Source organism: Alysiella sp. (assembly GCF_030525755.1).
Taxonomy (GTDB): Bacteria; Pseudomonadota; Gammaproteobacteria; order Burkholderiales; family Neisseriaceae; genus Simonsiella.
This window is the reverse complement of record NZ_JAUNEC010000001.1, coordinates 1-57671: the sequence shown is the minus strand read 5'-3', so window position 1 is coordinate 57671 and position 57671 is coordinate 1. Positions and strand designations below refer to the sequence as shown.

General features: G+C 45.2%; 55 protein-coding genes, 1 tRNA gene, 1 pseudogene and 1 riboswitch (1 of these 58 running past the window's edge). Of the genes and pseudogenes, 30 read left to right on the top strand and 27 right to left on the bottom strand.

Translation table 11 applies throughout. From position 1 onward, the window contains the following. Positions 1-598, top strand: partial view of an aldo/keto reductase gene (locus Q4B82_RS00285; protein ID WP_303064421.1) — the 3' portion only. It extends 398 nt beyond the left edge of the window; the window shows 598 of its 996 coding nt (coding positions 399-996); its start codon lies beyond the left edge, outside the window; it ends in the stop codon at positions 596-598. Positions 599-812: 214 nt separating this feature from the next. On the opposite strand, the gene Q4B82_RS00280 is transcribed toward Q4B82_RS00285, so the two are convergent. The 4 genes from Q4B82_RS00280 to Q4B82_RS00265 all read right to left on the bottom strand — a co-directional run bounded on the left by Q4B82_RS00280 (position 813) and on the right by Q4B82_RS00265 (position 3939). Next, positions 813-1172, bottom strand: coding sequence for a hypothetical protein (locus Q4B82_RS00280; RefSeq protein WP_303064420.1), 360 nt, complete (start codon positions 1170-1172; stop codon positions 813-815). 162 nt (positions 1173-1334) lie between these two features. Continuing rightward, positions 1335-2156 carry an undecaprenyl-diphosphate phosphatase gene (locus Q4B82_RS00275; RefSeq protein WP_303064419.1) on the bottom strand — a complete coding sequence of 274 codons (822 nt, stop codon included), beginning with the start codon at positions 2154-2156 and terminating at the stop codon, positions 1335-1337. Between the two features lie 225 nt (positions 2157-2381). Beyond that, the gene (locus Q4B82_RS00270) at positions 2382-3110 is read right to left on the bottom strand and encodes a thiol:disulfide interchange protein DsbA/DsbL (protein WP_303064418.1); all 729 of its coding nucleotides are present in this window, start codon (positions 3108-3110) and stop codon (positions 2382-2384) included. Between the two features lie 16 nt (positions 3111-3126). Continuing rightward, positions 3127-3939, bottom strand: a complete 813-nt coding sequence (locus tag Q4B82_RS00265) for an SPOR domain-containing protein (RefSeq protein WP_303064417.1) — start codon at positions 3937-3939, stop codon at positions 3127-3129. 236 nt (positions 3940-4175) lie between these two features. Here Q4B82_RS00265 and Q4B82_RS00260 point away from each other — a divergent pair, with 236 nt between their 5' ends. After that, positions 4176-5702 (top strand): S41 family peptidase, encoded by a 1527-nt coding sequence (locus Q4B82_RS00260; protein WP_303064416.1) that lies wholly within the window; start codon positions 4176-4178, stop codon positions 5700-5702. A gap of 139 nt (positions 5703-5841) precedes the next feature. Here Q4B82_RS00260 and Q4B82_RS00255 read toward each other — a convergent pair whose 3' ends face one another. Beyond that, positions 5842-7254: a DHA2 family efflux MFS transporter permease subunit gene (locus tag Q4B82_RS00255; RefSeq protein ID WP_303064415.1), complete on the bottom strand. Its 1413-nt coding sequence runs from the start codon at positions 7252-7254 to the stop codon at positions 5842-5844. 174 nt (positions 7255-7428) lie between these two features. Next, a riboswitch (TPP riboswitch) is annotated at positions 7429-7540 on the top strand. Between the two features lie 128 nt (positions 7541-7668). Between Q4B82_RS00255 and thiC the strand changes: the two genes are divergently transcribed. Beyond that, entirely contained in the window at positions 7669-9534 is a 1866-nt protein-coding gene (thiC, locus tag Q4B82_RS00250; RefSeq protein WP_303064414.1) for a phosphomethylpyrimidine synthase ThiC, read from the top strand. A 303-nt stretch (positions 9535-9837) separates the two neighbouring features. On the opposite strand, the gene Q4B82_RS00245 is transcribed toward thiC, so the two are convergent. Together Q4B82_RS00245 and Q4B82_RS00240 are read right to left on the bottom strand one after the other, a co-directional pair. Then, positions 9838-10704, bottom strand: coding sequence for a GNAT family N-acetyltransferase (locus tag Q4B82_RS00245; RefSeq protein WP_303064413.1), 867 nt, complete (start codon positions 10702-10704; stop codon positions 9838-9840). A 114-nt stretch (positions 10705-10818) separates the two neighbouring features. Next, positions 10819-10895 (bottom strand) — tRNA-Met (locus tag Q4B82_RS00240). A gap of 185 nt (positions 10896-11080) precedes the next feature. Here Q4B82_RS00240 and Q4B82_RS00235 point away from each other — a divergent pair. Next, positions 11081-11410 carry a hypothetical protein gene (locus Q4B82_RS00235; protein ID WP_303064412.1) on the top strand — a complete coding sequence of 110 codons (330 nt, stop codon included), beginning with the start codon at positions 11081-11083 and terminating at the stop codon, positions 11408-11410. Continuing rightward, positions 11407-11823 carry a DUF2147 domain-containing protein gene (locus Q4B82_RS00230; RefSeq protein ID WP_303064411.1) on the top strand — a complete coding sequence of 139 codons (417 nt, stop codon included), beginning with the start codon at positions 11407-11409 and terminating at the stop codon, positions 11821-11823. Before Q4B82_RS00235 ends, Q4B82_RS00230 begins: the two co-directional genes overlap by 4 nt. 80 nt (positions 11824-11903) lie before the next feature. Here Q4B82_RS00230 and Q4B82_RS00225 read toward each other — a convergent pair whose 3' ends face one another. From Q4B82_RS00225 to Q4B82_RS00200, 6 genes are all read right to left on the bottom strand, one after another. Next, on the bottom strand, positions 11904-12053 hold the full coding sequence (locus Q4B82_RS00225; protein ID WP_303064410.1) for a hypothetical protein: 150 nt from the start codon (positions 12051-12053) through the stop codon (positions 11904-11906). Then, the gene (gene leuS, locus Q4B82_RS00220; RefSeq protein WP_303064409.1) at positions 12054-14690 is read right to left on the bottom strand and encodes a leucine--tRNA ligase; all 2637 of its coding nucleotides are present in this window, start codon (positions 14688-14690) and stop codon (positions 12054-12056) included. 167 nt (positions 14691-14857) lie between these two features. Then, positions 14858-15973, bottom strand: coding sequence for an aspartate-semialdehyde dehydrogenase (gene asd / locus Q4B82_RS00215; RefSeq protein ID WP_303064408.1), 1116 nt, complete (start codon positions 15971-15973; stop codon positions 14858-14860). Positions 15974-16050: 77 nt separating this feature from the next. After that, the gene (locus Q4B82_RS00210; protein ID WP_303064407.1) at positions 16051-16506 is read right to left on the bottom strand and encodes a chemotaxis protein CheX; all 456 of its coding nucleotides are present in this window, start codon (positions 16504-16506) and stop codon (positions 16051-16053) included. A gap of 3 nt (positions 16507-16509) precedes the next feature. After that, positions 16510-16875: a response regulator gene (locus Q4B82_RS00205; protein ID WP_303064406.1), complete on the bottom strand. Its 366-nt coding sequence runs from the start codon at positions 16873-16875 to the stop codon at positions 16510-16512. 37 nt (positions 16876-16912) lie between these two features. Beyond that, positions 16913-19018 (bottom strand): ATP-binding protein, encoded by a 2106-nt coding sequence (locus tag Q4B82_RS00200; RefSeq protein WP_303064405.1) that lies wholly within the window; start codon positions 19016-19018, stop codon positions 16913-16915. 365 nt (positions 19019-19383) lie between these two features. Here Q4B82_RS00200 and Q4B82_RS00195 point away from each other — a divergent pair, with 365 nt between their 5' ends. The 3 genes from Q4B82_RS00195 (at position 19384) to Q4B82_RS00185 (ending at position 21476) form a co-directional block, all read left to right on the top strand. Then, entirely contained in the window at positions 19384-19875 is a 492-nt protein-coding gene (locus Q4B82_RS00195) for a TlpA disulfide reductase family protein (RefSeq protein ID WP_303064404.1), read from the top strand. A gap of 15 nt (positions 19876-19890) precedes the next feature. Next, positions 19891-20769, top strand: coding sequence for a prephenate dehydrogenase/arogenate dehydrogenase family protein (locus Q4B82_RS00190; protein WP_303064403.1), 879 nt, complete (start codon positions 19891-19893; stop codon positions 20767-20769). Between the two features lie 77 nt (positions 20770-20846). After that, positions 20847-21476 (top strand): RDD family protein, encoded by a 630-nt coding sequence (locus Q4B82_RS00185; RefSeq protein ID WP_303064402.1) that lies wholly within the window; start codon positions 20847-20849, stop codon positions 21474-21476. 302 nt (positions 21477-21778) lie between these two features. On the opposite strand, the gene lolD is transcribed toward Q4B82_RS00185, so the two are convergent. The 3 genes from lolD to Q4B82_RS00170 all read right to left on the bottom strand — a co-directional run bounded on the left by lolD (position 21779) and on the right by Q4B82_RS00170 (position 24976). Continuing rightward, positions 21779-22480: a lipoprotein-releasing ABC transporter ATP-binding protein LolD gene (gene lolD, locus Q4B82_RS00180; protein WP_303064401.1), complete on the bottom strand. Its 702-nt coding sequence runs from the start codon at positions 22478-22480 to the stop codon at positions 21779-21781. Continuing rightward, positions 22473-23720 (bottom strand): lipoprotein-releasing ABC transporter permease subunit, encoded by a 1248-nt coding sequence (locus Q4B82_RS00175; RefSeq protein WP_303064400.1) that lies wholly within the window; start codon positions 23718-23720, stop codon positions 22473-22475. Before Q4B82_RS00175 ends, lolD begins: the two co-directional genes overlap by 8 nt. A 62-nt stretch (positions 23721-23782) precedes the next feature. Then, positions 23783-24976, bottom strand: a complete 1194-nt coding sequence (locus tag Q4B82_RS00170; RefSeq protein WP_303064399.1) for an amino acid aminotransferase — start codon at positions 24974-24976, stop codon at positions 23783-23785. On the opposite strand from Q4B82_RS00170, the gene Q4B82_RS00165 reads away from it, so the two are divergent. Together Q4B82_RS00165 and Q4B82_RS00160 are read left to right on the top strand one after the other, a co-directional pair. Next, positions 24975-25280, top strand: a complete 306-nt coding sequence (locus tag Q4B82_RS00165; protein WP_303064398.1) for a hypothetical protein — start codon at positions 24975-24977, stop codon at positions 25278-25280. The genes Q4B82_RS00170 and Q4B82_RS00165 overlap by 2 nt on opposite strands. Positions 25281-25303: 23 nt before the next feature. Further along, complete coding sequence (locus Q4B82_RS00160; protein WP_303064397.1) at positions 25304-26008, top strand: SIMPL domain-containing protein; 705 nt, start codon at positions 25304-25306, stop codon at positions 26006-26008. A 78-nt stretch (positions 26009-26086) separates the two neighbouring features. Here the strand turns inward: Q4B82_RS00160 and radC are convergent, their stop codons facing one another. Next, positions 26087-26761, bottom strand: a complete 675-nt coding sequence (gene radC, locus Q4B82_RS00155) for a DNA repair protein RadC (protein WP_303064396.1) — start codon at positions 26759-26761, stop codon at positions 26087-26089. Between the two features lie 128 nt (positions 26762-26889). Here radC and rsmI point away from each other — a divergent pair, with 128 nt between their 5' ends. The 7 genes from rsmI (at position 26890) to Q4B82_RS00120 (ending at position 32956) form a co-directional block, all read left to right on the top strand. Continuing rightward, positions 26890-27771, top strand: coding sequence for a 16S rRNA (cytidine(1402)-2'-O)-methyltransferase (rsmI, locus tag Q4B82_RS00150; protein ID WP_303064395.1), 882 nt, complete (start codon positions 26890-26892; stop codon positions 27769-27771). 7 nt (positions 27772-27778) lie between these two features. Then, the gene (locus Q4B82_RS00145) at positions 27779-28174 is read left to right on the top strand and encodes a PTS sugar transporter subunit IIA (protein ID WP_303064394.1); all 396 of its coding nucleotides are present in this window, start codon (positions 27779-27781) and stop codon (positions 28172-28174) included. Positions 28175-28260: 86 nt separating this feature from the next. Continuing rightward, positions 28261-28977 carry a nucleotidyltransferase domain-containing protein gene (locus Q4B82_RS00140; RefSeq protein WP_303064393.1) on the top strand — a complete coding sequence of 239 codons (717 nt, stop codon included), beginning with the start codon at positions 28261-28263 and terminating at the stop codon, positions 28975-28977. 10 nt (positions 28978-28987) lie between these two features. Beyond that, the gene (locus tag Q4B82_RS00135) at positions 28988-30079 is read left to right on the top strand and encodes a nucleotidyltransferase domain-containing protein (RefSeq protein ID WP_303064392.1); all 1092 of its coding nucleotides are present in this window, start codon (positions 28988-28990) and stop codon (positions 30077-30079) included. 38 nt (positions 30080-30117) lie between these two features. After that, complete coding sequence (locus Q4B82_RS00130) at positions 30118-30387, top strand: HPr family phosphocarrier protein (RefSeq protein ID WP_303064391.1); 270 nt, start codon at positions 30118-30120, stop codon at positions 30385-30387. Between the two features lies 1 nt (position 30388). Next, complete coding sequence (gene ptsP / locus Q4B82_RS00125) at positions 30389-32152, top strand: phosphoenolpyruvate--protein phosphotransferase (protein WP_303064390.1); 1764 nt, start codon at positions 30389-30391, stop codon at positions 32150-32152. A 27-nt stretch (positions 32153-32179) separates the two neighbouring features. Beyond that, entirely contained in the window at positions 32180-32956 is a 777-nt protein-coding gene (locus Q4B82_RS00120; RefSeq protein ID WP_303064389.1) for a class I SAM-dependent methyltransferase, read from the top strand. A 172-nt stretch (positions 32957-33128) separates the two neighbouring features. Here the strand turns inward: Q4B82_RS00120 and Q4B82_RS00115 are convergent, their stop codons facing one another. Continuing rightward, entirely contained in the window at positions 33129-34859 is a 1731-nt protein-coding gene (locus Q4B82_RS00115) for a potassium/proton antiporter (RefSeq protein ID WP_303064388.1), read from the bottom strand. 285 nt (positions 34860-35144) lie between these two features. On the opposite strand from Q4B82_RS00115, the gene Q4B82_RS00110 reads away from it, so the two are divergent. The 4 genes from Q4B82_RS00110 (at position 35145) to Q4B82_RS00095 (ending at position 39371) form a co-directional block, all read left to right on the top strand. Next, positions 35145-35789 carry a TetR/AcrR family transcriptional regulator gene (locus tag Q4B82_RS00110; protein ID WP_303064387.1) on the top strand — a complete coding sequence of 215 codons (645 nt, stop codon included), beginning with the start codon at positions 35145-35147 and terminating at the stop codon, positions 35787-35789. Between the two features lie 81 nt (positions 35790-35870). Then, positions 35871-36491: a nicotinate (nicotinamide) nucleotide adenylyltransferase gene (gene nadD / locus Q4B82_RS00105; protein ID WP_303064386.1), complete on the top strand. Its 621-nt coding sequence runs from the start codon at positions 35871-35873 to the stop codon at positions 36489-36491. Between the two features lie 482 nt (positions 36492-36973). Beyond that, on the top strand, positions 36974-37636 hold the full coding sequence (locus tag Q4B82_RS00100) for a histidine phosphatase family protein (protein WP_303064385.1): 663 nt from the start codon (positions 36974-36976) through the stop codon (positions 37634-37636). A gap of 169 nt (positions 37637-37805) precedes the next feature. Next, positions 37806-39371, top strand: a complete 1566-nt coding sequence (locus Q4B82_RS00095; RefSeq protein WP_303064384.1) for a TerC family protein — start codon at positions 37806-37808, stop codon at positions 39369-39371. Positions 39372-39587: 216 nt separating this feature from the next. On the opposite strand, the gene dnaN is transcribed toward Q4B82_RS00095, so the two are convergent. After that, the gene (gene dnaN / locus Q4B82_RS00090) at positions 39588-40694 is read right to left on the bottom strand and encodes a DNA polymerase III subunit beta (protein WP_303064383.1); all 1107 of its coding nucleotides are present in this window, start codon (positions 40692-40694) and stop codon (positions 39588-39590) included. Between the two features lie 108 nt (positions 40695-40802). Next, positions 40803-42341 (bottom strand): chromosomal replication initiator protein DnaA, encoded by a 1539-nt coding sequence (dnaA, locus tag Q4B82_RS00085; protein ID WP_303064381.1) that lies wholly within the window; start codon positions 42339-42341, stop codon positions 40803-40805. A 264-nt stretch (positions 42342-42605) separates the two neighbouring features. Between dnaA and rpmH the strand changes: the two genes are divergently transcribed. The 7 genes from rpmH (at position 42606) to Q4B82_RS00050 (ending at position 47695) form a co-directional block, all read left to right on the top strand. Beyond that, positions 42606-42740 (top strand): 50S ribosomal protein L34, encoded by a 135-nt coding sequence (gene rpmH / locus Q4B82_RS00080; RefSeq protein WP_135036567.1) that lies wholly within the window; start codon positions 42606-42608, stop codon positions 42738-42740. Between the two features lies 1 nt (position 42741). After that, entirely contained in the window at positions 42742-43098 is a 357-nt protein-coding gene (gene rnpA / locus Q4B82_RS00075) for a ribonuclease P protein component (protein WP_303064499.1), read from the top strand. A gap of 43 nt (positions 43099-43141) precedes the next feature. Further along, positions 43142-43354, top strand: a complete 213-nt coding sequence (gene yidD / locus Q4B82_RS00070; protein WP_303064380.1) for a membrane protein insertion efficiency factor YidD — start codon at positions 43142-43144, stop codon at positions 43352-43354. Between the two features lie 231 nt (positions 43355-43585). Further along, positions 43586-45271 carry a membrane protein insertase YidC gene (yidC, locus tag Q4B82_RS00065; RefSeq protein ID WP_303064379.1) on the top strand — a complete coding sequence of 562 codons (1686 nt, stop codon included), beginning with the start codon at positions 43586-43588 and terminating at the stop codon, positions 45269-45271. A gap of 94 nt (positions 45272-45365) precedes the next feature. Further along, the gene (locus tag Q4B82_RS00060; RefSeq protein ID WP_303064378.1) at positions 45366-45755 is read left to right on the top strand and encodes a hypothetical protein; all 390 of its coding nucleotides are present in this window, start codon (positions 45366-45368) and stop codon (positions 45753-45755) included. An 84-nt stretch (positions 45756-45839) separates the two neighbouring features. After that, positions 45840-46475: an endonuclease/exonuclease/phosphatase family protein gene (locus Q4B82_RS00055; protein ID WP_303064377.1), complete on the top strand. Its 636-nt coding sequence runs from the start codon at positions 45840-45842 to the stop codon at positions 46473-46475. 356 nt (positions 46476-46831) lie between these two features. Further along, positions 46832-47695, top strand: coding sequence for a transporter substrate-binding domain-containing protein (locus Q4B82_RS00050; RefSeq protein ID WP_303064376.1), 864 nt, complete (start codon positions 46832-46834; stop codon positions 47693-47695). An 84-nt stretch (positions 47696-47779) separates the two neighbouring features. Here the strand turns inward: Q4B82_RS00050 and pgi are convergent, their stop codons facing one another. The 6 genes from pgi to zwf form a co-directional block, all read right to left on the bottom strand. Further along, positions 47780-49453, bottom strand: a complete 1674-nt coding sequence (gene pgi, locus Q4B82_RS00045) for a glucose-6-phosphate isomerase (protein WP_303064375.1) — start codon at positions 49451-49453, stop codon at positions 47780-47782. Between the two features lie 236 nt (positions 49454-49689). Next, a complete protein-coding gene (locus tag Q4B82_RS00040; RefSeq protein ID WP_303064374.1) occupies positions 49690-50541 on the bottom strand; it encodes an SIS domain-containing protein in 852 nt (283 codons plus the stop codon). Between the two features lie 70 nt (positions 50542-50611). Next, a complete protein-coding gene (gene nudE, locus Q4B82_RS00035; RefSeq protein WP_303064373.1) occupies positions 50612-51175 on the bottom strand; it encodes an ADP compounds hydrolase NudE in 564 nt (187 codons plus the stop codon). Positions 51176-51210: 35 nt separating this feature from the next. Continuing rightward, positions 51211-52206 carry a glucokinase gene (locus Q4B82_RS00030; RefSeq protein WP_303064372.1) on the bottom strand — a complete coding sequence of 332 codons (996 nt, stop codon included), beginning with the start codon at positions 52204-52206 and terminating at the stop codon, positions 51211-51213. Beyond that, a complete protein-coding gene (gene pgl, locus Q4B82_RS00025) occupies positions 52187-52885 on the bottom strand; it encodes a 6-phosphogluconolactonase (protein ID WP_303064371.1) in 699 nt (232 codons plus the stop codon). The genes Q4B82_RS00030 and pgl overlap by 20 nt, the downstream gene beginning before the upstream one ends. Before the next feature lie 134 nt (positions 52886-53019). After that, positions 53020-54459 carry a glucose-6-phosphate dehydrogenase gene (gene zwf / locus Q4B82_RS00020; protein ID WP_303064370.1) on the bottom strand — a complete coding sequence of 480 codons (1440 nt, stop codon included), beginning with the start codon at positions 54457-54459 and terminating at the stop codon, positions 53020-53022. 267 nt (positions 54460-54726) lie between these two features. On the opposite strand from zwf, the gene edd reads away from it, so the two are divergent. Next, on the top strand, positions 54727-56559 hold the full coding sequence (gene edd / locus Q4B82_RS00015) for a phosphogluconate dehydratase (protein WP_303064498.1): 1833 nt from the start codon (positions 54727-54729) through the stop codon (positions 56557-56559). 42 nt (positions 56560-56601) lie between these two features. On the opposite strand, the gene Q4B82_RS00010 is transcribed toward edd, so the two are convergent. Then, a complete protein-coding gene (locus Q4B82_RS00010) occupies positions 56602-56802 on the bottom strand; it encodes a hypothetical protein (protein WP_303064369.1) in 201 nt (66 codons plus the stop codon). A gap of 472 nt (positions 56803-57274) precedes the next feature. Here Q4B82_RS00010 and Q4B82_RS00005 point away from each other — a divergent pair. Further along, a pseudogene (locus Q4B82_RS00005) lies at positions 57275-57671 on the top strand (hypothetical protein); the annotation flags it as partial.

The following is a 57671-nucleotide window of genomic DNA, read 5'->3' as shown; positions in this document are numbered from 1 at the left end:
CGTAGGTGCACTGTCGCGTTTGGTGGAACAAGGCAAAATCCGCGCTATTGGTTTGTCAGAAGTCTCCGCCGCAACCTTGCGCCGCGCCCACACAGTTCACCCAATTGCCGCGCTGCAAACCGAGTATTCCTTATGGACACGCAACCCTGAATTAGCTGCATTGGCAGCATGCGCTGAATTGGGAACCGCATTTGTGGCATTTAGCCCCGTAGCACGCGGTTTTTTGGGTGGCAAATTAACCAATCCCAGTACACTGCCCGAAAACGACATTCGCCGCCCCATGCCACGTTTTTCTGCCGAAAATTACCCCAAAAATCAGCAATTGCTGCCCCAGTTACACGAACTGGCAGAACAAGCAGGCTGTACCACTGCCCAACTTGGCTTGGCGTGGGTTTTGGCACAAGGAAAACACATTCACATCATTCCTGGCACAACTTCGCCAGAACATTTGACCGAAAACTTTGCCGCAGGCTGCCTGAAAATAGACGATGCGATTTTGCAGCAAGCAAGCTCATTGATTAACCAAGCCAGCGTACATGGCGCACGTTACCCTGCTGCAACACAAGCGGAAATTGATACGGAAGAGTTTGTTATGTAACCTCAAACCCAAACTTACTACTTAAATATTGTTGTCTCAAATGAATACAGGCAAGAAAACAACAAGAGCCATATATGAGTAGCACATAAACAACGTTGTACCCTTTTATTTGGAGCAACCATAAAAAGAACAGGACGGAAATTCCGTCCTGTATCAATATGTGTTTAACTTGAAACTGTTTCAGGCAGCCTAAACAATAAATCAGTAAGACAATTTATACCACCAATGTTTCTGCATGGAATAAAGAACGGCGGATAATGGAAAGATTGGCTGTTTGACGGTCTGCCACCATATAAATGAACATACCTTCTTTTTGACTACATGGACAAATAAAATGGTACTGCGTTTGCAAATCGACTTGAATGTCGTGCAAAGTATCGCCCAATTCCAAATGATTCATGACTTTAATTTTGTTACGCATCACGCTAACATTACCTGCCGCCGCAATTTCCAAATCAAAATCAGGATTGAGATTTTTGGAAGCCAACATCATGCCACTACCGTAATCCACAATGGCAGCAGCAGAAACACCTTTAACGCGCACAAGTGCCTCAACGATTTCTTCTAGGGTCATAATGATATCTCTTTCCCATTAGCCGCCTATTTTATTCAGACAGCATGATATTATCATGTTTATTTTATTTAATGTGTTATTTTCGCTGAAAACACCCATTTTGAAAATAGTTTACTTAAAAAATTTTAATGAGGTGTTGCCATTTGTGTTTTGTGGGTCAAACTAATCCCATTTAACCCAATCCAAGTAATAACTTAATAAAATCACACCACCAAACGCAATTCTATAATAAGCAAAGGGCAAATAGTTTCGGCTTGCCACAAAACGCAAAAGTGCTTTAACCGCAAGCAATGCAGAGAAAAAAGCGGCTACAAGTCCCACCACAATCAAGCCAAGGTCATCTCGAGTAAAGGCATCATGATGTTTGAGCAATTTGTATGCGGTTGCCGCAATCATCATCGGCACAGCAAGAAAAAAAGAAAATTCGGTAGCAGCTTTGCGTTCTATACCCCACCACATACCCCCCATAATGGTGCTGCCTGAACGCGACGTACCAGGTATGAGCGCGAGAATTTGCGCCACACCTACTGCCAACGCATCGCGCATTCGCATATCGTCCACGCGCTGAACCTTAATAGTTTGATATTGGGCTCGTTTTTCAATCCAAATAATCAGTAAACCGCCTACAACCAATGCCGCAGCCACGCTGATTGGGTTGAACAATAATTTTTCAATGTGTTTACCCAATAACAACCCCACTACGGCAGCTGGTACAAATGCCACAGCCAAATTCAGCACAAAACGGTTTACGATTGGGTCTTTGCCGATGTTTTTGAAAACATGAGCAAAACGTTGTCGGTATTCAGACAACACAGCCAATATCGCCCCAAGCTGAATGGCGATTTCAAACACGTTCTCTTTACCACGAAAATCCAATAATGAACCGAACACAATCAAATGCCCTGTACTGGATATGGGTAAGAATTCGGTTAAGCCTTCAATCACGCCCATGAGCAAGGCTTTAAAAATCAGGATAAAGTCCATATTCCTTTATTCATTGGTCTATTGCATTGATATAAAACAAACATCAATCATTTATGGTGCATTCAATTTAAACCAGTACAGCATTGCCAGTGTTAGATGTACACGGCGGTCGTTGTCGCCTTGTCCTGATTTAACTGCAACACACTAAAATGGCTTTTCAGGCAGCCTGATTGCGATGACAGGCTGCCTGAAACAACACATTATCAAGAAGCTCAAATAATGGGATTAACGGTTTGCAGCATTGGCAAAGCCCACACCACGACTGCGAATCACAGGTGCAGCAGATTGCACTTCGGTTTGTGGTTTTACAGCAGGTGTTTTCAGTCCACGCTCTTCACGCACTTTTTGAATCAATTCATCAATTGTTTTCATGCCTTGTTCGTAGCCATTTTTAAAAGAAACAACGTATTTACCACCCACAATCACGGTTGGCGTGCTTTGGATATTGTATTCTTCAGTAAAACCCGCCATTTTTTTAGCTCGTGTTTGTGCGCCAAATGACTCATAAGCAGCCAACAGTTTTTTACCATCAAATGCCTTCTGCTCTACCACCCATTTTTTAAATACATCGGGCTCTCCTAAATTTTTACGTTCTTTAACGGTTGCCTGAAAAATGGCTGCATTGGCTTGGTCTTTCAAACCCGTTTGATTGACTGCAGCCGCAAGCACCGCAAAACCCACATCACGACTGGGTTCCCATACCACATGTTCAGTACGGAAATAGGTGTCTGCCGCAAATGTTTTCACATGACGCGCAATCACAGGCTCCAAATCGGCACAATGTGGACACCAATAAGCAAAAAATTCCAATACTTCCACTTTATTATCGGCTTGCACTTGTTTGAACGCAGGTTGTTGCAATTCATAGTCCACACCTTGCGTGGCTGCCTGAACAGACACATTCAAACCCAAAAGCAATGAAACCGCCAAAACAGTTTTTTTGATGTTTTTCATCATTGATTCCTTTCATTTATTTGTGTGTATAAGTATCCACACCCTTATTACTTAAATTTTTTTTCACTTGTTCGGCTTGTTTTTCTGATAAAGGTGCAGTTTGCACACGATAAACGGTTTTACCATTAGCCTGTACAGCAACAACCCGAGTTTCCACCCCTTCCAAAGCCACAAGCGCGCGCTGTTTTTCTGCTGCTTGACGATTGCTGAATGCCCCCACTTGAATGCTTTTCACATCGCCTGATTTTTTTGCCTGATTTTGAGAAGACTTCGCACTCTGTTCCACAACAGGCTGCTTGGTGCGGTTTTCACGCTGTGTTGCCAATGCACGCGCCTTATCCATATCTCCCGTATCCAAAATATCTTGTACCAAAGGTTTGACTTCTGTGGTTTCTTCTTTCACTTTGGCAGGACGCGTATCCATTTTGGGTGATGTTTTTTCAGGCTTAACCACCAATGCAATTGGCTCGGAAGCCTTAATGGGCAGCACAGGCGTTTGAGCAGGTACTTCACTTGATTCAGGCTGCGAAGCCACAGTCCCATTTTTTGCTGGCACAGCTGCCACCGCAGACGATGACACAGGCACATTATCCGTTACCATACTGGCTGATGGCATTGGCTCATAAGATTGAACCACCGGTGCCTGCGACACATTATTTGGGGTTAAAATTTCGGGTTCTTTGGCACGTTGCACCATTTCAGGCTGCCTGAACGTACTTTCACCATTTTGATTTAAAGTCAGCAACATGGCAGCAATGGCAACCAATGCCACCACCGTACCTGCCATAAATGCAATTACCGCTTTACCTTGTTGATGTTTTTGATACATAACGTTTTTTCAAAAAAATACCGCCAATCACAGCGTCAAATTCATGATTTTAGCACAAAACCCATTTAACACGATAATTTTCAAATATGCCATAAATCAGGCTGCCTGAAACGTCTTTCATCAATTTTTTCCTTATTTTTACCACTTTACCCTTTTCACAAAGCACAAAATCGCCTAATCTTACGGCTTTTCGTTTCAGGCAGCCTGAACGTCATTCACAGACAGAGAAAACAATCATGTCCCAGCACACTTGGAAAAAAATCGCCCTTTACACCGCAGGTGCTATTAGTGGTGTCGCATTGAGCATCAGCATACAAAGTCTCGCTGCTGATGACAAAAAAAACGAAACCAGTCAATCTGTTCAACAAAGTGAAGCCTTGCCCATTCAATCTTTGCGTACTATGGCAGAAGTGTACAGTCAAATCAAAGCCAATTACGTTAGTGCAGAAAAAGATGAAAAACTGCTGGAAAATGCCATGAAAGGCATGGTTTCAGGTCTTGACCCACATTCCGAATACATGGATAAAAAAGGTTTTGCCGACATGAAAGAAAGCACCAGCGGCGAATTTGGTGGCTTGGGCATGGAAATCGGTCAAGAAGATGGCTTTGTGAAAGTGGTTGCGCCAATTGAAGACACACCAGCCGAACGCGCGGGTGTGAAGAGCGGCGATTTCATTGTGAAAATAGACAATGAATCTACTCGGGGCATGAGTGTCAGCGATGCGGTAAAAAAAATGCGCGGCAAACCAGGCACCAAAATCACACTGACTTTATCGCGCAAAGACGCACCCAAACCGATTGTGGTTCATCTTACGCGCGCCATTATTAAGGTTAAAAGTGTACGACATCATCTTTTGGAAAACGGTTACGGTTATGTGCGCGTCTCCCAATTTCAAGAACGCACCGTACCATCAGTTGCCGATGCCATTGTAGCATTAAGTCAAGAAAATCAAGCACCACTAAAAGGCTTGGTATTGGATTTGCGTGATGACCCAGGGGGTTTACTCAATGGCGCGGTCGGCGTTTCAGCGGTATTTTTAAACCGCGATACCACTGTAGTCAGTACCAAAGGACGAGACAACCGTCAAGGTATGCTGCTCAAAGCCCGCCCCGAAGATTATTTACTGGTAGCAGGCACCGACCCATTGGCAAAATTACCTCCTGAAATCAAGAATATACCAATTACAGTACTCATCAATTCAGGTTCAGCTTCTGCATCGGAAATTGTGGCAGGTGCATTACAAGACCACAAACGCGCCGTGATTGTCGGGACACGCAGCTTCGGCAAAGGTTCGGTACAATCGGTTCTGCCACTTTCCAATGGTGGCGCAATGAAAATTACCACCGCATTGTATTACACACCAAACGACCGTTCCATTCAAGCCACAGGCATTGTGCCTGATGTAGAAGTACAAGACAAAAACCGTACTTTTGAAAGCCGTGAAGCCGATTTAGGCGGACACATCAGCAATCCTTTGGGCGAAGACGATGTCAAAGGTGGTGTGCTGGAACAGGCAGACCAAGCACAACCTGTATCTGAACCTCACCCACAATCCGCATCGGATACTGCCCAAAACAGCAAAAACAACAAAGATACAAGTGATGAAAACTTATCTTCACGCCGCATTCCCAACCCTGCCAAAGACGAACAACTTCGTAAAGCACTGGATTTATTAAAAAACCCTGCTGACTGGCAAAAATCATTGGGTCTGGCAGCAGAAAAGACTGCCGCCGATAAAAACAAAAGCAACAATAAAAAATAAATTACCCGAAATTTTAATGTTTCAACACGTCATCTAGGCCGCCTGAAAATCCAATCTCTGGGTTTTCAGGCAGCCTTTTGGCATTTCATGGTTGTTACACCCTACATTGTTTCCTATTTTCCATCGGGTTCACCACATTTTACTTCTGCGACCATAATAAATTTTCGCCATCTTTTCTATGTAAACGCGCAAAAATCAGGCTTGCCAAGACCGTCATACTGCCCATAGCCACAAAAGTACAACGGAAACCCGTTTGTATGGTGCCATCTAACAGGGGTGTTTGACTGAAATATTGCAGCATGGCAGCACCCAATGCAATGCCAAATCCAATGGCAAGCTGTTGATTAACCGTCATTAAACTGGTACCGCTGGCTGCCTGAACGGGGCGCAAATCCGCCAAAGTGAGCGTGTTCATACTGGTGAATTGAATGGAATTACACACACCCAAAGCAATTAACTGCGACAACAAAATCCACCAAGGTGTTGTGGCGGTTGTGAGCGCGAAAGAGGCGATAATCATGCCAATCAAACAGGTATTGACCATCAATAAACGGCGATAGCCCAAACGCCGCATCAAAGGTTGAATCAAGGGTTTGGCGGCAATGGTTGCCAATGCCACAGGCACCAAAGCCCAGCCTGCTTCAGCTGCGCCGCGCCCAAAGCCCACTTGCAACAAAAGGGGCAACAAAAACGGGACGGCACTCATACCCAATCGACTGGCTAAATTGCCCGATAAACCCAAGCGAAATGTGCGTACTGCCAATAAATCTCGTCCGTATAACGGTTGTGGGTCAATCTGGCTGTGTCGCCAATACAAACCCAAAGCCCAAAATGAAAGCAAGGCGCATAAAGCAGAAAACAGTTGCGCGTTCTCGTGTTGCGCCACTTCTACCGCCAAACTCAGTCCTGCTGCACCGCCACCAAACAGCAAAAAACCTGTTAAATCAAAATGGCGTTTGCCTTCTTGTAGACCCCGAAAATCAGGCATAATTTTCAATGTGAACCATGCAGCCAGTAAACCAAAAGGCAGGTTAATCAAAAAAATCCAATGCCAAGAAGCGTACTCCACCAAATAACCACCCACCACAGGACCGATAACAGGTCCAATCAAAGCAGGCATAATCACAAAATTCATCATGCTGACCAAACGGCTTTTGTCGTAAGCACGCATAATGACCAAACGCGGTAAAGGTGCCAACATCGCACCACCTAGACCCTGCACAATGCGTGCAATAACCAAAGTGGACAAATTAGGGGCAGCAGCACACAAAACCGACCCCGCCACAAACACCAACAGCGCAATGAAAAAAACCTGTCGCGTACCATAACGGTCGCACAAAAAACCACTTAATGGCATCATCAAAGCCAGCGTTAAAGCATAAGAGACGATTGCAGATTGCATTTGCAATGGCGATTTACCCAAATCGTTTGCCATGCTGGGCAAGGCGGTATTCAATACCGTTGAGTCCAACATTTGCATGAAAACCGCCAAAGCCAAAAGCACAGGTAAAAAACGCGAAACAGGGGGCATCGCATGAACATTGCTTGACATGATTTGTCCTTAAAGTCATTCATGATTACAGGCTGCCTGAAAGCCGTTTCAAGCAGCCTGAAAAACCTTGATTGTAATTTTGAGTGGTCTATTCAAGCAATTTCTTTTTGAGAACAGCGATGTAGTAGTTGGTAATTTTGCTTGACAAGCTACTCAAAAACACGCATATTCGCGCCACAGAAACAGGGGTGCTGCCTGAAAATCATTTTCCTGATTGCCAGCGGCTGAGATGATACCCGACCTGAACAAGATAATGCTTGCGTAGGCACGTTTCACAATCTATTTTTTAATCAAGATGATGGACTAAATGGTTTTCAGGCAGCCTAAAAACCATGTTTTTGTCCATCAATCAATTTGATGCAAATGGATTGGCTTCTGTTCTGTTTTTTGTTTACAAAGCAACAGGAGTAAACCATGAAAACCGCCTTCTCGCAACAACATCTCTCTGACATTCAAAACGATTTAAATCTGCAATTTCGTTACCCCAGTTCCGAACGCATCTACCTTTCAGGCAGCCGCGATGACATTCGCGTTCCCATTCGCCAAATCATTCAGTCCGACACCATCACACAAAACGGCGTGGAAACCAACCCACCCATTCCCGTTTACGACACCAGCGGCGTGTACGGCGACCCCAATTTAAACATTGATTTAAAAAAAGGTTTACCCAAAATTCGCGAAAACTGGCTGATTGAACGCGGCGACACCGAAATCCTGCCCACCCTCTCCAGCCAATACGGACAAGAACGCGCCCACGACCCAAAAACCGCCCATTTGCGCTTCAATCAAATCACCCAACCGCGCCGCGCCAAAAGTGGCAAAAACGTCAGCCAAATGCACTATGCCCGACAAGGCATCATCACGCCCGAGATGGAATTTGTCGCCATACGCGAGCGCATGAAATTGGATGAACTCTTCAGGCAGCCTGAATACCAAAAATTATTAAAACAGCATACAGGTCAATCATTTGGTGCAAATTTACCGCGCCACCCCGATGAAATCACCCCCGAATTTGTGCGCCAAGAAATCGCCGCAGGTCGCGCCATCATTCCTGCCAACATCAACCACCCCGAACTTGAACCCATGATTATCGGGCGCAATTTCCGTGTCAAAATCAATGGCAATTTGGGCAATTCCGCCGTAACCTCATCGCTCACAGAAGAAGTGGAAAAAATGGTATGGGCATTGCGCTGGGGCGCAGACACGATTATGGATTTGTCCACAGGCGCACACATTCACGAAACCCGCGAGTGGATTATCCGCAATGCACCCGTGCCAATTGGCACAGTCCCCATTTATCAAGCCCTTGAAAAAACAGGCGGTATTGCCGAAGATTTGACTTGGGACTTGTTCCGCGACACATTGATTGAACAAGCCGAACAAGGTGTGGATTATTTCACCATTCACGCAGGCGTGCTATTGCGCTATGTGCCGCTCACGGCAAATCGTTTGACGGGGATTGTGTCGCGCGGCGGTTCAATTATGGCCAAATGGTGTTTGGCACACCACAAAGAAAATTTCCTGTACACACATTTTGACGAAATTTGTGAAATCATGAAGGCTTATGATGTATCGTTCAGCTTGGGCGATGGTTTGCGCCCTGGTTGCATTGCCGATGCCAATGACGAAGCACAATTCAGCGAATTGCACACTTTGGGCGAACTCACGGCAAAAGCATGGCAACACGATGTACAAGTGATGATTGAAGGGCCAGGACACGTCCCCTTGCAGCGCGTGCGCGAAAACATGACGGAAGAATTACAACATTGTTTTGAAGCACCATTTTACACACTTGGGCCGCTGGTTACCGATATTGCACCAGGTTACGACCACATCACATCAGGCATTGGTGCGGCCAATATTGCTTGGTATGGTACGGCGATGTTGTGCTACGTTACCCCGAAAGAACATTTGGGGCTACCTGAAAAAGAAGACGTACGCACGGGCATCATTACCTACAAATTGGCAGCGCACGCAGCGGATTTGGCCAAAGGCTGGGTGGGCGCACAATTGCGCGACAATGCGTTGAGCAAAGCGCGATTTGAATTCCGTTGGCGCGACCAATTCCGTTTGGGACTTGACCCCGAACGTGCCGAAAGTTTCCATGATGAAACTTTACCAGCCGAAGGGGCGAAAATTGCCCATTTCTGCTCCATGTGTGGTCCAAAATTTTGCTCAATGAAAATCACGCAAGAAGTGCGTGAATATGCCGCACAACAGCAGGGTTTGCAGGAAAAAGCGGTGGAGTTTGTGCAGAAAGGTGGGGCGATTTACAGTTAATTATCATGATTGCACCAACACAAACAGGCTACCCAAAAGCTTCAGGTAGCCTGTTTGGTTATGATATGGTCGCAGAATTGAAAAAGCAGTAGCAGTACACAGCGGACATTGTTGCCTTGTACTGCTTTTTCAATTCTACTACAACTATATATCAATGACTTCTATCCCAAACACACGTTATCAATCGCATTTTGCGTTCTCAAAATGCGTTTCAGGCAGCCTATCTATGCTGCCTGAAACATTTGGGTATTGACTTGGTTAAGTCATGTACGGTCGTTTGAGCTGTCTGATGAACATAGGTTCTTAATCACGATTAAATTCGCTGTCGCTGTGGCGCACAAAATGATAAGCGTTGATTTCAAAACCATGTTGGAAATACACACGATGCGCCACCGTACGTTCGCTGCTTACATTACTGTCCAAATGCAGTTGCATGATGCCTGCTTCATCAGCAATACGTTGCACTTCCGCCAACAAACGACTGGCATAACCGCGTTTGCGACTTTGTGGCACAGTAACAAAATCATCAATGTGAATGTGTCGTCCGCTAACCAAATTCGTTTCTTCACGAAAACCGCATACCGCCACCGCATTGGCTTTGCCTTCTTCAAAAATCCCCAATAAACGATAGCCTTGTGCACGCTGGATTTTATTGACTTGCTCCACAAAACCATTAATATCGGTAAGCATGGGACGCAATACACTCAATGCCGCAAAAGCCGTTGCCGTTTCAGCAGGCAATATTTCACGCAATACACTTTGCGTGCTTTGTTGCTCACGATACTCTGCTACCGCTTCAGCAACCGCAATATCTTCTACCGATTGGCGTTGCGCCTCTTCCAAATTCTGTGGCGGTAAGATGCACTCTGCCTGTTCGCTTTTTTCCATGACATCTTCGGCAGGCATCACGCGCAAATCATTGTCTGCCGCAAAATCCATCAAAAAACGAAACATACTGGGATTGATTTCTTCCAATTTAGCATCAATCGCCACGCAGCGAACTTTATCAATCAAAATCGGGTGTACCCATTCATGATAAGCAAGGCGATTTTCCTTATTAAACGAAGAAAGAATGCCACACAATCGCTCCGCCCAATCTGAAGGACGGAACACTTTACCATTACTGGTTGTTCCATGAATGATGATTTCGCGAACAGATTGGTCAGACATGACCACCCCTGGAATGAAAGTTAAAATTACCGTGATTATACCTGATGAAGCACAGATAATAAAACGTCAAAACAGAATAAAACAAAAACCGCCCAAAATGGACGGTTTAAAATTTGGTTGCGGGAGCAGGATTCGAACCTACGACCTTCGGGTTATGAGCCCGACGAGCTACCATGCTGCTCCATCCCGCGTCTGAAAGAAATTAAATAGTACAAGTTAACTTGAAATTAGTCAAATCAATTTACATAAATAAATATTTACACACACAATCAAACCACCAAACCCTAAAAAACAAACAATATTTTACACTTGCTATCCACATATTAGGAATTTATAATCTGCAACTTGAATAATTTCAGAAAAATCGGAATTAATGATGGCAACAGGCAACCACGTCTTTCATTTTACAGTAACCCACGTCAATCTGGCTGCTGTACTCCATGCTTTACGCAACCAAACAAACTTACCAAGCAACATCATTGAAGCCGATATCCGCAACCTGATGAACAAAGGCATAGAAGGCAAACGCCATGCGGTTGATTTACTGATTAAATACAATCTTGCCTACATGAATTATACCCAAAATGCCGTTGTTTCACATGACGGTAACATACATTTTGCCCAAATCAAATGGTTCATCAAACCCCTTTCAAGCAGCCAACTGTCTTATAAAAAATCCACAACAACACAAAAGTCCATATCATGAACAAAATCATTTTTACCACACTCATTACCACCATCAGCGCATTCAGCATTTCCGCCAACATTGAAGGCAAATGGCAAACCATTGATGACACAAGCAAAAAACCAAAAGCCATTGTTTCTATTGAAAAAGAAGGCAATCATTATGTGGGAACCATTGTCCAACTGTCCGAAGGTGTACCTGCATCATGCGCCCAATGTGCCTATACCCAACCCTTAATTGGACTGCGTGTACTCACGGATTTAAAACAAAAAAATGAACACAGCTACACCGATGGCAAGATTTTTGACCCCAAAGGCGGAGAAACCTACAAAGCCAAAGCCACTTTATCCAAAGACGGTAAAATATTAGAAGTTCGCGGTTTTGTGGGTATCTCACTATTCGGTCGTACGCAAGAATGGAAACGCATACCATAAAACCATGCTGAACTTTCAAGCAGCCCCAACGCACTATTTCGGTGTTTTCAGACCGTCTGAAATTTTATGGTCATTTCACATTAACACGCACAAGACAACAACACCCTAGCGTACACCCAACGCTGTATGATTGGTATTTGAAACAGCCATAAATCCAAAGGCTGCCTGAAAACCGATATTTGTGTTTTCAGGCAGCCTTGTTTATTTTGAATTTCAGTTAAATCAAACAATTAAACCACAATGTTTACCAATTTGCGATTGGGCGGCAAGATGATTTTTTTCGCTGTTTTGCCTTCCATGAATTTTTGTGCGCCTGCGGTGGCGAGTGCGGCTGCGATGATGTCGTCATCGCTGGCATCGGCAGCAATCATCAATTCATCGCGCAATTTGCCGTTTACTTGAACCACCACTTTGATTTCGCTTTGCACGAGTGCGGTTTCATCGGCTTTCAGCCAGCTTTGTTCGTATAACTTGCTGTTTGGATTGAGTTCCGCCCACAAAGTTTCACAAATGTGCGGCACAATGGGCGACAACAAAATCAACACCGCTTCCAACACCTCACGCGCCACCGCTTGACCGTTTTCGCCAGTGCAATCGGTTTTGTCGTATTGATTGAGCAATTCCATCACTGCCGCGATTGCCGTGTTGAATTGCTGACGGCGGTCGTAATCATCGGTAACTTTCGCAATCGTGCTGTGCAATTTGAAACGCAAATCTTTCAGGCTGCCTGAAAGTGAATTATGCTCGCCTGCAAATGCGTTTACCGAATTGCCGCCTTGTTTCACAAACTCATACACCGTGCGCCACAAACGGTTCAAGAAACGATATGCGCCTGCCACGCCCGCGTCTGACCATTCCAAAGTTTGCTCGGGCGGAGACGCAAACATCATGAACAAGCGAGCCGTGTCCGCGCCATAAGCGTCAATGATTTGTTGGGGGTCCACGCCATTGTTTTTGGATTTGGACATTTTTTCCACGCCACCCATTTGCACGGGCAAGCCGTCTGCATTCAAAATCGCGGCGATGGGGCGACCTTTTTCATCGGTTTGCACGGTAACATCGGCTGGGTTAAACCATTGTTTTTTGCCGTCTTCTTTTTCGCGGAAATAAGTGGCTTGCAACACCATGCCTTGCGTCAATAATTGCTTAAACGGCTCGCGCACAGGCACAATGCCCTCATCGTTCATCAATTTGGTAAAGAAACGCGCGTAAAGCAAATGCAAAATCGCGTGTTCAATGCCGCCAATATACTGGTCGGCTTGCCCCCAATAGGCTGCCGCGTTCGGCTCAACCATGCCGCCTTCAAATTGGGGCGACATATAACGGAATTGATACCAGCTTGATTCCATAAAGGTATCCATGGTATCGGTTTCGCGTTTGGCGGGTTTGCCGCAGTTGGGGCAGGTGGTTTCGTAAAACTCGGGCATTTTTGCCAAAGGCGAACCCGCACCATCGGGAACGACATTTTCAGGCAGCACCACAGGCAAATCTTGTTCAGGCACAGGCACATCGCCACAATCATCGCAATGCACAATCGGAATCGGGCAACCCCAATAACGTTGGCGTGAAATGCCCCAATCGCGCAAACGGTATTGCGTTTTAGGCTCGCCCAATCCCAAAGATTGCAATTTTTCTCCCATTTTTTCAAAGGCTTGAACATAGTTCAAACCGTCAAATTCGCCCGAATGGATTAACACGCCATTTTCTTTGTCGCCATACCAATCTTGCCAATTTTGGTCGTCATAAGGCAGATTGTTCACATTAACCACTTGTTTGATTGGGAAACCGTATTTACGCGCAAACGCAAAATCGCGCTCGTCATGCGCTGGCACGACCATCACCGCACCATCGCCATAGCCCCAAATCACATAGTTTGCCACCCACACAGGCAACTCTTCGCCATTGAGCGGATTGATGACGTAACGTCCTGTTGGCAAACCCTTTTTCTCCATGGTTGCCATATCCGCTTCTGCCACCGAACCTGCTTTGCATTCGGCAATAAACGCTTGCAATTCGGGATTGTTTTCGGCGGCGGCGGTGGCAAGAGGGTGTTCTGCCGCCACCACCACCGCGCACGCGCCAAAAAGCGTGTCGGGGCGTGTGGTATAAACTTGAATGTATTGAGAAAAATCATCGGGCAAACCCGCTTGGCTGTTTTCAGGCAGCCTGAAACGCACCGTCATGCCTTTGGATTTGCCAATCCAGTTGCGTTGCATGGTTTTGACTTGCTCGCCCCAATCCAAGTCATTCAAATCGTTCAACAAATCTTCGGCATAATCGGTAATGCGGAAATAGTACATGGGGATTTCACGTTTTTCCACCAACGCGCCACTGCGCCAACCGCGACCGTCCACCACCTGTTCGTTTGCCAACACGGTTTTGTCCACAGGGTCCCAGTTTACTGTGCCTAACTTGCGGTAAACAATGCCTTTTTTAAACAATTTGGTAAACAAAAGCTGTTCCCAACGATAATATTCGGGGCGACAGGTTGCCAATTCGCGTTCCCAATCCAGCGCAAAACCCAATGATTTTAATTGGTTTTTCATGTAATCAATATTGGAATACGTCCATTCGGCAGGGGCAACTTGGCGGTCAATGGCGGCATTTTCGGCAGGCATACCGAAAGCGTCCCAACCCATAGGCTGTAACACATTGTATCCTTGCATTTTTTTGAAACGCGAGCGCACATCGCCAATGGTGTAATTGCGGACGTGCCCCATGTGCAATTTGCCGCTTGGGTAGGGGAACATGGACAGGCAGTAAAATTTGGGTTTGTCTTTGTTTTCAATGGCATTGAAAGCGCGTTCTTGTTCCCATTTGGCTTGGATTTGGGGTTCAATTTGGGAAGGTTGGTATTGTTCTTGCATGATTTTGTTTCACATTTCAAATAAAAAATTAACGTGTGATTATAGCAGTTTTCCCAAACATCGCGTTTTCAGGCAGCCTAAAAACGCGAAAAATTGTTTTTAAATCAAAATTAAAAACCGATAAACAAGAATATTTTGTTTATCGGTTTATTCTTCGGTAAGCAAAATCACAATTTACCCAACAAAATCAACAACACACGGCGCAATGGCTCTGCCGCGCCCCACAGCAACTGGTCGCCCACCGTAAACGCGCTGATGAACTCATCGCCCATCGCCAATTTGCGAATGCGACCCACTGGTGTGGTCAAAGTGCCAGTAACCGCCGCAGGGGTCAATTCGTGAATGCTGGCTTCTTTCGTGTTTGGCACAACTTTTGTCCATGCGTTTGCGCTGGCGATGATTTGCTCGATTTCGCTGATGGGCAAATTTTGTTTCAATTTCAAGGTAATCGCTTGGCTGTGGCAACGCATTGCGCCCACGCGCACGCACAAACCTTCCACAATCACAGGCTGGCTGTTGCCCAAAATTTTGTTGGTTTCCACGCCGCCTTTCCATTCTTCTTTGGATTGACCGTTGCCCAAATCCACATCAATCCATGGAATCAGGCTGCCTGCAAGCGGTACGCCAAAGTTTTCTTTCGGATAATTGTCGGAACGCAAGAAATCCGCCACTTTGCGGTCAATGTCCAAAATCGCGCTGGCGGGGTCGGACAATTCGCTGGCAACTTGGCTGTGGATTGCGCCCATGCCGCCAATCAATTCACGCATGTTTTTCGCGCCTGCGCCTGATGCGGCTTGGTAAGTCATGCTGCTTGCCCATTCCACCAAACCGTTTTGGAACAAACCGCCCAACGCCATCAACATCAACGATACGGTGCAGTTGCCACCAATGTAGTTTTTCACGCCATTTGCCAAGCCTGCGTCAATCACATTGCGGTTTACGGGGTCAAGCACGATAATCGCGTCTTCTTTCATGCGGAGTGTGGAGGCGGCATCAATCCAATAGCCGTTCCAGCCGCCATCGCGCAAGGGTTGGTAAACCTGTTTGGTGTAGTCGCCGCCTTGACAGCTGACGATGATGTCCATTTGTGCCAGTTCGTTAATGTTGTTCGCGTCCAGCAAAGTTTTGGCTGCCTGACCGAAATCGGGTGCCGCACCGCCTGCGTTAGACGTGGTAAAAAAATGCGCTTCGGGAATGTGGGCGAAGTCGTTTTCTTCACGCATACGCTGCATCAGCACCGAACCAACCATGCCGCGCCAGCCAATAAATCCGATTTTTTTCATGTGCATGTTACTCCAATTTGATTTAATGCGGTTTCAGGCAGCCTATTTCGGATAAGCTGCCTGAAAACTCATATTTATTATTGTTTGCGTAAGCAAACCACGATGGCTGCATTACGGTTTTTCCAGTTAATTGGTATCACAAAAGAGCGGTCTTTTCGTGGCAGTAAAATTTCATCAGGCGCACCACGCAAAACGATGGGCACGGAGATTTCAAATTCTTCGCCAAATTCGCTGCGGGCATTACCTGCAATGGTGTTGGCAACCTCACCCACCAAGTCAATCATAAAGGTTTCACCTGTATCACGTTCGCCCATTAAAATTAATAGACGTTCCAATAATTCTTTTGGTGCGGTAAAGTACACAATACCTTTGCTTTTACCTGAAATGGCAATCACACCTGTGAAATCTCTAGCAGAAGGTATGGTATTTTCAACCAAATAAGGTGTACCAACAACCAATTCCTCTGGATCCATGATTTGACCGAAGTATTTTTGTACACCTTCTAAAAAAACCTGTAATTTATCTTCTTTCATTTCTTAATTCTCCAACATTTCTTCTAATGCTTCAAACAATTCTTCATCTGTGAATGGCTTGCAAATGAAGCCTCGGGCACCAAGTTGTAATGCTTTAATTCCTGTTGCTTTATCCGACAGTGCCGAAATGACCAGAATATTGGCATTTTCATCAAAATCGGTAATCTCATAAATGCACTCCAAACCATCCATTCGTGGCATGGTTAAATCCATTGTAACCACATCTGGGCGATGTTGCTTATACAATTCAACTGCTTCTAAACCATTGGTGGCAGTTGCAACCACTTCAAAGTTCATCTGTGAAGAACCTCGCGTAATGCGGTTTCGGATGACATTGGAGTCATCTACAATCATCAGTCTTTTACTCATAAAATCATTCCGTCTTGCTTAAAGATTTAATGTTGAATTACTTGGGAAAAGTGAAAGTAAAACGGGTATAAGCACCTGTATGCGTTGCCACACCAATCTTACCACCCAACGCAGCAACTCGGTCTTTGATGATGTCCAAACCCACACCACGTCCTGCATCTTCAGTTGATTCGTCCAAAGTTGAAAAACCTGAACTGAAAATCAAGCCCAACAATTCTTTGCTGCTTAATTGTGCCGCAGTCTGTTCATCATACAATCCCAAACGCACTGCTTTGGCACGAATGGCTTCATAATCAATACCTTTACCGTCATCTTCCAATACCAAAGTATAGTCATTGCCATTTTCTGTCAGCGACATACGGACATGACCTGCAGATAGTTTACGTACTGCTTGGCGACGTTCTGCTGTTTCTATACCGTGTACGACTGCATTACGCAAAAGTTGTACTGCAATTTCACGAATAACCGCATCGGTACTTTCATTTTGCGTAGATGCCACACCTGAATAAGCAAAATCCACTTGTTTATTATTGCGTTGTGCCAAGTCTGCCACAAATTGATTGTAATAATTTACCGTAGCAGATTCAGTAGGCGATGTTTTGTTTTTGGCAAAGCCTTCACCAATGGTATTGTTGCCCAAACGATGCACCAAATCTTCAATGGTTTGGGTTAATTTCATCAATTCTTCCAAATGCACCGCCAAGCCCAAGAAGTCCTCACCTGATAATGAAACAGATTGCGACAGTTTTTTCAGCTCTTTTTCTACATTTTCTGCCATAACCGTAAAGCCGTGCAATTTTACGGCACTTGCTTCACCTTTTAAACTGTGTACTTCACGGAAAATACTTTCTACTTTGCCACGCAATTCTGTGTGTCGCTCGCCTGGTGCTTTCAAAGTATTGTTGATGTTTTCAGCACGGCGTTTAATGCTGCTCACAAAGCTATTAATCATGCTGCGGTCAGCCTGCAAAATGGTACTGAGCATTTCCAACTGTACGTCATTTTGCTCACGCTCTTGCTCAATTTTGCGCTCCAACTGAACGGCATCGGTTACATCGGACACGTTTACCAATACACGCGCAATTTCTTTACCGTGATACACGCGATTGAATTTGAAATCGAGATAACGAATGTCATTTGCGGCACGACCTGGTATTTGCATAGGTTGGCGTACCAAAGGATTCAAGCTACTGATTAAGCGTTCTTTGGTTTTCGGATTATAAAGCTGACCGATGAATGCGTGTGTGGTATTCAAATCTTCATCAGAAATCAAACCACCTAAAATGTCCATCAAGTTGCGATTACCAATGTTTTTTTGTCCCAACAAGGTTTCCAGTTGTTTGGAATATTGCGAACCAATGTTCAAATCTTGGTCAAGCAGGAACAAACCTGTATTTACCGTATCCATGATTTCGGTGGTTTCACGACGTGCTGCTTCGGTTGCCAAATCAGATGCGAACAATTTACGCAAACCCAAGGATATGAATAACACAAAGAAGAGAATCGCACTTACCACACCTGTTGTTTGCAACCAAGTCAAAATATTGGTGCTTTTTTGCACCTCACTTTGCAGATTCTGTTGCACTGCTTCTACATGCTCATTCAAGTTTGCCGAATTACTCTTCATGCGCAATACCGCCAAATCCAAAGGCACAGATGTAGCAGTGGGTAAATTTGCGGTTTCTAAATAGCTGTCTATGTCTTTGGAAATCGGTTGCCACAATGCTAATATCTGTTCCAAATGACCGAAATTATCACCTGTTAATTTGGCAACATTAGTTTCTTGCCCATCAGAAAGTTGGAATGTACCACCATCATGCAAAACTGTTACGCCTTGTTGGAACAAACCTTGTGCATGACGCAAGGTTTTTAAGGTACTCACAATGTGTGGACTGTTCGGGTCTTCACCGTAGTTGGTTTTCAAGTTCAACAACGCCTCACCAATTTCATGTGTTGCCAAATGCAACTCGGTTACCGTACTCAATTCATCGGCGTTTTTGCGTACTTGTGCCGACAACAACAAAGAGCCAACCATCAAAACAGAAATTGCGGTCAAGAAGACAGCAATCAAAACAATCATGCCACGATAGCGAGCAAACATACCTTTTGTTGTTGCAAGCTGTTGGGGATTTTGAGCAGCCATAATTTCAATTCCAATACATTTTATAAGTTACCAAACATGGAACAAAATAAACAAACCAACTGGAAATGCCAAATGATTTGTGTCAAATTGCCCAATTTCAAAACAAAACAATATTAACCTATTTTTGCTGAATATCATACCGTTTTTAACACATTTATCCAAGCAAAAATACCCGACAATCGCGTTGAGTTGGCTCAAAATGCCAGTATTCAGTATGCCAAATTATCCAACAAATACTCACTCAAAACCCACATAAGTTTGACACAAAACAAAAAATTTTTACTCAATACACGCAAATTGTCGTTTACGCAGCAAAAATGATATGATGCACATCGTTTCATCATCATAATTTAAAGCCGCCTGAAATGAGAAAATTTGATGTCCCTTTCCTTGCTTTATGCCTGTTGTTCAGCCCTTGTGTTTTGGCAAATGATTTTGTCTCACACCATAATGAACAAACACGCCATTTTAATCCTCAAGCCAAGATACACATCATCAATTTTTGGGCAACTTGGTGCGCTCCCTGTCGCGAAGAGATGCCTGCCATGAGTCATTGGCATACTCAAAAAGGCAAAAAACACCGTGTACAAATGGTAGGCATCGCCATAGACAAGCAAGAAAATGTAGCGCAATTTTTAAAACAAACCCCAGTTTCTTATGAAATTTGGCGTTACACAGGTTCAAACAGTCGCGCTATGATGAAAACATATGGCAATCCAGTTGGTGTTTTGCCTTATACGCTGGTGCGTGCACCACAATGCCAGCAAGAACAAGCGATAACAGGCAAAGTAGATGCGGATAAACTGGACAAAGCAATCGCCAATTTAACGAAACAATGCCCCAAACTGGCTGCCTGAAACCCAAACCGCATCATGACACCTTTATTACACAAAATCACATTAATCGGAGTGGGTTTAATCGGTGGCTCTTTTGTGCTTGATGCCAAACGCCACCAATTAACCCAACGCGTTTGTGGCATTGACTTGGACACAAACAATTTAAAACGCGCTTTGGAACGGCGTGTAATAGATGACGCACGTACAGAAATTTGCGCTTCGGCTTTATCTGATGCCGATTTGGTTGTGATTGCCACACCAGTTGCCACCCTGCCTGAAATTTGTCGGCAGATTTCTCCTTTGCTGCCTGAAAACACCATTATCAGCGATGTGGGCAGCACCAAACAATCCACGATTGCGGCTTTCAGGCAGCATTTACCACACCATTTCAGTCGTTGCGTTGCAGCACACCCGATTGCGGGTTCTGACCGAAGCGGTGCAACTGCCGCACAATTTGGTTTATACGACAACAAAAAACTGATACTTTGTCCACACGAAGCACAAGATGAAGACTGCCTGAAAACGGTGGAACGACTTTGGCAACACGTCGGCGCACAGACCCATCGTATGAATGCAGCAGAACACGATGCCATTTTTGCTGCTGTATCACATTTGCCACATTTATTGGCATTTGCCTATGTGCATCAACTTTTGGACGACCCCAAAGGTAAAGAATATCTGCATTTTGCAGGCAGCGGTTTTCGTGATTTCACACGCATTGCTGCCAGCAATGCCCATATGTGGAAGGACATCATTTTGGCAAACCGCCCTGCCCTACTGGATTTAATCGCTGCCCAACAGCAACAACTCAATCAATTGACCCAAATATTGCATAATCAAGATGCTCATGCACTGCTAAATTATCTGGCCCAAGCGCGTGAAGTACGTGAACAATGGGGACAAAACAATGGCTGAATTTTTCAGGCTGCCTGAAATACCGTCTCCACACCAATTAAAATATTTTCAATAAATTGTTTTTAAAGGAAAATAATATGAATGAAAACCATGACATACCGTTTACCTACGGTCAAGAAGACGACATTGAAGTGGAGCTGGCGAGCGCATGGGAACGCATTGCCGCTGCCTTGTTAAACAATATTTTTACTTTTCTGGCTTCATTGCCATTAATAGGTGGTTTAGGCTGGGCAGTATGGCAATCATTTCAAGAAAATAATTTGGAAGAAATCAGTTGGGCAAGTTTGGACACGCCTGCACAAACCGAAATGGTATTGGGTTGGTTCAGCCACCCCCTGTTTTGGCTTGGTTTATTGATACTGCTGATTTACGGCATTGTGCAATGCGTGTTCATGAGCCGTGATGGTCAATCCATTGGCAAAAAATTATTGAATTTAAAAGTAATTAAACAAGACGGCAGCGAAGCAGGTTTTGTAGGCGTGGTTTTACTGCGTGAAATTGTGTTCAATATTGGCTGTGGTGTGTTGGTGGGCATTTTTGCTGCCTTATTGCAAATGGACGATGCAATGGCAAATGCGCTGACTTATGCACCCACTTTAATTTGTGCAATTATGCTGTTTACCGCTGCTGAAAAACGCACGCTACAAGATTGGATTGCGGGAACAGTCGTAGTTAAATTACCGCCAAAACACAAAGTAAAACGCTGATGAACAGACTTTAAAACAATTTGGCATTTGTGGCTCATCTCGCGTATAACTGTCCATAATCTCAAACTTGCCAAGTTAGGTCGGATACTGGTATCCGATATTTTCTGATGAAAACACAAGGTTTGTTGGATACAAGTATCCAGCCCAAACGGTATCCAATTGAAGAACTTGGCAAGTCTACGCCTCTCCCCACAAGCAAGAAAGGGAACAAAACGAGAGTCATGTACACATGGTACATCGGGTATTGACAACGCGGTACGATTTGTATTGAAACACCCAATAAAATGGGTTTAACAAAGATTTCAGGTTGCCTGAAAAGCGGTTTCGGCGGGTGTAACTTTCCCTTCTTGCATCATCAAAACACGGTCAAAACGGCTTGCCAGCTCATCATCATGCGTAACCACCACCAAAGCCGTACCCAATTCCGCTTTCAATTCCAGCATCATTTCCAGCACTTTCAAGGCATTTTTGCGGTCTAGATTACCAGTTGGTTCATCTGCCAGCAAACATTTAGGTTGATTGACCAGCGCACGCGCAATTGCAGCACGTTGGCGTTCACCACCTGATAATTCAGTAGGACGATGTTGCATGCGTTCTTTTAAACCGACTTTTTCCAACATATTGGCAGCACATTCTGCCGCTTGTTTTTTGGACATTCTGCCAATTAATAATGGCATCATCACGTTTTCCAATGCGGTAAATTCAGCAAGCAAATGGTGGAATTGATACACAAAACCCAAATGTTCATTGCGTAATTTGCCCAATTTGGCTTGGTTTAATGTGGCAATATCTTGTCCCATCAATTTGATGCTGCCTGAACTGGGGATATCCAAACCACCGAGTAAATGCAACAAAGTAGATTTACCGCTGCCCGATGCGCCGATGATGCTGACACTTTCGCCAGCAGTAATGCTAAAATCCAAGTTTCGCAACACTTCAACGCACAAACCACCATCTTGGTAGGATTTGCCAACTTGCAGACATTCAATAACGTGATTATTCATAACGCAATGCCTCCGCAGGTTGCGTGCGCGATGCACTCCAACTTGGGTAAAGGGTTGCCAAGAAAGACAAAGTCAGCGAGATGCACACCGTGCCAATGACATCGGCTGCCTGAATATCGCTGGGTAAGTGATTGATGAAATACACTTGTGAAGCAACAAGTTGTCGCCCTGCTACTTCTTCAATCCATGCTACGACCGCCCCAATTTTGGCAGCAGCAATCAAACCCACAATCGTGCCTGCCAATGTACCAAGTGTCCCCGCTACCATACCTTGCACCACAAAAATCTTCATCACACCCGCAGGCGACAAGCCCAAAGTTCGTAAAATGGCGATGTCGGCTTGTTTTTCCTTAACCACCATAACCAAAGACGACACCAAGTTGAACACCGCAACCAAAATGATGCACGCCAACAATAAAGTGAGCAAGCGTTTTTCCATTTCTACAGCATTAAAATAACTGCGGTTATTGTCTGTCCAGTTGTGTGTCCAAATATCTTGTTGTAGGCTTTCAGGCAGCAAGTTTGCCATGATTTCTGGGGCATTTTGTGGGTCGCGCAAACGCAAGCGCAAGGGGGTCTCTGCTTCGCTGATGCGATACAATTTTTGTGCATCGGTCAGATGTGTGAGAGCCATTGCACGATCGGCTTCGTCTACACCTGTTTTCACGATACCCACCACATTAAATTGTTTCAAACGCGGCACCACACCAGCAGGCGTAACATTGCCTTCGGGCGTAATAACGGTTACTTGCCCCCCCACTTCTGCACCCAAATCGTTTGCCAACGCCGCACCCAAAATGATGTCAAACTCATCTTCACGCAAATTCTCAAATTTGCCGACCACCATTTTATTGGCGTAGTCCACCACCTGTTTTTCGTTTTCAGGCAGTACACCGCGCACTTGCACACCGCGCACTTCACCTGAATTGGCAAGCAGTGCTTGCCCAGCCACAAAAGGCGCAGTAGCAAGCACTTCTGGTTTGCCGTCAATGATTTTGCGCAAATCACGCCACGTTTTGCCTTCTTCTGGCATCATGTAGCCCATTTCGGCATGTGGCGCAATGTTCAATAATTGTGCGCGAATGTCTTTTTGAAAGCCATTAACCACCGACATCACCAAAATCAATACTGCCACACCAATGGCAATACCCAAAATAGAAATGATGGAGATGAAGGACACAAAGCCACTGCGCTTTTTGGCGCGTAAATAACGCAAGCCTATCCAAGTTTCTAATGTCATATTTTTCACATCAATGGTTTTCAGGCAGCCTGAAACTTTAAGCTGCCTGAAACGTGTTTTGATTACAATACTTTCACAATGCTTTCACACAAATAACGGATATTGGCTTCGGTAATGCCTGCCACATTGATGCGACCGCTGCGAACCGCATAAATGGCAAATTCATCACGCAATCTGTCCACTTGTTCAGGCGTTAAACCCGAAAACGAAAACATACCGTTTTGCTGGATAATGAAATCAAAGTCTTGTTTTGCACCACATTCTTTAAGCAAATCGACAAATTTTTGGCGCATTGTTTTGATGCGAGAACGCATTTCGTCTAATTCGGCAATCCATTGTGCTTTCAATTCAGCATCTTGCAATACCAACGCAATCGTTGAACCACCGTGTGAAGCAGGGTTGGAATACAAGGTACGAATGATGGTTTTAACTTGGCTGAATGCACGGTTTGCCGTATCTTCATCGGCTGCAACCACCGTAAACGCACCTACACGCTCATTGTACATGCCAAAATTTTTGGAATAAGAGCTGGCAACCAATAGTTCAGGATTGTGTTTCAAAAATGCGCGTAAACCATAGGCATCTTCTTCCAAACCATTGGCAAAGCCTTGATAAGCGAAGTCAAACAAGGGTAACCAACCTTTTTCAGCAGACATTTTTGCCAATGTGTCCCATTGTTCAGGCGTAGGGTCAATGCCTGTTGGATTGTGGCAGCAACCGTGCAACAACACCACATCGCCTTGTTGTGCTTGGCTTAAATCTGCAATCAAGCCGTCCCAATCCAAACCATGTGTGGCTTTATTGTAATAACGGTAATCGCAGATATTGAGACCGACCGCTTGGAAAATGGCATTGTGATTGGGCCATGTTGGGGCAGAAATCCACACATTTTGCGCGTTGGTTTGGCGTTTTACAAATTCAGCCGCAACACGCAACGCACCTGTACCACCTAAACTTTGTGCTGTTTTGGCACGTTTGTTGGCGATGACTTCGTGGTCTGCGCCAAACAACAATGCCTGTGTCGCCGCGTTGTATGCTGCTACGCCATCAATCGTCAAATAATTTTTGGTATTTTCACTTGCCAATAAGCGTGTTTCAGCAGCTTTAACTGCTTGCAAAATCGGCGTTTGACCTTGCGCGTCTTTGTACACGCCAATGCCCAAATTCACTTTTTCTGTGCGTGTTTCGGCTTTGAAGGCTTCGCCTAAACCCAAAATCGGGTCGGCAGGTGCAGCTTGAATTTTATCAAAAAACATGATTGAGACTTTCCTTGTAGTAAAAAATGCAATAAACAAAAAACTTTTGCTTTATACTGCCAAGCTTTTAGACTGGCAAGGGTTTCAAGCAAGAAAATGCAAATTATTGTTTTTTTGTTTGACAGGCATCAAATGGGTTTTCAGGCAGCTTTTCAAAGCTGCGTGGGGAATGATAAGACTGCCTGAAACCACCTTCTATAATCTCAAAATGAAAAAAGCACTACGGCGTTGCCCATACCCTTATGTTTGGCTCTCATTGTTGCCTTGTATTGCTTTTTCACTTATGCGACTGTACTTTGAATGATATAAAACAGAAAGGCAATTCACATGAACATCATCAAACCTTCATTAACCGTCATAGTATTAAGCAGCGCATTGTTTCAGGCAGCCTTTGCCGAGAATTTGCATTATAACTTGGTTAAATTCAGCGAAAGCGCAAGCGTTCTCGTATCCAACGACACCATGAGCGTGGTTCTGCGCATTACCGAAAATGCCAAATCACGCGTTCAAGCAGCCGATTCGGTAACACGGCGCGTAAATGCGATATTGGCGCGTGCCAAAGCCAATAAATCGTTTAAAGTGGAAAGTGGCAATCGTCAAGCCTATCCCGAATATGGCGAAAATCGCCGCATTGTATCATGGTCAGATAGCGCGGAAATCCGAATTGAAAGTCAAGACTTTGCGGCATTGAATCAACTGATTGCCGACAGCCAAAATGATGCCGAAATCAACAATATGGCGTTTTTTGTGTCGCCCGAAAAACACGCCCAAGCGGTTGAACAAGCATCAGAAAAAGCCTTACGCGCGTTCAAATATCGTGCAGAAAAGGTGGGAAAAATCTTGGGCTTGGGGCAGCACAAAATTGTGGAAATCACGCTAAATCAGTCATTTGAAAACATGGAAAACGATGCGATTGCACCAGCTACAATGATGTCTTCAATGAAAATGGTGCGCAGCACACCTGTGATGCAAACCAGCACGGGCAATACACAAATCCGTCAAACCGTACACGGTTCGGTGCAATTCTTTTAACACCAACCCAAGATAAAAATAACCATTTGTTTTAAAAAAATTTAAGGCTGCCTGAAAGATTTTCAGGCAGCCTATTCTTCACAACCAACCTTGCTGCCTGAACGACAATACTTCCTGCGCGCCCACAATTAAATGGTCGCTCAATTCCATGTCCAACAAAGCTAAAGCCGCACGCAATTTGCTGGTAAAACGGTGGTCTTCATGCGAGGGCATCAAGCTGCCTGTTGGGTGATTGTGGGCAAATACCACACGTACCGCATGATGTTGCAAAGCACGTTTAACCATTTCTCTGATGTAAACCGTGTGTTCGTCCACCGTACCACGTGCAATTTCTTCACAAGCAAGTAACTGATTTTGGGCATTTAAAAACACCACCATCGCCACTTCTACTTTTTCGCGTCCAATCAATAAACGCAAGTAATCGCCCAAAGTTTGTGGATTATCAAATACAGGGCGGCGATGCAATTCTTCATACAACACGCGCCTACCGATTTCCAAAACTGCGGCAAACTGTGCATACGCTGCGCTGCCCATACCTTTATGTTGCGACAATTCAGCACGCGAAGCATTCATCACACCACCCAAACCGCCATAATGTTGCAACAAAGACCGTGCCAAATCCACCGCACTCATACCTTGCGTGCCAATCCGCAACAAAACCGCCAACAATTCAGCATCACTCAATGCCGCCGCACCGCGTTCCAATAATTTTTCGCGCGGTCGCTCGCCTTCTGGCCAATCTTTGATGCTCATTAGGTTTATTCTCCTTAAATTGGTTTTATAACCGACAATTATGTTTTCAGGCAGCCCAAAAACAAAGCCCAAATCAAAAATACGCAATTTCGCTTATAATCACGTTTCTGCTTATCTAACTCAACTGAATGATGCAAAAACACTTTCAAAAAGCCCTAGACAGCGTTGTCCCACAAACGCTTTATGTGGTTGCCACACCAATTGGCAATCTCGCCGACATCACTTTACGCGCTTTGGCAGTATTACAAAAAGTGGATTTAGTGTGTGCCGAAGACACACGCGTATCGGCACAGCTGCTTGCCGCCTATGGCATACAAGCTAAACTCATCAGCGTGCGCGAACACAATGAACAACAAATGGCAGACAAAATCATCGCAGCCTTACAGAATGGACAAAGTGTGGCGCAAATTTCCGATGCAGGTACACCAGCCGTGTGCGACCCAGGTGCCAAACTGGTGGCACGTGTGCGAGCGGCAGGTTTTGCCATTGTGCCAATAGTAGGGGCAAGTGCAGTAATGGCAGCATTAAGCGTAGCAGGCATTGCCGAAGCACATTTTTATTTTCACGGCTTCCTGCCACCCAAATCAGGCGAGCGCCTGAAACTGTTCCAAACTTGGCAACACGCCGATTATCCCATTATCGCTTTTGAAACACCCCATCGCATTACCGCCACATTAAACGATATGGCAAACGTGTTACCACATAAAAACATCATGTTGGCACGCGAAATCAGCAAAACTTTTGAAACCTTTCTTTCAGGCAGCATTCACGAAATCCAAACCATTTTGCAACAAGACAACAATCAATCGCGTGGCGAAATGGTTTTGGTTTTGTATCCCGATGTTGCAGAAAAAACCACCATGCTGCCTGAAAGCACACAAAACATTGTTAAAATCCTCGCCACCGATTTGCCCACCAAGCAAGCCGCAGAATTAGCAGCCCAAATCACAGGGGAGAGCAAAAAAGAACTGTATCAGTTGGCACTGCATTTCAAAAACACCAACCATTGAGTAAACCATGATAGGCTTATTGATTATCACACACGAAACTTTGGGTGTGGCTTATACCCAGTTGGCGCAACACATTTTCCCACACATGAATTTTGACCACATTCGTCTACTCAACGTGGAAAACACCGATGACCACGAAAACATCATCGCGCGCGCTCACGCCATGCTGCCTGAAATCAATCGCGGCAAAGGCGTGTTGATTTTAACCGATATTTTTGGTGCAACACCGTGTAACGCCGCCATGAAAATGGTTGTGCCACAACAATCTGCCATGATGAGTGGCTTAAATGCCCCCATGTTGATTAAAGCACTCACTTATTCTACCCAAGCCGATGATTTACATGATTTTGTTGCGCAAGTCAAACAAGCTGGCATCAATGGCATTATGGCATTTATGGAATGATTTTTCAGGCAGCCTAAAAGCAAAAATATGAAACAAACAATACAAGAAAAACTCAAAGAAATCAGCCAACAAAACCAACTGCATTTTTGCATGTTGCCGAAAGTGGCAGTCGCGCTTGGGGCTTTGCATCGCCCGATAGCGATTACGATGTCCGTGCCATTTACATTTCGCCCAGCGATGTTTATTTGAGCATAGGCGAACACAAAGACACGTTTGAATACATTGAAAATCAATGGTTTGATGTGGGAGGCTGGGACATTCACAAAGCCCTATCTTTACTGCGAAAAAGCAATGCTGTGTTATTGGAATGGCTACAATCGCCAACAGTTTATCAACAAGACGATGATTTTGTGAAACAATTAAATGACATTGTGCCGCAATATGTTCAAACAGCCCCTTTGTTGCACCATTATCGCGGCATTGCCCACAATGCTTTGAAAGATTTGGATTTGCAAAACGAAATTCGGCTAAAAAAATGGTTTTATGTGTTGCGTCCTTTATTGGCAGCGCGTTGGGCTGTGTTGCATGGTGGTGTGCCGCCTATGGTGTTGCGCGATTTAATGAGCGATTGGCAAACCACACATCATCAAGAAATATTTGATTTAATTGAATTAAAATCAAATCAAGACGAACAATATCGCCATATTTTAAGTGCCAACTTGCGCCATTTAACACAGCAATTGATTGATGAAGTGGCACAACTTTCGCCCCCTGTCATATCATCGCCAGCCATTGAGCCTTTAAACCAATTGTTTCGCGCCACTTTAAAACGCTGCGAACAAACCGTTTTTCAGGCAGCCTGAAAGGCACATCATGCCACCATTGAGCCTACACGATTTGCATCATCAAAATCTGATTTTATTGGAAAGCGTTGCAGGCAGCCGCGCCTACGGTCTTGCCACGCCCCAATCCGATTGGGACATCAAAGGCGTGTTTTATCTGCCGCCCGAACGCTTTTTTGGTTTGGACTACACACCACAAATCGCCAATGAAAGCAACGACATCGTTTATTATGAATTGGGGCGATTTGTGGAATTGCTGCTCGCCAGCAATCCACACGCTTTGGAATTGCTCGCATCGCCCCAAGATTGCCTGCGCCAACGCGCACCGATTATGGATAAATTGCTGATTGAATGGTTTGTTTCGCAAGCGTGTCGCCAAAGTTTCGCGGGTTATGCACTGGGGCAAATCAAAAAAGCGCGTGGCTTAAACAAAAAAATTGCCAACCCCATGTCGGCAGAGAAAAAAAACGTTGCGGATTTTTGCTACATCATTCAAGGTGGTGGCTCAATCCCCCTGCAAAAATGGCTCAATCAACACAACAGGCAGCCTGAAAAAATCGGTTTGAGTGAAGTGCCACACGCACGCAATCTGTTTGCCGTATTTTATGATGCAGACGGCTCGCGTCATTATCAAGGCATTACACAAAAAAACACGGCAAACAATCTGACATTAAGCCGCATTGCACCCAACGATGAACCTGTGGCACATTTGTCTTTCAATCAAGATGGATACAGCAGCCATTGCCGCGAATATGCGTCTTATTGGCAATGGGTTGCCGAACGCAATGAAACACGCTATCAAAACAATCAATCGCATGGCGGCGGCTACGATACCAAAAACATGATGCACACTTTCCGCCTGCTACAAATGGCACGCGATATTGCCACACATGGTGAAATTCGCGTGCGCCGCAGCAATCGCGATGAATTATTGGCAATCAAAAATGGTTGTTTTGATTATGAAACACTGTTGCAGCAAGCCGAAAGTTTAATGCAAGAAATTGACGATTTATTTGTCCAAAATCCGTGTGGGCTGCCTGAAAATGTGCATCGCGCGGCTGCTGAAAATGCCTTGATTGAAATGCGTTGCGATTTGTATCGCACCCATTTTCAAGCAGCCTGAAAAACCACCCACATTCAAAATCAATAAGGAAAACAATCATGCAAAGCCAAACCGTTCAAATCATCAACAAATTGGGTTTACACGCACGCGCGTCCAGCAAATTCACGCAAACCGCCGCACAATTCCAAAGCGAAGTGTGGGTATCGCGCAATGGCAAACGGGTAAACGGCAAAAGCATCATGGGCTTGATGATGCTCGCTGCCGCCCAAGGCACCGAAATTGAAATTGAAACCCAAGGCACAGACGAAATCGCCGCCATGCAAGCCCTAGTTGATTTGGTGGGCGATTATTTTGGCGAAGGGGAATAAAATGATTGTGTTACACGGCTATGCGGCAGGTAAAGGCATTGCCATTGGACGGGCGCATTTGGTGGTGCGCGGCGTGTCGGAAGTGCCACAATATCATCTGCATGAAAATGAAATTGCAAGCGAAATCAATCGCTTTGAAACCGCCATCAAAGCCACACGCAAACAGTTGGAGCAGCTACGCAGTGCCATTCCCGAAAACGCCCCCACCGAATTGGGCGCGTTCATTTCCCTGCATTTGATGTTGCTGACCGATGTAACCCTATCGCGCGAACCCATTGATATTTTGGAAGAACAAGCCATCAATGCCGAATGGGCTTTGAAAATCCAAACCGACCGTTTGAGCCAACAATTTGATGAAATTGACGATGAATATTTGCGCCAACGCAAACAAGATATGCTCCAAGTGGTTGAGCGCATTCAAAAAAACTTGGTCGGCAAAAGCACCGAAATCGTACTGGACGCCAATTTGCTGGACGACACCATACTCATCGCCCACGATTTGTCGCCTGCCGACACGGTCTATTTCAAAGACCAACGCATTGAAGGTTTTGTTACCGACATCGGTGGCAGCACCAGCCACACCGCCATTTTGGGACGCAGCCTGAATATTCCGTCTGTGATTGGCGTGGGCAATGCGCGGCAACTCATCAGCGAACACGAATGGGTGATTGTGGACGGCATAGGCGGTGTACTCATCATCAATCCCGATGAAATTGTGTTGTCAGAATACCGCCGCCGTTTGAAAGCCTTTCGCAGTCGGCAAAGGGCTTTGAACAAACTGAAAAAAACCGCCGCCACCACCGCCGATGGCGAAGAAATTGAACTGCTCGCCAACATTGAAAGCGCAGACGACATCAAAGCCCTGCACAATTTGGGCGCAGACGGTGTGGGTTTGTTGCGTACCGAATTTTTGTATCTCAACCGCGACACGCTGCCCGAAGAAGAAGAGTTGTATCAAGTGTACAGCGACATTGCCAAAAAATTGAAAGGCAAGCCGCTCACAATCCGCACGGTGGATTTGGGCGTGGACAAAAATCCGCGCTGGTTTGGCAACAACGGCACGCCCAACGCTGCCTTAAACCCTGCTTTGGGCTTGACGGGCATTCGTTTGTGCCACGCCGAACCTGTGATGTTTCGCACCCAAATGCGGGCGATTTTGCGCGCTGCCGTGCATGGCAAAATCCGCATGATGTTCCCGATGATAGCCAGTTTATCCGAATTAAAACAAAGCCTTGTTCATTTAGAAACCGCCAAAAAACAGCTTACCGAACGCGGCGAACCTTTTGCCGAAGTGGACGTGGGCTGCATGATAGAAATCCCATCGGCAGCCTTAACCGTATCCAGTTTATTGAAATGGGTGGATTTTGTTTCCATCGGCACCAACGATTTGATTCAATACACCCTTTCGGTGGACAGGAGCGATGACGCGGTCAGCCATTTGTATCAGCCAGCGCACCCTGCTGTGATTAAATTGCTCTCACACATCATACGCACCGCCAATCGCGTGGGCAAAGGCGTTTCATTGTGTGGCGAAATGGCAGGCGACACCACCTACACGCGCCTGCTGTTGGGTTTGGGATTGAGAAAATTTTCAATGAACATCAATAATTTACTTGATGTAAAAGACGTGATTTTGCGCAGCGACACCGAAGATTTGGAAAACGACATCATCAAAATCGTCCGCAACGAAGACCCCGATAAAACCGATGCTTTACTGAAAAAATTGAATGAGATGAACAGAACCGAAACACATCAGGCTGCCTGAAACGCACACCACGAAACAGGAAAAAACATGAGCAATATGTATGCCATACACCGCCATTTGGCGACCGAATTGGACAACCGTTTGGCATTGTTACGCCAAATACCCAAACAGATTGTGGTATATGGTGCAGATGGCGCGTGCAGCCGCACATTGTTGGCAGCGCGTTATCCACAAGCCTTGTTGCAAGAATACGATGCGCGTGCTGCGGCATTGGTGGCATCGCAATCACACAGTCAAAGCAGTTGGTTGGCTAAATTAAAGGGCAAAAAAGTAACGCAATATGAACAAGATTGGCTTGCCCCTTTACCCGAAGCACAAGCGGATATGTTGTGGGCAAATTTGAGTTTAATGCAATCGGCAAGCATTGTGCCTGTATTAGAAAATTGGGCGCGTGCTTTGAAAACAGACGGTACACTGTTTTTCACGCATTTGGGGCGAGACAGCCTGCCTGAAATCCATGCACTTTTGCAGGCGAACGGTGTATCGGCAACTGCACCTACTTGGGTAGACATGCACGATTTGGCAGATATGTTGTTTCACAATGGTTTTTATGACCCTGTAGTGGACACTTTTGAATTGCGTTTGGTTTATCAAACGGGCGCAACTTTGTTGGCAGATTTGGATACTTTGGGCATTTGGCAGGCTTTACTGCCTGAAAATCCTGCTGTGGTGCGTGAAATTGTGGCAAAAAATGCCGATAAAATCATGGAATTGACTTTGCAAACGGTGTTTGGTCATGCCATCAAAAAATTGATGCTGCCTGAAAATGAACAATTGGTGCGGTTTATGCCTCGTGCCAAGTAGTGCGTGTTTTTCAGGCAGCCTAAAACCTGCTGTGTACGCGCGTTGATTGAGCAATAAAAACAAGCTTTACCCCTGATTTGCCAAGTTCTCCGTATGAGGGGACAAGCACTACTCTATGTAAATTATTTATTTTTATGATGCTTTAGTTTTCTTACCCAGAATCCGCGTTTCCCTAATGGGCATTTTTGGGCATTTTCAATCCCAATTCTTTAATGAAACTGTTTTCGTCCAATGATTTAACCGTGATTGCCACACCGCCAATAATAATGCGGTCACCTGCTACAGGAACATCGCCAAAACGCCGTCTGAACAGTTGTGCCAAGGTCAAATTGCTTTCTTCTGCTTCCATTTTTAAACCATAAGCCAATGCTAAATCGCCTACTTTGGCATCAGGATTGACCACAAATTCGCCATAAAATTCCTGTTCATCGTGGTTGTGGCTGCCTGAAAACTGTTCAGCAAACGCATTGCCCAAATTTTCAGGCAACACATACCAAGCAATGTCGTCTCTTTGCATTTGGGTTACCATGTTCACGGTTTGCATTTTGCCATCGCGTACCAAAGCAAATAAATGGCTGCCTGAAAAATCATGGGCGCGTGTCATGGCATGTGGGTGACTGTGTTCGGCTTCTGAATTGGCAGCAACTTGAAACGATTGCAAAGTAAGCAAGAGATTTTTGTCCAACCAAATTTCACGGCTGTCCAGCGGCTCTGGTTTAGGTGGCAAAACCATGCCCAGTTTTTTGGCGAAAAACGGTATGGTTGTGCCTTGAATGAGCAAAGAAAGTATGACCACAGCAAAAGCAACGTTAAACAGCAATTCTGCTTGTGGCACACCACTCATCAAAGGCATGATTGCCAAAGTTACGGGTACAGCACCGCGTAAACCCACCCAACTGATATACAAAAACTCTTTGCGTGAATAACGAAACCATTTAATAGAAGAATACACCGCCAATGGGCGTGCCACGAAAATCAGGAAAGCAGCAATGACCAAAGCTGGTACAGCTTGTTCCAGCAATTTAGACGGCGCAACCAACAACCCCAACACCACAAACATACTGGCTTGTGCCAACCATGCCAAGCCGTCCATGACGTTTAAAACGTGTTCGGTGGAAGAGTTACGGGCATTGCCCACCATCACGCCTGCCAAGTACACCGCCAAAAAACCGCTGCCTCCCAGTAAATTACAAGTAGCAAATACCAAAAGTCCGCCAGAAGCAATCATTAAAGCATACAAACCTTCTGCCAAGCGAATGTGCGCCAAAAGCAATGCCATGATTTTGCCTGCTGCAATACCAAAAATCAGCCCCAAACCCAATTGTTGTACCAACATGAGAAAGGCAGATGTGGCAGTGGTGTGTTCAGGCTGCATAATCAGGCTAATTAACACCGTTACCAACAAAATCGCCATTGGGTCGTTCAAACCACTTTCTAATTCCAAAGTAGCTTGAATACGTGGATGCAAACGCACACCGCTGTTTCGCAGCAAGGAAAATACGGCAGCTGCATCGGTTGAACCGACAATAGCCGCCATCAATAAACCCAGTTTCCAATCAATGTCCAGAAAAAATGTGGCAAAAATGCCGAGTAAACTCACGCTGGCAAGCACTCCCCATGTTGCCAAAATCGCCGCAGGTTTCAATGCAATACGAAAAGTGTGGAATTGGGTACGCAAACCACCGTCCAGCAAAATCAAAGCCAAAGCGATTTGGCTGACAAAGGTTGCACCCAAATAACTGTTGAATTTAATGCCACCCAAACCTTCTTCACCTGCCAAGATGCCCACACCCAAAAAAGCCAGCAACAAAGGCATACCCAAACGTGCCGAAATGCGGCTTACCAATACGCTGACAAACAGCAAAATACCCATGACAAGATACAGAAGATTCAAATTATCCATAACACCAAAAACTTTCTTTTCAGGCAACTTAACCAGCACACAATAAAACTTAAATTTAAAAGGCTGCCTGAAAAAGCAAACAATTCAAAATATTGAAAAAATTGCTTTGGATTGTAGCACAAGTTTACCTAAATGCCGTTTTCGTCAAGCAAAGTCAAGTAAAAATGAATCAATGATGTGCACCAATAAAAACAACGGTGTGTACTGTGGTGCTTGTGAGACCAGACTGCTTTTCAGTACAATAAACCGTTTTGGATTGACAAGTTTGAACGCAGGAGAAGCACCATGGCTGATGCCAAACGCCCCAGTACCTATCAACGCATCATTGATGCCAGTTTGCAACTGTTTAATGAACATGGCGAACGCACCATCAGCACCAACCACATTGCCCAGCATTTGAGTATGAGTCCTGGTAATTTGTATTACCATTTTGCCAATAAAGACGAAATCATTATGCAACTCTTCAAACGCTATTCCGAAACCATGCATCGCTATCTCATGCAAACCAAGCTGCCTGAAAGCGTTTCCAAAACAGTAGGTTATGCCTTTGGTTTATATGATATTTTGTGGCACTACCGCTTTTTATTCAGCGATGTGAACACTTTATTGGTACGCAGTGCGGCATTATTGGGCGAACACCACGATTTTACGCGCATTCGCATTGCGCCATTATTGGTTAAATTATTACAACAATTGGCAGACAATGGCGTGATTGTAATTGATGAAATCGGTGTGCGTGATTTATCGGTCAATATGTGGTTGATTACCAAATACTGGTTTGAATTTGACCATTCACTGCCTGAACGTGCCACCAGCGAACAACAAGCCAAAGCCAGAGGTGTGTATCGCACATTAAGCCTGCTGCGCCCGTATATTGACCCAACACATTTACCTGAATTTGACCAAATGGTCAAAGGTATGGACACTTAACCCTGATACAGGCTGCCTGAAAACCTTTTTCAGGCAGCCTGTATATCATTTTTAATTCATGACAATTAAGAAATCAAAAACATGAAAAACATTGGTTTATTTGGTGGCACATTTGACCCCATACACAAAGGACATTTACACATTGCACAAGCCTTTATGCAAAAAGTTCAACCTGATACATTGGTTTTCCTGCCCGCAGGCAACCCGTATCACAAAAATACACCCCATGTCTCCGCCTCACACCGTCTAGCCATGCTGGAAATCGCGATTGCCGATGAACCCAAGTTTGCTGTAAGCGATTTGGACATCATACGCGAAGGTGCAACCTACGCGATTGATACGGTCCATATTTTCAGGCAGCATTATCCTCATGCACAACTTTGGTACTTAATGGGCATGGACAGTTTATTGCAACTGCACACTTGGAAAAATTGGACGACACTGGTCAAACAGGTACACATTGCCGTTGCCACTCGCCCAAATCAATCCTTTCAAAAAGCACCATCTCAACTGCACACTTGGTTGGGCAATGCCTTACATGACGGCAGTTTACTGATTTTAGATGCCCATGAAAATCCCACATCGTCCACTCAAATTCGTACCGACATTCAGACAGGCAAAATACCACACAATATGCTGCCTGAAAAAGTGGCACATTATATTCAGCAACATAGTTTGTATAACACCAAGCAGGATTCATAAGAATAAATTTATAAAACACATTCTTATGGAAAACCGCAAATCTAACTAATAATGTCAAACTGTGTTTCAAGCAGCCTAAACAAGATTATGATAACCGCTCGGTGCTGCCTGAAAATTACCTATCCCCAATAACCAGCTCAAATCCATAAAAAAAGCACACATCGGTTAAGATGTGTGCCAAAGTCTACAAAGGAGAAATAGAGGAGAAACACTCAACCGCTGTCGCGATTGAATGGTTGTATTATGTACTTTTACTTCAAATTTGTCAAACCATTTGAAATTTATTTTGTGTAAAACTCGGTCAATACAATTTGACTTTATTGCTGTTTTTATTAAGATTATGCTCATACAAAATAACAATAGGCTTTGTTATGGTATACCAAATTGTAATTTAGCTTCATTCATACCCAACTCTGGCAAATAAACTGCGTGATTCTAATGTAATAATCCGCTGATTTTGTAATTTCAATCAAGGACACAATATGAACATTTACCTTGTCCGACACGGGCAAACCGAATACAACCTTGCAGGACGCATACAAGGTTGGTGCGATTCGCCACTTACTGAAACAGGCAAAGCAGGTGCAGTTGAAATGGGAAAACGTTTGGCACAGGCAAAAATTGTATTTGATGCGGCTTTTTGCAGCACTTCACCACGCACCCACCACACAGCTAAATTGATTTTGCAACACACAGGACAAAAGGATTTACCGATTACACCGATTGCCGAGTTACGCGAATACCATTTTGGCGCATTTGAGGGCAAAATAGGCAACGAATTGCATGATTTATTAGCAAAAAAACGCGGCTTTGCCACCACTGAACAATGGTTACACGCCTACCGAAACGGCAGCCGCAATCTGCTTGCCGAAATTTTGCCACAGCTTGACCCAAACGGCACAGCAGAAAGCGAAACCGCATTTTTACAACGTTTGCAACATGGTTTACACCAAGTCATTGGACAAAATCGTCCAGATGCACGCGTTTTAGTGGTGTCGCATGGCATGGCAATCGCGGCTTTGGTCAAAGCGATTGCGCCCGATGCCACGCGCTACATCAGCCCACCCAATGCCAGCGCAACCTTATTGCATTTTGATGTTTTACGCGGTTTGCAACTGATTGGCGAGATAGGTGGTGCAATTTGATAATTTGACACAGCAATGCTAAACTGTGTCATCTCATTTTTCGCAAAATACGATGGACGATTCCGAACAGCGATGCTGTTGCATCATCAAAAGGCTGCCTGAAAACAATGTCATGTGTTTTTCAGGCAGCCTTTTGGTGCGTTTTATAAAGACAAAAAGGTAAACACAAATGGATTTAAGCTGGCTTGCTGAACCACAAACTTGGATAGGTTTTACCACTTTGCTGATTTTGGAAGTGGTTTTGGGCATAGACAATTTGGTTTTTGTAGCGATTTTGGCAAACAAAGTCAAACCCAGCTTGCGCGATAAAGCACGTTTAATGGGTTTAGGTTTAGCGGTGGTCTTGCGGATTGTGATGCTTTATTTCATGGCACGCATCATGTTGCTCAAAGAGCCACTTTTCCATTTTGGCGCACATGGTGTATCGGGCAAAGATTTAATCATGCTTTTGGGCGGTCTGTTTTTGCTTTACAAAGCCACCACCGAATTGCATGAACGTTTGGAAGGTGCAAACCAATTTCACGTTGTGGACGCACACAAAAAACACACGTCTTTTGTCGCTGTTGTTGGGCAAATTTTGGTGTTGGACGCGGTGTTTTCCATAGACAGCGTGATTACCGCTGCTGCGATGGTGGAACACATTCAAGTGGCGATGGCTGCCGTCATCATCGCCATGATTGTGATGATTGCCGCCAGCAAACCGCTTACCGACTTTGTGGATAAGCACCCAACTGTTGTCATGCTGTGTTTGGGTTTCTTGCTGATGATTGGTTTCAGTCTCATTGCCGAAGCCTTTCATTTTCACATTCCCAAAGGCTATCTATATGCCGCAATTGGTTTTTCCATTGTGATTGAAGTATTCAACCAAATTTCACAAAAAAACATCAAACGCAAAGATTACACAGGCAGCTCATGGCGACAACGCACCGCTGAAAATGTCTTGGGCATGATGGGCATACGCGAAACCCTATTGGCACGCGAAGGCAACACCAATGAACAAAAAAGTGGCAGCCATTTTGAAGCCAATGAAAAAGCCATGATACGCAGCGTTTTAACTCTGGCAGAACGCCCCATTTTCGGCATCATGATTCCACGCAGCGACATTGAAAAATTGGACATTTCACAAAACAAAGAAGAACAAAAAAAACGCTTAATGGCATCACCCTATTCCCGAATGCTGGTCATTGGCAAAGCAGGCGTGGACGAACCTTTGGGCTACATCAACAAAAAAGACTTGTTGCCCCAACTCTTACAAAACGGCGAATACAACATTCAGGCAGCCTTAAAACAGCCCTTAATGCTGCCTGAAAGCGCAACCGCATTGATGGCGATAGAATTGTTCCGTAAACACAGCGCCGATTACGCACTGGTGGTGGACGAATTTGGCGCGATTTTGGGGTTGGTAACCATGAAAGATTTATTAGAAACCATTGCAGGCGAGTTTCCCGAAGAATTTGAACGCAAAGAAGAACCCGCCATGCAAGAAAACGCCGATGACAGCTTAACCGTAGATGGCGCATTGGAATACGTTGAGCTGGCACCCCAACTGGGTTTACCTGCCCTACCCGAAGATGCCGATTACCATACAGTAGCAGGTTTAGTTTTGGAAGAAATGGGCGATTTACCAGAAGTAGGCGAAGGCGTGGATTTTGGTGCTTGGCATTTTGAAGTATTGGAAAAAACAGGACACAAAATTGAGCGCGTGAAAATCAGTAGGCTGCCTGAAATAAGCTAAACGGCAAGCTACTGCCTTAACCCAAATTGCAAAATTTACTGTAACTTAATCCCCATGCTTGTGTCCTAAATAGTCGCAGAATTGAAAAGCAATACACGACAGATGTTGTGCCTTGTACTGCTTTTTCAAATTTTGTAAAGTAGTGAAAGGCTGCCTGAAAGCCCATTCACAACAAATGGGTGTTTTCAGGCAGCCTGTTTGAGATTTTGAAAAACATCAAATGCGCATCGGCATCACAATGTATTTGAAATTCACATCATTGGGCATGGTAAACAAAGTGGAACGGTTGGCATCGCCAAAAGCAATTTGTATGTCTTCGCATCCCAATGCACGCAGTACGTCCATCAAATAACTGATGTTGAAACCCGCTTCCAATTCGCTGCCATCATAGGCGATTTCCAATTCTTCTTGAGCTTCTTCTTGCTCATTGTTGCTGCACAAAATCCGCAATAATCCAGGAGCAAGTTGCAAACGTGCGCCACGAAATTTCTCATTTGCCAAAATGGCAGAACGCTCTAATGCACCCAATAACGCCAAACGATTAATCAGGAAAATTTTATCGTTGTCCATCGGAATCACGCGGTTGTAATCGGGAAATTTACCGTCAATGATTTTGCTGACAATCACGGTGTCATTGCAACGGAAACGCACTTGGTTTTCCAGCAATTCAATGTGAATCATGTCTTTAGGGCTGGTCAACAGTTTATTCAATTCCAACACGGTTTTGCGTGGCAAAATCACTTCCTGCTTGGGTAAATTGGCTTCAATCGGCGAAGCGGCAAATGCCAAACGATGCCCATCGGTTGCCACTAAACGAAGCTGGTCGCCTTCCACCTGCATCAATAAACCATTGAGGTAATAACGAATATCCTGTACTGCCATGCTGTATTGCACTTGGGCAATCATGTTTTTAAAACGCTCTTGCTCAATGGCAAACACGGTTTGTGTGGCATCGGCAACATTCATGGTTGGAAAATCTTCAGCAGGCAAAGTCTGCAAATTAAAACGCGATTTGCCTGCTTTTAAGGTCAAACGGTTGTCGGCATAGTCAAATGACACAGGCGTATTGGCATCAGGCAAAGCGCGTAAAATGTCTTGCAATTTTTTGGCATTGGTAGTTAAACGAAAATCACCCGATTCATTGGCTGGACCTTGTGTGTGGATTTGGATTTCAAGGTCGGTTGCCAAAATATCGGTTTGACCATTTTGACTTTCAATCAAAACATTCGCCAAAATGGGTAAAGTATGTTTGCGCTCTACAATGCCTGTTACAGCTTGCAAGGGTTTGAGCAAGGTATCGCGCGTGGTTTGCAGAATGAGCATGGCTTATCCTTATAAATATCTTTGAAAATTTAAAATGAACTTATTGTAGTGTATTTTATTGGCTGCCTGAAAGATTTTATTTCAGGCAGCCTTTGAACTGATGACCATTTAATGTCGGATTAAAATCAATAATTCATTGTAATCGCGTTGCCATTCAGCTTCACTTTCACACAATTCTGTAATGGTTTTAATGGCATGCATCACGGTAGTATGGTCGCGCCCACCAAAAGCATCGCCAATCGCTGGCAAACTTAAATTCGTTAATTCTTTGGTTAAAGTCATCGCCATTTGGCGCGGACGTGCAATGTTTCGGCTGCGTTTTTTGCCCAAAATATCGCGTATGCTGATGTGGTAACGGTCGGCAACGGTTTTCATGATGAGTTCCACCGTTATCGGTTTGTAATTACTGGCAATGATGTCGCTCAATGTGATTTCTACCAACTCTTTGGTAATGCGACTGTGCTTTTCAAACATACACTTGGCTTTAACACGATTGAACGCGCCTTCCAATTCACGCACACTTTGTTTCACATTTTGGGCAATCAACAACGCCGCATCATCGTCCAAGTCAATGCCCGCACTTTGCGCCTTACGTTCCAAAATCGCCACACGCATCTCGGTTTCAGGAGGCTCAATCGGTAAAGTCATACCCCATGAAAAACGCGAAATCAGGCGTTCTTCCATGTCTTCCAATTTAGTGGGCAACTTGTCGCAAGTTAAAATAATTTGCTGTTTTCTTTGATAAAAATGCTCAAACAGAAAGAAAAATTCTTCCATTGTGCGTTCTTTGCCCGCAATAAATTGAATATCGTCAATAATCAACAAATCGTAGTTCAGATACTGCTGCTTGAAAATGTCCCACGTTTTATTGCGCACCGTATTCATCAAGTTTTTCAAATACTCATCAGAATGAATGTAACGCACACGCGCTTTGGGATTCAGGTGCAACAATTCATTGGCAATCGCCTGAACCAAATGGGTTTTCCCCAAACCCGTACTACCATAAACAAAAAAGGGATTGTAAGTTGCATCACCTGGTTTTTCCGCAATCGTTCGCGCCACCATAACAGGCAACTGATTGCCCTTACCTACCACCAAAGTCTCAAAAGTTTGTTCTTCGGTTAAACCCGTTTGTTCAAAACGTTTACTTTGTTCGTCTTGCAAACGCGCGCTTTCAATCGCAGTCAGTGGCGGTTCAGATTTTGTCGTTTCACTTACGCTTAAAGACTGCTCTGCTCGCGCGGGGCGTAAATTGTTCAAACGCGCCGCCAAAATGTCTTGCGCACTGTTTTTTGGAGTTTTACTGGACAAATCCTGTTTCAATTCAGTCATTTCAGGCAGCCTTTCATCGGGTATATCAGAACGTATTAGGCTGCCTGAAACATCAATAGCCGAATAATGTTGCCCCATACCTGCTTTAAACACAATTTCAGGTGCATCAGGTGCAATCATGACACGCGCTGCATAAATCTTGTTCGCATACTGCGAACGAATCAAATTGGTGGCAAACTGATTTTTGGCATACACCACCCATACCCCGTTTTCTTCACCCACCGTCAAGGGTGCAATCGCCGATTGGAACTGCTGCTCACTCAATTCAGCAGACAAAAGTGTCAGGCACTGTGGCCAAAATTCAGCTAGGTTCATGTGATGCTCATCAAAACAAAAATAACCACACAAGGCGGCATTGTTAATTCAGGTAATACAAACGAATTATAACGATAAAGTCCATTTTCAGCCATGTATTTTGTGGATAAGTAAATTGTTAAATGACATTTTATCCACAACCCCACATTATGCTGCCTGAAAGGCAGCATAATACCCATACAACAAATCAGATTGACAAACAAGCAAAAAACAGGTTTAATCACATGTTTATTTTTCCATTCTCACTATTTTAGGATAAGCATCATGAAACGCACTTACCAACCCTCCGTTACCAAACGCAAACGCACACACGGCTTCTTGGTTCGCTCTAAAACACGCGGTGGTCGCGCAGTATTGGCTGCACGCCGTGCCAAAGGTCGCAAACGCTTGTCTGTATAAATTGGACAACAGTTTTGGCAAATCCCATCGCCTTTTAAAAACGGAAGAATTTTCTTCCGTTTTTGCACTTCGTAAACAACGTTCACGCGTTTTTTTACAAGTTCTGCGACTGGAAAACAACGCCTGTGGTCATGCCCGACTGGGCTTGGTGGTCAGCAAAAAAGCTGCCAAACGTGCCAACCGCCGCAACTACATGAAACGGGTTATCCGCGATTGGTTTCGGCGGCATCGTCATATTTTACCGCCACATGATTTTGTGGTACGCGTGCGCCAAGCCTTTGATGACACACAATACACACAAGCCTGCGAAGAATTGGCACAAATGATGTTGCCAAACACACACAATTCAAATTCATGATTGCCATATTGAGGTTTCAAGCAGCCTGAAAGATGATGAAATTATGTTTCGTAAATGGTTAATTAGACTATTCCGTTTTTATCAACTCGCCATCAGCCCGCTTATTCCACCACGTTGTCGCTATGTGCCAACGTGTTCACAATATGCGATTGAAGCAGTTCAAAAATACGGTGCATGCAAAGGCGTGGGGCTAACTGCAAAACGTTTGTGTCGCTGTCATCCTTGGGGCGGCAGCGGTTATGACCCAGTGCCATAATGAAACTGAACACACACTTTAATCATTGAAGTTTTAAGTGAAATTCTGGTTTCAGGCAGCCTGAAAGTTGTATTCATACAACAATATATAGTAGAGTCAATTTAAATCAGGACAAGGCGACAGCAACCGCTGTGTACACCGAGTACCTAAAGGAGCTGGTAGAACTGTACTGTTTAAATTGAATTCACCATAAATTGTATTTTTATGCCATAACCAAACAGAAAGTACGCTATGGATTTCAAAAGAATGCTGACGGTTTTTGCACTGTCTGCGCTGATTTTAATTGGCTGGGAAGCTTTGTTTCCCACACCCAAAGCACAACCCCAAACCACATCACAACAAACTGCCTCCGTTCAGGCAGCTACATCATCACCATTGGGCGAAACCACGCCCATTACCGTACAAACCAATGCTTTGGATGCAATTATTGATGAAAAAAGTGGCGATTTACGGGGCTTAACTTTACGCCAATACAATGCCACGACTGATGAAAGCAAGAATTTTGTTTTGTTATCAGACGGCAAACCATTGACCTACATCGCTCAATCACAACTGATTGACGAAAATGGTAAAAATTTGCTAGACGGTGTGAGTTTTACTGCCGCACAAAAAAAACATACCGTACAAGGCGACAAAGTGGAAGTACGTTTGTCCGCCCCCGAACACAATGGCTTGCAAGTGGACAAAGTGTACACTTTTAACCAAGATAGCTATTTGATGAATGTGCGCTTTGACGTTAAAAACACAGGCAGCAGCGCACGCAAAATTGGCACCAGCTACAACATTGTGCGCGACAACAGTGCACCAGAAGGCGAAGGCTGGTTCATGCACAGCTACAACGGCCCTGTGGTTTACACACCCGACAGCGGCGAGTTTGAAAAAGTGCCATACGGCGATTTAGATGACGACTTCCAATCAGGTAAATCCGAAGCCGAATACCAGCGCAAAGCCACGGGCGGTTATGTGGGCATGATTCAGCATTATTTTGTGTCATCATGGATTATGCAGCCTGAAAATGGCGAAAATCTGTGCGCCAACAACATATGTACCATAGACATCAAACGCCGCAACGATAATTTATACAGCGCAGGTGTAAACGTTCCCGCCACCGAATTAGCCGCAGGCAGTAGCCAAACTTTCTCCGCCAATTTGTATGCAGGGCCACAAGTTACGCGCATTTTGGAAACCGTATCACCCGAATTTGAATTGACCAAAGACTACGGTCGTGTCCATATTTTTGCCGCGCCTTTATTTGCCTTACTCAACTGGCTGCATGGTCTGGTAGGCAACTGGGGTTGGGCAATTATTCTTTTAACCGTGATTGTCAAAGCCGTATTGTATCCATTGAACGATAAAGCCTATAAATCTATGGCAAAAATGCGTGCTGTCGCCCCAAAATTGGAAGCCATCAAGAAAAAATACCCCAATCCAGAAGACCGCATGGCATTGCAACAAGCCATGATGCAGCTTTATCGTGATGAAAAAATCAACCCATTGGGTGGCTGTTTGCCCATGTTGGTGCAAATGCCGATTTTCATTGGTCTGTACTGGATGATTTTCCTGTCAGTAGAATTGCGTCAAGCCCCTTGGTTAGGTTGGATTAGCGATTTAAGTCGCCCTGACCCATTCTTCATCTTGCCCATTTTGATGGCAGCAACCATGTGGTTCCAAACCACACTCAACCCGCCACCAACAGACCCAATGCAAGCACAGATGATGAAAATCATGCCTTTGATGTTCTCCATCATGTTCTTCTTCTTCCCAGCAGGTTTGGTGTTGTACTATGTCATCAACAATATTTTGACGATTGCACAACAATGGCACATCAACCGCCAAGCCAAAGCGGCAGTAGCGGCTGGTTCAGTAGAAATATTGGATAAATCCGAGCCAAATAAAACGGGCAAAAAGAAAAAATAATTCAACAAAGGCTGCCTGAAAAGTTTCAGGCAGCCTTTATTATGAATGATGCTCATCACAACAGATTACTTATCTGCCGAAACTTAACCCAATTATGATGATGTTCAATATGCCACCAAGCGATTATGTTTTGCTGATGTTTCTCTCACTGCCTGTGATTGCCACTTTGCTTTCTCTGTCCAAAAGCAATCATTGGACATTGCGGATATTTGATTTTCCACGTTTACAAATTGCCGCTATCAGCCTATTGTGCATGTTATTCAATCATTGGTTTCAACAAAGCAATAATGTATTATTCACCCTCATGGAAGGCTTGAATTTCATCTGTGCGATTTGGCAAATTAAGCAAATTGCTGCTTATACACCCTTGTATCCAACCCAAGTTAAACCATATACAGGGCAAGACAATGCCCGCACCATCAGCATCTTAACTTGCAATTTTAACCCCAAACCGTCAAGCAGACACATTATTGAGTTTGATTGAACAACACCAACCCGATGTGATTTTGACTTTGGAAAGTGATTTATGGTGGCAAACACAACTGTAAAGTTTAGAACAAAGTCATTCGTGGTTTGTTCGTGTGCCATTGGACAATCTTTACGGCATGCACTTATACAGCCGACTGCCCTTAAAAACGCCCAAGTACGCTATTTAGTACGCGATGACATTCCTTCCATTACCACTCAAATTCAGCTGCCCAGCAGCGAATGGATACACATCTATTGCCTGCATCCCATGCCACCTAGCCCCACCGAAGCCCAAGAGGCCACCGAACGCGATAGCGAATTATTAATGGTAGGTAAAGAAATTGCCACAACAAAACAAAGCTGTTTGGTATTTGGCGATTTAAATGATGTGGCTTGGTCAAACAGTTCACGCTTATTTCAACGCATCAGTGGCTTACTCGACCCACGAATCGGACGCGGTTTATACAACACATTTCATGCTCAATATTGGTTCTTACGTTGGCCACTTGACCACATTTTTCACAGCAGCGATTTTCTCGTTACTGATTTAAAAGTACTGCCTCACATCGGTTCAGACCATTTTCCCGTTTATGGCAAATTCCAGTTTACCCCTCAAGCCGAATATTGGCACAACACACCCGAAGCCAGCAATCATGATAAGCGTATCGCCACCACCAAAATTAAAGCTGCCGACCCTTTGCGCAATGTAGAACGGGTAAAATACCGCAAACCTTGAATAAACATTCAAAAATAGTGACAGAAATTGTCATAAAATACTTGCCAATAACCATAAAATTGCGTAGTATCCGCAAATGCTGCACACACAGCATTCATTTTCTTTTTGTTTTCTGTATATCTCTTATCTTGGAAGCACTTGACTGAATGGTCAAGTGCATTTTTTATATGTCCAGCATAAGGCTGAACCACATTCATCAAGATGATGCATCAAGGTTTTCAGGCAGCCATCTATCACTTTACCCATTTTCAATCACAATAATCAATCGTAATTAACTCAATTTCAGATACAATCCAATTTGTCTGACGACTCAGACACATTTTTCATCAAGAACAACGGCTTTTAAGGAGACAGCTGTGAAACTGACCCCATTATACTTAACCCTTTCTGCCCTTTTATTGTCCGCTTGCCAAGGTGGCAACACCCAACAAAGTACCACACCTGCTGCACCTCAAAAAGCATCTGCCCCTGCGCTTATGGCAGCAGCCACGACCCAACAACCCTTACTTGAACGCCTGAACAATAAAGGTACAATCATTGTTGCCACCGAAGGCGATTATGCCCCATTCACATTCACCGATAAAGACGGCAAATTAACGGGTTATGATGTGGAAGTAATGCGTGCGGTAGGCGAAAAATTGGGGGTAAAAGTGGAATTCAGAACCATAAAATGGGTGGGCATTTTACCTGGTGTAAAAAGCGGCGAATTTGACTTTGCCGCCAATCAAGTTACCTTAACTTCGCCTGAACGCCAAGCCGAATTTGACCAAGCCATTCCATACAGTTGGAGTGGTGATGCCATTATTGTTCGCAATGATAATAACAGCATTACTTCCCTAGAAACCCTAAAAGGTAAAGTGGGTTTGCAATCCAGTACCAGTTCATATGGTGAGATTGCCAAAAAAGCAGGTGCCAGTGTCTTACCTGTTGAAAGTTTTACCCAAGCTGCCAATTTAATCCAAAAAGGCAACGCCGACTTTACCATCAATGGTTCTTTAGCTGCATTGGACTATTTGAAAAAGAACCCTCAAAGTAGCTTGAAGATTGCATGGATGACACCGCGTGAAGAACAAACTGGAGCGGGCATTGTTACTGTGAAAAACAATGCAAATGGTGCGGTCATCGCAAAAATCAATGAAGCCATGGTTGCATTGCAAGCAGATGGCACACTTAAACGCTTGGGCGAACAATTCTTCGGTCAAGATGTGAGCCTACATTGATTTTGAAAAATGGGTTTCAGGCTGCCTGAAACTTGTAAAATGGGGCGGATATAAAATCCGCCCCTGCTTTTATTTACCGTTTAATCAATCACGAAACAACTCACACGTTCCATCTTCCGCGCAATTCGCTTGGCGATACAAACGAATCAAGCGCGTGGTGGACGCATCGTGTTTTTGCGGGTCAATCGCGCCTGTGAGTTCTGCCAAAATGGTTTTGGCAAGCTGTTTGCCCAGCTCCACGCCCCATTGGTCAAAGCTGTTGATGCCCCAAATCACGCCTTGCACAAACACTTTGTGTTCATACATCGCAATCAGGCTGCCCAAATTGCGCGGATTCACTTTATTCAACAAAATCATATTGGTAGGACGATTACCACTGAACACCTTATGCGGCACAAGGGCTTCAATTTCGTTTTCAGGCAGCCCTGCGGCTTGCAATTCGGCACGCGCTTCGTCTGCGGTTTTGCCGCGCATAAAGGCTTCGGCTTGGGCAAACACATTGCTCAACAAAATTTCATGGTGCCCTTGCAAATTGCCGCGTTTTTCCAAGCTGGCAATCAAATCAATGGGCGCAATGTGCGTGCCTTGATGCAATAATTGGAAAAAGGCATGTTGTCCGTTAATGCCCGTTTCGCCCCAAATAATCGGGCCCGTTTCGGTGGCAACGGCTGCACCGTCCATTTGCACCTGTTTGCCGTTGGATTCCATGTCAAGCTGTTGAATGAATTTGGGTAAACGGTGCAAGTGTTGGTCGTATGGCGCAATCACATGGCTGCCGCCGCCGTAGAAATTGATGTACCAAATCCCAATCAAACCCAATAATACAGGCAGGTTGTTTTCCAAAGGCGCATTGATAAAATGATTGTCCATCAGATGTGCGCCATTGAGCATTTCAATGAAATTTTCTTCGCCCAAATACAGCATAATCGGCAAACCAATCGCCGACCACAAGCTGTAACGTCCGCCCACCCAATCCCAAAATTCAAACATGTGTTCGGTGTCAATGCCAAATTCCGCCACCGCTTTTTTGTTGGTGGACACGGCAACAAAGTGTTTGGCGATGTCTTGCTCGCTGCCTTCTTTCAAAAACCATTGTCGCGCGGTGTTGGCATTGGTAATCGTTTCTTGGGTGGTAAAGGTTTTGGAGGCGATGATGAACAAGGTGGTTTCGGGGTGGACTTTTTCCAGCACATCACGCAGTTGTGAGCCGTCCACATTGGAAACAAAGTGCATTTTCAAACGTGGGTGTCCAAACGATTTCAACGCGGTACACATCATGAGCGGGCCCAAATCCGAACCACCAATGCCAATGTTCACCACATCGGTAATCACCTGATTGGTGTAGCCCAACCATTCGCCCGAACGCACCGCGTGGGAAAAATCGCCCATTTTGCGCAAAACGGCATTGACTTTGGGCATCACGTCTTCGCCATCAACCATAATGGGGCTGTTGGTGCGATTGCGCAGCGCGATGTGCAACACGGCACGGTTTTCCGTTTTATTGATTTTGTCGCCGTGAAACATTTGTTTCATTTTTTCAGGCAGCCCAGCTTGTTTTGCCAACGCCACCAAATTGTTTAAAATATTGTCGTTAATGCGGTTTTTGGAATAATCCACGTTGATGCCGCCCACTTCCAGCCAATAGCGCGTGGCACGGTTGGGGTCTTGGGCGAACATATCGCGCATGTGTTGATGTTGGGTTTGGGCAAAATTTTCGGTCAAAGCTTGCCAAGCAGGGAGATTTGTGGGGTGGGTCATTTTATGCTCTCAAAATGTGTGAAACGGTTTTGATAGGCTGCCTGAAATGTTTCAGACAGCCTGAATAGGCATTCAGAACCTGTATGTATAAGATTAATAGATAGACTTTTATCGCAAAATCATGCAAATACAAGGCAGATTTTTGTGCCAATCATGAATTATTGACATGAAAATCCAACACAATAGGCGTGTAATTAGGCGATAGAAGTCGCCATCAAGATTGTGAATACAGGTTCTTATTCTACGTCAATGATTTCGCTGCGATGACGGCGCACGCTGCGTTTGCCTTTTTCCAACTGCAAACTTGCGCTTTCGCCCAATCGCAAAGCCAAACCAATCGCCAAAATGTCAATCACAGCAAGTTGCAATAAACGCGATACCATAGGCGTGTAACGGCGGCTGTCTTCTTGCACTTGAATGGACAGCACGCAATCGGCTAGCTGTCCCAATGGGCTATCAGGGCGTGTAATGGCGATGACCTGTGCGCCATTTTCTTTGGCAATGCTGACCGCATCCAATACTTCAATGGACGAGCCAGAATTGGAAATGACCACCAGAACATCTTGTGGGCTGAGTACTGCTGCCGCCATCAGTTGAATATGGGTATCGGAATACGCCACAGTAGAAATACCAAAACGGAAAAATTTGTGCTGCGCGTCTTGTGCCACGATACCCGAGTTGCCCACGCCATAAAATTCAATGCGCCGTGCGTGCGTGAGCATGGCAATGGCATTTTCTAACGCATTTTCGTTCAGGCTACGGCGTGCCCCCAAAAGTGCAGCGGCGGTATTGCCCAACACTTTTTCCATCACATCGCCCATGCTGTCATCGGTGTTCAGCTCTTCATGCACAAACGCCAAACCCGATTGACTGATGCTGGCTGAAAGGGCAAGTTTAAATTCAGGCAGCCCTTTGTAGTTTAAAGTGCGACAAAAACGAATCACAGTAGGCTGGGAAACACCAGCGCGTTCGGCAATGTCTGCCACCGCCGCATGCACAAACCATTTGGGTTCGGCAAGTGCCACTTCGGCAACCTTGCGCTCTGCACCTGATAAATTATTGAGTTCTTCGCTGATTTTGGTAAGCATTGGGGTCTTTCTTTATCTTTTATATTTTTAAATTTTCTTGATTATCAGGCTGCTTGAACCTGAAAACGCTTCAAATACCATTTTGCATTTGTCTTTGCAACAACATCAATGCTGCCAACACACGCGCATCGCCGAAATTGGGGTGGTCAATCAATGCATCCAACTCACACAATGGCACGCGCACCAATTCCAAAGGCTCGGGTTCATCGCCTTCCAATTGTGATGGGTAAAAATGACGGGCAATGAATACCGTAAGTGGGCTGTACATATGCCCTGGCGAAGTATAAAGCGTACGCAATAAAGTTAAATCTCGCGCACCGTAGCCAATTTCTTCTTGTAATTCGCGCAAAGCAGCTGTTTCGGGCGATTCGCCCTCATCAATCAAACCTTTAACACAAGTGAGCTCATAACGTTCCGTCCCTGCCGCATATTCGCGCACCATCAACAAATCACCATCATCAATCGCCAATACCATCACGGCAGGACGGCGTGCAGGAGTGAGCCGTTCATAAGTGCGTTCTTGACCATTGGCAAAACGCAAGTCCAAAGATTGCACTTCAAAAACCGCAGTTTGCGCTGCGGTACGCACCGCCAAAATTTCGGGTTTCTGTTTATCCGTTTGGGTGTAATCCATTTTGTTCTCCTTGTTTCAGGCAGCCTCAAACACATTTAACGACCGCTCAAATGATTGGACAATGCCACCGCCGCACCCGTAATACCTGGCTGTTCCGACAACACCACATACACGGGAATCGCTGCCAAATAAGCATCAAAACGCCCCTTGTTTTCAAAGCGATTGCGAAATGGCGATTGTTTAAAATAATCAATGAAACGTGGAATGATGCCACCACATAAATACACACCGCCACGCGCCCCCAAAGTCAAAGCCAAATTGGACGCAACCGTGCCGAGCATCGCGCTGAAAATGTCCAAAGTCAAACGGCAAAGTGGCGAAGTGCCACTCAATGCACGTTCGCTGATTTCGGCTGGTGTGAGTTTTTGGCGTTTCACACCTTCACGTTCAGCAAGGGCTTCATAAATCAAAACCAAACCTGCACCACTCAAAAAACGTTCAGCAGAAACGTGTCCAAATTTGCGTTTTGCGTATTGCCAAATCATCACTTCGGTATCATCAAACGGTGGAAAGCTGACGTGTCCGCCTTCGCCTGCCAATGGCACATAGCCCGATGGTGCATAAATCAAACCGCTTACACCCAAACCCGTTCCCGGCCCCAATACTGCTTTGGGCGCATGTTCAACAGGCTGTCCGCCACCAACTTGCACCAAATCTTTGGCATCAGCTTGGGTAATCGCCAAAGCCTGTGCAGTAAAATCATTGATAAATAAAAGCTGTTCCAAATTTAAGGCTTGGCGCGTGGTTTCAATGGAAAACGCCCAATGATGATTGGTCATTTGCACCCAATCGCCGACTATCGGGTTGGCAATCGCCACCGCCGCGCAATGGATAACAGGGTTGCCTGCGCGTTGCAGATATGCTTTAACCGCGTCCACAATGGTGTCGTAGTCGGCACAAGACAACACTTCAATTTTTTCAAATTTTTGTGTCGCCGTTTCCAATGCAAAACGGGCATTTGTGCCACCAATATCGGCAAGCAAACGCGGAAAGCTGCCTGAAAGTTTAGGTTCAGTCATTGTAGAAGACATGGAGATTGACCTTTTCGGAATGTAAAACATAACTGATGGGTAAATCGGGATTTCTGCCTTGTTCGGCAGCGTGGTAGACCGCGCGTTTTTCTGCGCCTGCAATCGCCAAATAGACGCGTGGCGTGCGTTCAATCGCTGCCAAAGTCATGGAGATGCGTTCGTGTGGTGCGGTTATGGGTGTGGTGTGCAACAAAGGCTGCGGATAATCGGCGCGTATGCAATCGGCAAATTGCGGTGCTTGTGGAAACAGGGACGCCGTATGTCCATCGCCACCCATGCCCAACACCAGTACATCAGGCTGCCTGAAATGTTGCAAGGCAAAATCTACGGCTGTGGCAGTATTTTTCAGGCAGCCTGCATCGGCAGTATCGCTGACCACAGGCAAAAATGTGGCATGTTGAGCTTGATTTTGCAACAGATTTTGCCGAACAAGTTGTGTATTGCTGTCATCATGGTTGGTTGGAACAAGGCGTTCGTCCACCAAAGTGATGTTCACACGCACCCAATCCAAATTCATTTGATTTAAGGCTTGGAAAAACGCAATCGGCGATTTGCCACCCGACACAGCCAACGTGGCGCGTTCTTGCTTTGCCAATACGGTACGCAAATCATCGGCAACCGCTTGTGCCAAAGCCTGTGCATTTTGCGCGGCAGAAGAAAAATTGTGAAATGAAATCATGTTTTTGCTTTCGTTTAGCAATAAGTTAATTCTCGAATTTGACACCATAATAACGGCAGTTTTTCTGTTTCAAGCAGCCTTTCAAATTTTGTCGTGTACTGATTTAAAGCTGCCTGAAAGCAACAGGCAGGATTTTAATCTTGCTCTTCCAACCATTTATCGCCATTTTGTGCCAATAATTCGCGTGCAGCTTCGGGGCCCCAACTACCTGCGGGATAAGTGTGCAAGGGCGAAGCATGAGCTGTCCAGTTGTCCAAAATCGGCATAACCCACGCCCACGCTGCTTCCAATTCATCACGGCGGTTAAACAGGTTCAAACGTCCGTCTATCACTTCGCGCAACAACAATTCATAGGCTTCGGCACGGCGACCCGATACAGCTTGTCCCAAGTCCAGCACCATATCCGCCGCAACCGTGTCCAAACCGCTGCCCACTTGTTTGACCAATAAGCGCACATGCACGGTTTCTTCGGGTTGCAAACTGATGACAATGCGGTTAACTGACGTACCAAACAAAGTATTTTGCTGCTTGAAATTCAACACGATTTCAGCGGTTTTGGTTGCCATGCGTTTGCCTGTTCGCAAATAAAATGGCACACCTTGCCAACGCAGATTATGGATTTCAGTTTTGATGGCAACATAGGTTTCGGTTTGACTGTTTTCTGGCACATTATGCTCTTGCGTGTACCCTTTCAGGCTGCCTGAAACACCATATTGTGCCCGCACCACATTCTGCGCCACTTCATCAGCCTGCATGATTTTCAACGATTGCACCAATTTCAATTTTTCATCACGCACATCGTCTGCACCCAGCGATTTAGGCTCTTCCATCGCCACAAAACACAACATTTGTACCATGTGGTTTTGCACCATGTCGCGCAAAGCACCTGTGCTGTCGTAAAACTCGCCACGCTCTTCCACGCCCAGTTGTTCGGCAATCGTGATTTGCACCGATTGAATGAAATCTTTATGCCAAATTGATTCAAACAAAGCATTACCAAAACGCAAAGGCAACAGATTTTGCAGGCTTTCTTTGCCCAAATAATGGTCAATGCGGTAAATCTGTTTTTCTTGGAAATGCTGTGCCACATCGTAATTGATTTGTTGCGATGAAGCCAAATTAGTTCCCAGAGGCTTTTCCAATACAATCCGAACCTTATCGCTGTTCAAACCCACACGAGCCAGATTTTCACAAGCAGGTGCGAAAAATTTGGGCGCTGTAGAAAGGTAAATGATTACATTATCGGTTTCACGACGTGCATGCACCACATCAGCAAGACGGTCAAAATCCGCACTGCGGCTCATATCTACACAAATGTATTGAATGCGTGCAACAAACGATGCCCACAGCGTTTCATTGAAATGCTGTTTGATGTGGATTTTGCTGTCACTTTCCACTCTGGCGAGAAACTGCGCCGTATCCAAATTACTGCGACTGACACCCAAAATGCGCCCATTGGGGTGCAACAAACCTGCGGCGTGCGCCTGATACAAACACGGCAACAGTTTACGCATCGCCAAATCGCCTGTTGCGCCGAACAGCACCATATCAAAATTATTGAATTGTTGGGACATTGTTTTTCCTTTGCCATTTAAAAGGCTGCCTGAAATCAGACCATTCCAATTTAATCGTAGCAATACTACACAGAGTTACAGATTTTGTCCATTCAAATACAAATAAAAAGCCAATTTATTGCAACATACGCCCATATTTACCGCTATAATGTCAGAAAATTACGGACAACCGCTCGGGTTTTCAGGCAGCCTGAAAGTGTAACTTGGCTACATAATTTGGCGGTTCTCACGGATTATTTTGATAAAAATAAACATAAAGGATGCACCGTGCCAATCGCCATTCACCCCAAACTGGCCGAAATCACCCAAGCCATTATTGAACGTTCGCGCCCCACACGCACCGCCTATTTGAACCGCATTCGTGCCCTCAAACAAAACGGCAAAGTGGAACGCGACCAACTGGGCTGCTCCAACTTGGCGCACGGCTATGCCGCCATGCCCAACGCCATCAAAATTGAAATGCAAAAAGCCCACGTTCCCAACATTGGCATGATTAGCACCTACAACGACATGGTGTCGGCACACCAGCCCTTCAAACACTTCCCCGATTGGATTAAAGACGAAGTACAAAAACACGGTGCCACCGCCCAAGTTGCAGGTGGCGCACCCGCCATGTGCGATGGCATTACCCAAGGCTACGAAGGCATGGAAATGTCGCTGTTTTCGCGCGATGTGATTGCCATGAGTACCGCCATTGGCTTATCCCACCAAATGTTTGATGGCACAATGTTTTTTGGCGTTTGCGACAAAATCGTACCGGGTTTGGTCATCGGCGCATTGTCGTGTGGGCATTTGCCAGCGATTTTCGTGCCAGCAGGTCCCATGGTCAGCGGCATCGGCAACAAAGAAAAAGCCCGCACACGCCAACTTTTTGCCGAAGGCAAAGTGGGACGCGATGCCCTGTTGCAAAGCGAAATGGCATCGTATCACAGCCCTGGTACTTGCACCTTTTACGGCACCGCCAATTCCAACCAAATGATGATGGAGTTGATGGGTTTGCATTTGCCAGCCGCCGCGTTTTTCAATCCCAACACCCCCATGCGCGAAGCCCTTACCCGCCAAGCTGCCGCACAAATGGTGCAATCGCTGCAAAACCAAACCGCCAAACCCATAGGCGAAATGCTGTCTGAAAAATCTTTTGTGAACGCGATTATCGGCTTAATGGCAACAGGCGGCTCCACCAACCACACCATGCACTTGGTGGCAATGGCGCGCGCGGCTGGCGTGATTTTGAATTGGGACGATTTTGACGCGATTTCAGCCATTGTCCCCCTGTTGATTCGCGTGTATCCCAACGGTCAAGCCGATGTGAACCATTTTGCCGCAGCAGGCGGTTTGCCCTTTGTGATACGCGAATTGCGCGAAAACGGCTTGTTGCACGATGATGTGGACACCGTCATGGGACACGGCATGGCAGCCTACACCCAAGAACCGTTTTTATTAGACGGCAAATTGGTGTGGCAAGACGCGGTTGCCGAAAGCCGCGACAGCGAAGTGTTGCGCCCATTCAGCCAGCCTTTTTCGCCAGACGGCGGCTTAAAATTGATGAAAGGCAACATTGGACGTGGCGTGATTAAAGTTTCCGCCATGAAAGCCGAAACCTTTGTCATTGAAGCCCCCGCCATCGTGTTCAACGACCAAAAAGAAGTGCTGGACGCATTCCAACGCGGCGAATTGGAACGCGATTTTGTGTGCGTGGTACGCTATCAAGGCGCAAGAGCCAACGGCATGCCCGAATTGCACAAACTCACGCCCCCATTGGCGATTTTGCAAGACCGTGGTTTCAAAGTCGCATTGGTAACAGACGGACGCATGTCGGGCGCAAGCGGCAAAGTGCCAGCCGCCATTCACATGTCGCCCGAAGCCCTGATGGGTGGCGGCATTGGCAAAATCCGCACAGGCGATTTAATCCGATTCAATGCCCACACAGGCGAATTGAACGTGTTGGTAGATGAAAAAACCTTTGCCGAACGCGAAGTGCCAGCCCCCGATTTGTCCAAAAACACGCACGGCATTGGACGTGAATTGTTTGCGGGTTTCCGCGCCCAAACCAGCAGCGCAGAAACTGGCGCAATGAGTTTTGGCGGCGATTTCGCATAAAAATCCCAAAAAACAGGCTGCCTGAAACCGAAAAATGGTGTTTCAGGCAGCCTGAAAACAGAAAAACCGTGTCAAAATGATTTTTTGGACGCGGTTTTTGTATTTTTGGCTGCCTGAAAACAGCGTGTGGCAATTTGGACTGGGGACGTGGCATTGCACCACCGCCAATACCACAAAATCGTTTGTCAGATACAGGTGCAGAAGTGAAAAACCAAAACAGCAACCGCTGTATGCATCTCGCACATAAATAAGGCTATCGGCAACGCTGTGTTCATTTGAAATAACCCCACAAAAATTCCTGCTCTTTTTCAAATTTCACCCCCCACTTCAACAACAAAAGCAGACCCCAAAAAATCAAAGTTTGCCATTTAACATTATACTCAATTTTTAACATAAATTAAATTAAATTAAATTAACAACATACAACATTAACACAGTTTCCCTGTATAAAGCACGGTTTGGGAAAAACGGTCAAAAAGCTTCGTGCCGATTGACCGATTTTTACTGAATAAAGCAACCGTCAGCCGCCCATTTCTTGCCCAATTTTCAGTCCATTTGAAAAAGTTAAAGACTTGAGCAATACGGCAACGGTTTTTATCAATATGGCAAAGCAGCGCATCAAAATTTCAGGCTTCAGGTAGCCTCAACAGCATCAAAGGCTACCTGAAACCTTGTTTGCCCACTTTGCCGCATACAACACAAACAGGAAAACAATATGAAAACCCAAATTAAACTTTTAACCGCCGCTTTGGCGCTTGCCGCCGCCAGCGCACACGCTGGTGTGGTTTTGAATGCACACAATGATGGCACAGGTGCATTTAAAACCTTAATCGGTGTTGGTGCATCAGGCGAAGGGGTTGCCATCGGTCGCGATGCCCAAGCAACAGGCGTAGGTAATAATCGTTTTCATGCCCTTGCTGTGGGCAACAATGCCAATGCCAATCGCCATGGTGCAACCGCATTGGGAAATAGCGCGTACAGCGATGGCTGGGACGGTACAGCAGTAGGTACAGGCAGCCAAGTCAGAGGTGGCACTTCTACCGCAATAGGTATTTGGGCCACCGTTTTGGGCGATAGCGTAAACTCAACGGCTTTGGGCTCCCAAGCAGCCG

What these genes read in the sequence shown, in the direction of transcription:
- Q4B82_RS00280 (WP_303064420.1), bottom strand. Translation starts at nt 1,172, where the DNA reads ATGACCCTAGAAGAAATCGTTGAGGCACTTGTGCGCGTTAAAGGTGTT.
- Q4B82_RS00275 (WP_303064419.1), bottom strand. Translation starts at nt 2,156, where the DNA reads ATGGACTTTATCCTGATTTTTAAAGCCTTGCTCATGGGCGTGATTGAA.
- Q4B82_RS00270 (WP_303064418.1), bottom strand. Translation starts at nt 3,110, where the DNA reads ATGAAAAACATCAAAAAAACTGTTTTGGCGGTTTCATTGCTTTTGGGT.
- Q4B82_RS00265 (WP_303064417.1), bottom strand. Translation starts at nt 3,939, where the DNA reads ATGTATCAAAAACATCAACAAGGTAAAGCGGTAATTGCATTTATGGCA.
- Q4B82_RS00260 (WP_303064416.1), top strand. Translation starts at nt 4,176, where the DNA reads ATGTCCCAGCACACTTGGAAAAAAATCGCCCTTTACACCGCAGGTGCT.
- Q4B82_RS00255 (WP_303064415.1), bottom strand. Translation starts at nt 7,254, where the DNA reads ATGTCAAGCAATGTTCATGCGATGCCCCCTGTTTCGCGTTTTTTACCT.
- thiC (WP_303064414.1), top strand. Translation starts at nt 7,669, where the DNA reads ATGAAAACCGCCTTCTCGCAACAACATCTCTCTGACATTCAAAACGAT.
- Q4B82_RS00245 (WP_303064413.1), bottom strand. Translation starts at nt 10,704, where the DNA reads ATGTCTGACCAATCTGTTCGCGAAATCATCATTCATGGAACAACCAGT.
- Q4B82_RS00235 (WP_303064412.1), top strand. Translation starts at nt 11,081, where the DNA reads ATGGCAACAGGCAACCACGTCTTTCATTTTACAGTAACCCACGTCAAT.
- Q4B82_RS00230 (WP_303064411.1), top strand. Translation starts at nt 11,407, where the DNA reads ATGAACAAAATCATTTTTACCACACTCATTACCACCATCAGCGCATTC.
- leuS (WP_303064409.1), bottom strand. Translation starts at nt 14,690, where the DNA reads ATGCAAGAACAATACCAACCTTCCCAAATTGAACCCCAAATCCAAGCC.
- asd (WP_303064408.1), bottom strand. Translation starts at nt 15,973, where the DNA reads ATGAAAAAAATCGGATTTATTGGCTGGCGCGGCATGGTTGGTTCGGTG.
- Q4B82_RS00210 (WP_303064407.1), bottom strand. Translation starts at nt 16,506, where the DNA reads ATGAAAGAAGATAAATTACAGGTTTTTTTAGAAGGTGTACAAAAATAC.
- Q4B82_RS00205 (WP_303064406.1), bottom strand. Translation starts at nt 16,875, where the DNA reads ATGAGTAAAAGACTGATGATTGTAGATGACTCCAATGTCATCCGAAAC.
- Q4B82_RS00200 (WP_303064405.1), bottom strand. Translation starts at nt 19,018, where the DNA reads ATGGCTGCTCAAAATCCCCAACAGCTTGCAACAACAAAAGGTATGTTT.
- Q4B82_RS00195 (WP_303064404.1), top strand. Translation starts at nt 19,384, where the DNA reads ATGAGAAAATTTGATGTCCCTTTCCTTGCTTTATGCCTGTTGTTCAGC.
- Q4B82_RS00190 (WP_303064403.1), top strand. Translation starts at nt 19,891, where the DNA reads ATGACACCTTTATTACACAAAATCACATTAATCGGAGTGGGTTTAATC.
- Q4B82_RS00185 (WP_303064402.1), top strand. Translation starts at nt 20,847, where the DNA reads ATGAATGAAAACCATGACATACCGTTTACCTACGGTCAAGAAGACGAC.
- lolD (WP_303064401.1), bottom strand. Translation starts at nt 22,480, where the DNA reads ATGAATAATCACGTTATTGAATGTCTGCAAGTTGGCAAATCCTACCAA.
- Q4B82_RS00175 (WP_303064400.1), bottom strand. Translation starts at nt 23,720, where the DNA reads ATGACATTAGAAACTTGGATAGGCTTGCGTTATTTACGCGCCAAAAAG.
- Q4B82_RS00165 (WP_303064398.1), top strand. Translation starts at nt 24,975, where the DNA reads ATGATTGAGACTTTCCTTGTAGTAAAAAATGCAATAAACAAAAAACTT.
- Q4B82_RS00170 (WP_303064399.1), bottom strand. Translation starts at nt 24,976, where the DNA reads ATGTTTTTTGATAAAATTCAAGCTGCACCTGCCGACCCGATTTTGGGT.
- Q4B82_RS00160 (WP_303064397.1), top strand. Translation starts at nt 25,304, where the DNA reads ATGAACATCATCAAACCTTCATTAACCGTCATAGTATTAAGCAGCGCA.
- radC (WP_303064396.1), bottom strand. Translation starts at nt 26,761, where the DNA reads ATGAGCATCAAAGATTGGCCAGAAGGCGAGCGACCGCGCGAAAAATTA.
- rsmI (WP_303064395.1), top strand. Translation starts at nt 26,890, where the DNA reads ATGATGCAAAAACACTTTCAAAAAGCCCTAGACAGCGTTGTCCCACAA.
- Q4B82_RS00145 (WP_303064394.1), top strand. Translation starts at nt 27,779, where the DNA reads ATGATAGGCTTATTGATTATCACACACGAAACTTTGGGTGTGGCTTAT.
- Q4B82_RS00135 (WP_303064392.1), top strand. Translation starts at nt 28,988, where the DNA reads ATGCCACCATTGAGCCTACACGATTTGCATCATCAAAATCTGATTTTA.
- Q4B82_RS00130 (WP_303064391.1), top strand. Translation starts at nt 30,118, where the DNA reads ATGCAAAGCCAAACCGTTCAAATCATCAACAAATTGGGTTTACACGCA.
- ptsP (WP_303064390.1), top strand. Translation starts at nt 30,389, where the DNA reads ATGATTGTGTTACACGGCTATGCGGCAGGTAAAGGCATTGCCATTGGA.
- Q4B82_RS00120 (WP_303064389.1), top strand. Translation starts at nt 32,180, where the DNA reads ATGAGCAATATGTATGCCATACACCGCCATTTGGCGACCGAATTGGAC.
- Q4B82_RS00115 (WP_303064388.1), bottom strand. Translation starts at nt 34,859, where the DNA reads ATGGATAATTTGAATCTTCTGTATCTTGTCATGGGTATTTTGCTGTTT.
- Q4B82_RS00110 (WP_303064387.1), top strand. Translation starts at nt 35,145, where the DNA reads ATGGCTGATGCCAAACGCCCCAGTACCTATCAACGCATCATTGATGCC.
- nadD (WP_303064386.1), top strand. Translation starts at nt 35,871, where the DNA reads ATGAAAAACATTGGTTTATTTGGTGGCACATTTGACCCCATACACAAA.
- Q4B82_RS00100 (WP_303064385.1), top strand. Translation starts at nt 36,974, where the DNA reads ATGAACATTTACCTTGTCCGACACGGGCAAACCGAATACAACCTTGCA.
- Q4B82_RS00095 (WP_303064384.1), top strand. Translation starts at nt 37,806, where the DNA reads ATGGATTTAAGCTGGCTTGCTGAACCACAAACTTGGATAGGTTTTACC.
- dnaN (WP_303064383.1), bottom strand. Translation starts at nt 40,694, where the DNA reads ATGCTCATTCTGCAAACCACGCGCGATACCTTGCTCAAACCCTTGCAA.
- dnaA (WP_303064381.1), bottom strand. Translation starts at nt 42,341, where the DNA reads ATGAACCTAGCTGAATTTTGGCCACAGTGCCTGACACTTTTGTCTGCT.
- rpmH (WP_135036567.1), top strand. Translation starts at nt 42,606, where the DNA reads ATGAAACGCACTTACCAACCCTCCGTTACCAAACGCAAACGCACACAC.
- yidD (WP_303064380.1), top strand. Translation starts at nt 43,142, where the DNA reads ATGTTTCGTAAATGGTTAATTAGACTATTCCGTTTTTATCAACTCGCC.
- yidC (WP_303064379.1), top strand. Translation starts at nt 43,586, where the DNA reads ATGGATTTCAAAAGAATGCTGACGGTTTTTGCACTGTCTGCGCTGATT.
- Q4B82_RS00060 (WP_303064378.1), top strand. Translation starts at nt 45,366, where the DNA reads ATGATGATGTTCAATATGCCACCAAGCGATTATGTTTTGCTGATGTTT.
- pgi (WP_303064375.1), bottom strand. Translation starts at nt 49,453, where the DNA reads ATGACCCACCCCACAAATCTCCCTGCTTGGCAAGCTTTGACCGAAAAT.
- Q4B82_RS00040 (WP_303064374.1), bottom strand. Translation starts at nt 50,541, where the DNA reads ATGCTTACCAAAATCAGCGAAGAACTCAATAATTTATCAGGTGCAGAG.
- nudE (WP_303064373.1), bottom strand. Translation starts at nt 51,175, where the DNA reads ATGGATTACACCCAAACGGATAAACAGAAACCCGAAATTTTGGCGGTG.
- Q4B82_RS00030 (WP_303064372.1), bottom strand. Translation starts at nt 52,206, where the DNA reads ATGTCTTCTACAATGACTGAACCTAAACTTTCAGGCAGCTTTCCGCGT.
- pgl (WP_303064371.1), bottom strand. Translation starts at nt 52,885, where the DNA reads ATGATTTCATTTCACAATTTTTCTTCTGCCGCGCAAAATGCACAGGCT.
- zwf (WP_303064370.1), bottom strand. Translation starts at nt 54,459, where the DNA reads ATGTCCCAACAATTCAATAATTTTGATATGGTGCTGTTCGGCGCAACA.